Origin of the sequence: Xanthomonas sp. NCPPB 1638 (assembly GCF_041475635.2) — a bacterium.
GTDB lineage: Bacteria > Pseudomonadota > Gammaproteobacteria > Xanthomonadales > Xanthomonadaceae > Xanthomonas > Xanthomonas cucurbitae.
In genome coordinates, this window is the sequence record NZ_CM192984.1 from 1,770,111 (window position 1) to 1,827,781 (window position 57,671).

The 57,671-nt window shown below is 64.5% G+C and carries 40 protein-coding genes and 3 pseudogenes (2 of these 43 cut by a window edge); 27 read left to right on the forward strand and 16 right to left on the reverse strand.

The window, feature by feature from the left end:
• The 3 genes in view from pgaC to ACCQ13_RS07720 are tightly spaced (at most 3 nt apart) and all read right to left on the reverse strand, a layout consistent with a single transcriptional unit that may run on beyond the window.
• On the reverse strand, nt 1-390 hold the beginning of the coding sequence (gene pgaC, locus ACCQ13_RS07710; RefSeq protein ID WP_104604733.1) for a poly-beta-1,6-N-acetyl-D-glucosamine synthase. Its footprint begins 864 nt before the window's first position; only the first 390 of its 1,254 coding nucleotides appear in the window; the start codon lies at nt 388-390; its stop codon lies off the left edge, out of view.
• A gap of 3 nt (nt 391-393) precedes the next feature.
• Entirely contained in the window at nt 394-2,292 is a 1,899-nt protein-coding gene (pgaB, locus tag ACCQ13_RS07715; protein ID WP_159406949.1) for a poly-beta-1,6-N-acetyl-D-glucosamine N-deacetylase PgaB, read from the reverse strand.
• Nucleotides 2,274-4,004 carry a tetratricopeptide repeat protein gene (locus ACCQ13_RS07720; RefSeq protein WP_372372368.1) on the reverse strand — a complete coding sequence of 577 codons (1,731 nt, stop codon included), beginning with the start codon at nt 4,002-4,004 and terminating at the stop codon, nt 2,274-2,276. The genes pgaB and ACCQ13_RS07720 overlap by 19 nt, the downstream gene beginning before the upstream one ends.
• 162 nt (nt 4,005-4,166) lie before the next feature.
• On the opposite strand from ACCQ13_RS07720, the gene ACCQ13_RS07725 reads away from it, so the two are divergent.
• A complete protein-coding gene (locus tag ACCQ13_RS07725) occupies nt 4,167-5,267 on the forward strand; it encodes an IS5 family transposase (protein ID WP_159406553.1) in 1,101 nt (366 codons plus the stop codon).
• Here ACCQ13_RS07725 and ACCQ13_RS07730 read toward each other — a convergent pair.
• Entirely contained in the window at nt 5,264-5,407 is a 144-nt protein-coding gene (locus tag ACCQ13_RS07730; protein ID WP_506185130.1) for a hypothetical protein, read from the reverse strand. The two genes, ACCQ13_RS07725 and ACCQ13_RS07730, sit on opposite strands and share 4 nt — an antisense overlap.
• Before the next feature lie 543 nt (nt 5,408-5,950).
• Between ACCQ13_RS07730 and ACCQ13_RS07735 the strand changes: the two genes are divergently transcribed.
• From ACCQ13_RS07735 to ACCQ13_RS07775, 9 genes and pseudogenes are all read left to right on the forward strand, one after another.
• A complete protein-coding gene (locus tag ACCQ13_RS07735; RefSeq protein WP_104604739.1) occupies nt 5,951-7,651 on the forward strand; it encodes a ShlB/FhaC/HecB family hemolysin secretion/activation protein in 1,701 nt (566 codons plus the stop codon).
• Nucleotides 7,652-7,721: 70 nt separating this feature from the next.
• Nucleotides 7,722-21,731, forward strand: coding sequence for a two-partner secretion domain-containing protein (locus tag ACCQ13_RS07740; RefSeq protein WP_372372370.1), 14,010 nt, complete (start codon nt 7,722-7,724; stop codon nt 21,729-21,731).
• Entirely contained in the window at nt 21,732-22,643 is a 912-nt protein-coding gene (locus tag ACCQ13_RS07745; protein WP_372372371.1) for a hypothetical protein, read from the forward strand.
• Between the two features lie 227 nt (nt 22,644-22,870).
• A pseudogene (locus ACCQ13_RS07750) lies at nt 22,871-25,354 on the forward strand (hemagglutinin repeat-containing protein); the annotation flags it as partial.
• Between the two features lie 167 nt (nt 25,355-25,521).
• Nucleotides 25,522-26,484 carry an IS1595 family transposase gene (locus ACCQ13_RS07755; protein WP_159406422.1) on the forward strand — a complete coding sequence of 321 codons (963 nt, stop codon included), beginning with the start codon at nt 25,522-25,524 and terminating at the stop codon, nt 26,482-26,484.
• Nucleotides 26,485-26,509: 25 nt separating this feature from the next.
• Entirely contained in the window at nt 26,510-27,724 is a 1,215-nt protein-coding gene (locus ACCQ13_RS07760) for an RES family NAD+ phosphorylase (protein WP_372372372.1), read from the forward strand.
• A complete protein-coding gene (locus ACCQ13_RS07765) occupies nt 27,721-27,984 on the forward strand; it encodes a hypothetical protein (RefSeq protein WP_372372373.1) in 264 nt (87 codons plus the stop codon). Before ACCQ13_RS07760 ends, ACCQ13_RS07765 begins: the two co-directional genes overlap by 4 nt.
• Before the next feature lie 274 nt (nt 27,985-28,258).
• Nucleotides 28,259-29,377, forward strand: a complete 1,119-nt coding sequence (locus ACCQ13_RS07770; RefSeq protein ID WP_506185131.1) for an ISL3 family transposase — start codon at nt 28,259-28,261, stop codon at nt 29,375-29,377.
• A gap of 34 nt (nt 29,378-29,411) precedes the next feature.
• Nucleotides 29,412-30,080: a hypothetical protein gene (locus ACCQ13_RS07775; protein ID WP_372372375.1), complete on the forward strand. Its 669-nt coding sequence runs from the start codon at nt 29,412-29,414 to the stop codon at nt 30,078-30,080.
• Between the two features lie 83 nt (nt 30,081-30,163).
• On the opposite strand, the pseudogene ACCQ13_RS07780 reads toward ACCQ13_RS07775, so the two are convergent.
• The 5 genes and pseudogenes from ACCQ13_RS07780 to ACCQ13_RS07800 all read right to left on the reverse strand — a co-directional run.
• Nucleotides 30,164-30,805 (reverse strand): annotated as a pseudogene (locus ACCQ13_RS07780) (IS3 family transposase); the annotation flags it as partial.
• Nucleotides 30,806-30,832: 27 nt separating this feature from the next.
• The gene (tnpC, locus tag ACCQ13_RS07785; protein WP_506185132.1) at nt 30,833-32,401 is read right to left on the reverse strand and encodes an IS66 family transposase; all 1,569 of its coding nucleotides are present in this window, start codon (nt 32,399-32,401) and stop codon (nt 30,833-30,835) included.
• Between the two features lie 20 nt (nt 32,402-32,421).
• On the reverse strand, nt 32,422-32,763 hold the full coding sequence (gene tnpB / locus ACCQ13_RS07790) for an IS66 family insertion sequence element accessory protein TnpB (RefSeq protein WP_274392093.1): 342 nt from the start codon (nt 32,761-32,763) through the stop codon (nt 32,422-32,424).
• The gene (gene tnpA, locus ACCQ13_RS07795; protein ID WP_146090301.1) at nt 32,757-33,047 is read right to left on the reverse strand and encodes an IS66 family insertion sequence element accessory protein TnpA; all 291 of its coding nucleotides are present in this window, start codon (nt 33,045-33,047) and stop codon (nt 32,757-32,759) included. The genes tnpB and tnpA overlap by 7 nt, the downstream gene beginning before the upstream one ends.
• A 79-nt stretch (nt 33,048-33,126) precedes the next feature.
• Nucleotides 33,127-33,563: pseudogene (locus ACCQ13_RS07800) on the reverse strand (transposase); the annotation flags it as partial.
• 473 nt (nt 33,564-34,036) lie between these two features.
• On the opposite strand from ACCQ13_RS07800, the gene ACCQ13_RS07805 reads away from it, so the two are divergent.
• From ACCQ13_RS07805 to ACCQ13_RS07820, 4 genes are all read left to right on the forward strand, one after another.
• Nucleotides 34,037-34,537 (forward strand): TspO/MBR family protein, encoded by a 501-nt coding sequence (locus tag ACCQ13_RS07805; protein WP_372372377.1) that lies wholly within the window; start codon nt 34,037-34,039, stop codon nt 34,535-34,537.
• A gap of 275 nt (nt 34,538-34,812) precedes the next feature.
• The gene (locus ACCQ13_RS07810; RefSeq protein ID WP_372372446.1) at nt 34,813-35,007 is read left to right on the forward strand and encodes a hypothetical protein; all 195 of its coding nucleotides are present in this window, start codon (nt 34,813-34,815) and stop codon (nt 35,005-35,007) included.
• Between the two features lie 91 nt (nt 35,008-35,098).
• Nucleotides 35,099-37,606, forward strand: a complete 2,508-nt coding sequence (gene thrA / locus ACCQ13_RS07815; RefSeq protein ID WP_104604170.1) for a bifunctional aspartate kinase/homoserine dehydrogenase I — start codon at nt 35,099-35,101, stop codon at nt 37,604-37,606.
• Nucleotides 37,607-37,632: 26 nt separating this feature from the next.
• On the forward strand, nt 37,633-38,598 hold the full coding sequence (locus tag ACCQ13_RS07820) for a homoserine kinase (protein WP_372372410.1): 966 nt from the start codon (nt 37,633-37,635) through the stop codon (nt 38,596-38,598).
• A 62-nt stretch (nt 38,599-38,660) separates the two neighbouring features.
• On the opposite strand, the gene ACCQ13_RS07825 is transcribed toward ACCQ13_RS07820, so the two are convergent.
• A complete protein-coding gene (locus ACCQ13_RS07825; RefSeq protein WP_372372378.1) occupies nt 38,661-38,975 on the reverse strand; it encodes an EthD family reductase in 315 nt (104 codons plus the stop codon).
• A 152-nt stretch (nt 38,976-39,127) separates the two neighbouring features.
• Between ACCQ13_RS07825 and thrC the strand changes: the two genes are divergently transcribed.
• Together thrC and ACCQ13_RS07835 are read left to right on the forward strand one after the other, a co-directional pair.
• Entirely contained in the window at nt 39,128-40,438 is a 1,311-nt protein-coding gene (gene thrC, locus ACCQ13_RS07830) for a threonine synthase (RefSeq protein WP_372372379.1), read from the forward strand.
• 101 nt (nt 40,439-40,539) lie between these two features.
• The gene (locus ACCQ13_RS07835) at nt 40,540-41,280 is read left to right on the forward strand and encodes a murein L,D-transpeptidase catalytic domain family protein (protein WP_104604167.1); all 741 of its coding nucleotides are present in this window, start codon (nt 40,540-40,542) and stop codon (nt 41,278-41,280) included.
• Between the two features lie 164 nt (nt 41,281-41,444).
• Here ACCQ13_RS07835 and ACCQ13_RS07840 read toward each other — a convergent pair whose 3' ends face one another.
• The gene (locus ACCQ13_RS07840; RefSeq protein WP_372372411.1) at nt 41,445-42,068 is read right to left on the reverse strand and encodes a helix-turn-helix domain-containing protein; all 624 of its coding nucleotides are present in this window, start codon (nt 42,066-42,068) and stop codon (nt 41,445-41,447) included.
• 249 nt (nt 42,069-42,317) lie between these two features.
• On the opposite strand from ACCQ13_RS07840, the gene hisS reads away from it, so the two are divergent.
• The 11 genes from hisS to ACCQ13_RS07895 all read left to right on the forward strand — a co-directional run bounded on the left by hisS (nt 42,318) and on the right by ACCQ13_RS07895 (nt 53,678).
• On the forward strand, nt 42,318-43,730 hold the full coding sequence (gene hisS / locus ACCQ13_RS07845; RefSeq protein WP_372372380.1) for a histidine--tRNA ligase: 1,413 nt from the start codon (nt 42,318-42,320) through the stop codon (nt 43,728-43,730).
• 749 nt (nt 43,731-44,479) lie between these two features.
• Entirely contained in the window at nt 44,480-44,818 is a 339-nt protein-coding gene (locus tag ACCQ13_RS07850; protein WP_104604164.1) for a YerC/YecD family TrpR-related protein, read from the forward strand.
• Nucleotides 44,815-45,729 (forward strand): ATP phosphoribosyltransferase, encoded by a 915-nt coding sequence (hisG, locus tag ACCQ13_RS07855; RefSeq protein ID WP_104604163.1) that lies wholly within the window; start codon nt 44,815-44,817, stop codon nt 45,727-45,729. Before ACCQ13_RS07850 ends, hisG begins: the two co-directional genes overlap by 4 nt.
• Nucleotides 45,726-47,021, forward strand: a complete 1,296-nt coding sequence (gene hisD, locus ACCQ13_RS07860; RefSeq protein ID WP_372372381.1) for a histidinol dehydrogenase — start codon at nt 45,726-45,728, stop codon at nt 47,019-47,021. The genes hisG and hisD overlap by 4 nt, the downstream gene beginning before the upstream one ends.
• Entirely contained in the window at nt 47,018-48,109 is a 1,092-nt protein-coding gene (hisC, locus tag ACCQ13_RS07865; protein ID WP_104604161.1) for a histidinol-phosphate transaminase, read from the forward strand. Before hisD ends, hisC begins: the two co-directional genes overlap by 4 nt.
• A complete protein-coding gene (gene hisB / locus ACCQ13_RS07870; RefSeq protein ID WP_104604160.1) occupies nt 48,106-49,233 on the forward strand; it encodes a bifunctional histidinol-phosphatase/imidazoleglycerol-phosphate dehydratase HisB in 1,128 nt (375 codons plus the stop codon). Before hisC ends, hisB begins: the two co-directional genes overlap by 4 nt.
• A complete protein-coding gene (hisH, locus tag ACCQ13_RS07875; RefSeq protein ID WP_104604159.1) occupies nt 49,230-49,832 on the forward strand; it encodes an imidazole glycerol phosphate synthase subunit HisH in 603 nt (200 codons plus the stop codon). The genes hisB and hisH overlap by 4 nt, the downstream gene beginning before the upstream one ends.
• Nucleotides 49,829-50,563 (forward strand): 1-(5-phosphoribosyl)-5-[(5-phosphoribosylamino)methylideneamino]imidazole-4-carboxamide isomerase, encoded by a 735-nt coding sequence (hisA, locus tag ACCQ13_RS07880; protein WP_104604158.1) that lies wholly within the window; start codon nt 49,829-49,831, stop codon nt 50,561-50,563. The genes hisH and hisA overlap by 4 nt, the downstream gene beginning before the upstream one ends.
• Nucleotides 50,557-51,333, forward strand: coding sequence for an imidazole glycerol phosphate synthase subunit HisF (hisF, locus tag ACCQ13_RS07885; protein WP_104604157.1), 777 nt, complete (start codon nt 50,557-50,559; stop codon nt 51,331-51,333). The genes hisA and hisF overlap by 7 nt, the downstream gene beginning before the upstream one ends.
• On the forward strand, nt 51,323-51,943 hold the full coding sequence (gene hisIE / locus ACCQ13_RS07890; RefSeq protein WP_104604156.1) for a bifunctional phosphoribosyl-AMP cyclohydrolase/phosphoribosyl-ATP diphosphatase HisIE: 621 nt from the start codon (nt 51,323-51,325) through the stop codon (nt 51,941-51,943). Before hisF ends, hisIE begins: the two co-directional genes overlap by 11 nt.
• 148 nt (nt 51,944-52,091) lie before the next feature.
• On the forward strand, nt 52,092-53,678 hold the full coding sequence (locus ACCQ13_RS07895; protein ID WP_104604155.1) for a calcineurin-like phosphoesterase C-terminal domain-containing protein: 1,587 nt from the start codon (nt 52,092-52,094) through the stop codon (nt 53,676-53,678).
• 187 nt (nt 53,679-53,865) lie between these two features.
• On the opposite strand, the gene ACCQ13_RS07900 is transcribed toward ACCQ13_RS07895, so the two are convergent.
• From ACCQ13_RS07900 to ACCQ13_RS07920, 5 genes are all read right to left on the reverse strand, one after another.
• Complete coding sequence (locus tag ACCQ13_RS07900) at nt 53,866-54,957, reverse strand: C13 family peptidase (protein WP_104604154.1); 1,092 nt, start codon at nt 54,955-54,957, stop codon at nt 53,866-53,868.
• A gap of 83 nt (nt 54,958-55,040) precedes the next feature.
• Nucleotides 55,041-55,739, reverse strand: coding sequence for an acireductone synthase (gene mtnC, locus ACCQ13_RS07905; protein WP_104604153.1), 699 nt, complete (start codon nt 55,737-55,739; stop codon nt 55,041-55,043).
• A 2-nt stretch (nt 55,740-55,741) separates the two neighbouring features.
• Complete coding sequence (locus tag ACCQ13_RS07910) at nt 55,742-56,308, reverse strand: 1,2-dihydroxy-3-keto-5-methylthiopentene dioxygenase (protein ID WP_372372382.1); 567 nt, start codon at nt 56,306-56,308, stop codon at nt 55,742-55,744.
• A gap of 40 nt (nt 56,309-56,348) precedes the next feature.
• A complete protein-coding gene (locus ACCQ13_RS07915; RefSeq protein WP_104604151.1) occupies nt 56,349-57,002 on the reverse strand; it encodes a methylthioribulose 1-phosphate dehydratase in 654 nt (217 codons plus the stop codon).
• 523 nt (nt 57,003-57,525) lie between these two features.
• Nucleotides 57,526-57,671: the end of an amino acid permease gene (locus ACCQ13_RS07920; protein ID WP_104604150.1), read on the reverse strand. The gene runs 1,285 nt beyond the window's last position; only the last 146 of its 1,431 coding nucleotides appear in the window; its start codon lies off the right edge, out of view — the gene reads right to left on this strand; it ends in the stop codon at nt 57,526-57,528.

Below are 57,671 nucleotides of genomic sequence, written 5' to 3' on the forward strand. Positions count from 1 at the left end.
CAGTGTGCCGATGCGCAAGGCGTTGGCCTTGCCGTGATTTTGCTCAAGATGCACCACGCGCAGGCGTGGATGCTGGTGGGTGAGATCGTCCAGTACTTCGGCGGTGCGGTCGGTGCTGCCATCGTTGATGGCAATGATCTCGTAGTCCGCATAATGCTGTGCGCTCATCGCCGCAATGGTTTCGGCAACGTGCTTGGCCTCGTTGTAGCAGGGCATCAGCAGCGTGACGAACGGTTCGCTGGCCATCGGCGGCGGCTTGGACGGTCCGGGCGTGCCGCGCTCGCGCCGCAGGTAGTAATAGATGCCGCCGATCATCCAGAAGAACGCCATGATGATCGGGTAGAAGAACGCAAAGTTGAACAGGGCGGCCAGTAAGAGGCTGGTCGTCATCGGTCATCGCTCGAGATAGGGGAATTGGCGAGCCGACATGGCCTCGCGCGCTTCGGGCAGGGACGGATGGCCGCCAATGAAATCGTCGGGGTAATACGCCAGGTGGCGCACGCCCGCGGCCAGCAGCAACTGGCTGTGTGCGAGCAACACCCCGTCGGCCAGTGGCTTGCCGGTCCGCCAATCGACGGTCTGCAGTTCAAAGATGGTCTTGTCGAAGCCCTGCGGATTTTCGCCGACGCGCCTGGCCAACTGGCTCAACCACTGCTGCGGGTCGCCGGCCTTTTCCATGTACGGCATCGCCATCAATGCGGTGTAGTCGTACGCAGCAGTGAACGCCTCCAGCCGCTGTGCGAACCAGGCTTCGCTGTGCGGTTCCAGCACCGGTTGCGCGAACAGGTTGCGCACGGTCACCAGCTTGGGGCGCCAGCGTTCGGCGGCGGTCTTCAACTGTTGAGTGAAGCCGATCAGCGCCTGGGTGCGCCGGGCCGGATCGCCATTGCCATAGGCGGGCACTTCATCGTCGCGCAGGTAGGCATCGTCGTGGAAGAGCAGCCCTTCGAAGTAGGCATTGGCGGCAAGGTCTTCATAGACATCAGCAACGAATGCGCGCGTGCGCGGGTTGCCCGGATCCAGCCGTGGCACGTCCTTGGGATCGTTGCCGCGGATCTGCAACGCCGCCTGTTGCTGCGCATCGGGCAGGTGGAAGCCGAGCACCGGCAACCACGCAAACACGCGCACGCCGGCACGGGTACGTAGCTGCCAGGCCACGCGCCCGAACAGGTCCGCGCGCATCGGCAGATGCCGGTTGGGAAAATACAGCGCATCGGCTGCGCCATCGCCATCGGGATCGGCAAAGGCCTGCAGGAACACATGGCTGGGGCCGATGTCCTTGATGCGCTGGACCAGCGTATCGAGGTTGCGCGCCAGCTGTGCGGGGTCTGGGTCGTAGACGTAATCCAGGTCCACCTGGATGGCGCGCAGTCCATCGCGCGTCAGATCGCGGCGCAGTTCGCCGGCCAGATCGCGTACGTCGGGGTTGTTGAACAGCAGCAGGCGCCCCAGGCTGGCCAGCGATTGCCCGTCCACGCGGTCGCGCCCCTGCTGGCCGATATCGGCTTCGTGCGAGCGGCCTTCCAGGTCGAAACTGAGCGTCATGCCCAGCTGCGCGGCAATGGCATTGCTGGCGCGGTTGTAGGCAGCGTAGGGCCACACCATCGCGCGCGGTGGTTTACCCAGATGCGCCACGATTGCATCGCGGCTATGACGCAGATCGGTTTCGATGCGCTGGCGATAGTCGGCTTCGTTTTCGTAGCCGCTGCTCGCATCCCACAACCGGGTGACCGCAGCAGGGGTCTGATTACCGAACGGATTGCCGGCAATGCCCTTGTGCAAGTCGTCGCTGTGCGAGCCGATTTCCACCAGGCCACTGTCCTGCATCTCGCGCAGCTGTGCCCAGGTCACGAAGTCGTCGCGGGTGAAATCGCGCGGGCCGTAGGGCACGACCTTGCCCGCAGGCAGTTCGACCCAGCTGGTGACCGGTGCGACCAGGGCGGGATAGTCATAGGCCTGCAGCAGCGGGAATAACCGGGTGTAGACGCTGCGCAGGCCATCGTCGAAGGTGAGCAGCACCGGTCGCGAGGGCAGGGGGCGCCGGCCGGCGCGTGCATCCAGCACCTGCTGCACGCTTACCGGGTGGTACGCATGCGAGCGCAGCCAGTCCAGATGCGCAGCGAAGTTGCTGGTGGACACTGCGTAACGATCCGGGTCGCCCTTGGCCGCGACGTCGTCGCGGATATCGTGGTAGCTAAGCACCAGCAGGCCCGCCTGTGCCGACGATGCAAACGTCGTCAGCAGCAGCGCGAGCAGCAATAGCGGCAGGCGGATCACGGCGTACCTCCCCATCGGAAATCCAGGTCCAGTCCAAGTTGTTGTTCGCGCCGGCCGTCATACACCGGGTGCGCCCAGCTCACGCCATAGGTCAAGGCGCTGCCATCGCCGAGCGACCACAGATGCCGGTAGGCAACCGCAGGCACCCATTGGCTGCCGAAGCCAGACTGGTACGTCGGGCCGGCGGTGACTTCCAATCGCTGCCGAAACGCGTGGTCGTAACGGCGCCAGCCGATCTGCTCGATACGCACACCCGCGGCCACGCCTGCGCTGCGGCGCGGATTGAAATAGTCGACAACGCGGTCGTCTTGCGCACGCCCGGCGGATGCGGCGAACAGCCCATCGACCAGCACATGTGGGCGGGCCCACAGGCGCTGGCTGCCGGAGAGATCGAGTTGATCGCGACGGTTGCCATCGCTGTAGCGCAACTGGCGCACCTGCAGTTCCCAGCGGCTTTCGTCGCTGGGCGTCCAACGCGCGGTGGCGCCGACGCTGTCGGCGGTGATGCCCAGGCGGCGCGCTTGCAGTGATGCGTCCGGGTCGCGGGTGCGCCAGGCGATGCTGCCGTACCACGCATCGGAGAAGCGCCAGCCGGCATCCAGCGCCCAAGCGGTACCGTCGCGGTCGAAGTCATCGAGGGCGCGGCCGGCATACGCGCTGACATCCAGGCGATCGTAGCGGTAATGCGTGCCCAGCCAGAAGCTGCGGTAGCGCACGCGCGTGTCCTGAAAGTCGGCCCAGTCGTCGCGGGCACGCAGGCCTACACGCCAGCGCTCGCTGAGTAATGGCGACTCTGCCTCCAGCAAGGTACCGCCGAAATGATTGCCGAGCGGTGAGATCGATGTAGCGCGGTTGTCGTTCTCGCTGCGGCCCCAGGCCTGGCTCAGATGCACCTGCCAGCCACGCTGGCGCTCCAGCGATGTGCCCAGGCGTTGCAGGCCCACGTCATCGGGATACTCGTTGCGCAGGGCCTTGAACTGCGCTGCGGCCAGATCCGGGCGGTCCAGATCGCGCTGTGTTTCGACCACGCCGCTACGCGCCTGTTTCTGGTGCGGGTCCAGCGTCAGTGCAACCCGATTGCGCTGCAGGGCCTGGGTGGTGTGCCCACGCCGCGCCTGGATCGAGGCCAACGCCGCCTGCAATTCGGCATTGTCCGGGCCGATGGCTGCACGTTCGCGCAGCAGGCGTTCGGCATTGCGGTTGTCGTTGGCCGCAGAACGCGCGGTGGCCAGTGCAATGTCGGCGCTGAAGCGGTCCCAGTTTTCGTAGCCACTGGTGGCGCCCGCCCGCCGCGGCCAGGGTGCCTGCGTGGCAGCCAGCCGTTCGAACAGCGGCAGCGCTGCATCGAAGCGCTCCTGTTCAAGCAAGGCGTAACCAAGCAGGACCTGCGTGTTGAAATCGTCCGGGCTGTGCTGCAGCGCCTGCCGCAGCACGATTTCCGCCTCGGCGGGACGGCGCAGGCCCATCAGCGAATCGCCCACCGTCGCAAGCACATACGTGGGTACGTCGATGCCCTGCGCGCGCAGCGCCTGATACCCGGCCACCACATCGCGGTGGCGCTGGCGCTGATTGAGTGCGATCAGGCGATCGACGCACAACCGCGTCGCTTCGCTGGCGACCTGCGGTGGTGCGCTGCGTTCGATACGCGCCACATTGGCCAATGCCTGATCGGTCTCCGCGTAGCGGTGCGCCGCATCGATCGGTTCGGCTCCGGCCCATCCGATCATGCGTGCGACACGATCATTTTCCAGGCGGTCGCGCTCCTGCTGCGAAAACCAGTCGGGGTGATGCCATACCGCTTCGGCAGCCAGCTGCGCGCTTCCCAGGTCGCTAAGAGGGTGTTTACATAATGATATAATAGTGCCATCTCATCACAGACAGTCATCGAAATGGGCCGCCCACTGAAGATTCAAGTCGAACATGAAGCTGTGTTGATGGACATCGTCGCGTCGGATCCGACGGCGACGTTGGAGGAAATCAGGCTTGAGCTTCTCCGCCGCTGCAACGTGCATGTTCATGAGCAAACGGTGGTCTCGACGTTGAAAAGGCTTGGTATCGAGCGCCGCCCTAGCCATGAGGTGGTAACGATCGAGAAAGTCCAGATCGATAAGTCGCGTTATGGCTATACCGATGCGCACGCTCGCCAGGAGCCGGAACAGACCTACCCGAGTTGCCTGACCAACGCCGAATGGGCACTGGTCAGGGATATTTTCGAGAAGGAAGGCGGGCGCGGTTTGCCGCCGCGCATCAGCCGCAGAACGCTGGTGGATGCGTGTTGTTATGTGGTGCGCAGCGGTGGGTCGTGGCGGATGCTGCCAGTACATTTTCCACGTTGGCAAAACGTGTATCGCACCTTCCGCCGCTGGAGCGAGCAAGGCAAGTTCGAGCAGATGCACGACCGCCTGCGCGGGCAATGGCGCGAGCGCGAAGGAAGGAACGAAGAACCCACCGCCGCAGTGATCGATGCACAATCCACGCGCGGTTCTGCGCAAGGTGGCGACACTGGCTATGACGCCGGCAAGAAGGTCAAAGGGCGCAAACGGCATCTGGTGGTGGATACGCTCGGATTGCTGCTTGCCGTGAGCGTCACCGCCGCCAGCATGCAGGACCGCGATGGCGCTTATCCGGTGGTGGAACGGGCGATGGAAAAATATCCGAGCATCCAGACGCTGTACACCGACAGCGGTTACGCAGGGCAGTGTGCGCAGCTGCTGTCGCAGTGTCACAACATCCGGGTACAGGTCGTGCGGCATCCGGCCAACAAGAACGTGGGGCGTTGGATGGGTCCAGAGCAGCCGGACCTATTCACGGTGAAAGCCAGTGCTCAGGGATTTGTGGTGCTGGCCAAGCGTTGGGTGGTCGAACGCACGCATGCCTGGAACGACCGTGCACGCCGACTCGTCATGCACCACGATCGGCTGCCCAAGGTGGCCGAGGCGTGGGTATGGCTGGCTCAAGCGCGATTGCTGCTGGCGCGGCTGACTGGTTAATTATGTAAACACCCTCTAAGCGTAAGTGCACGCATCGTGTAGGCACCCTTGTCGCTCGAGTCGGCACGCAGCACGCGTTCATAGATGGCCAGCGCGTCCGCATAGCGCTGCTGGCCGCGAAATTGCTCGGCCTGCTGCATGGGCGTGAGGGCGATGGAGGCGTCAGCCACATCCGCAGGCCGCACTTCACCGCTGTGTGCCTGAGGCGCACATGCAGCAAACAACGCGAGGCCGAGCAGGGGAGTGAGTGCGCCTGTAAGGTCAGGGCGACCGCGCTGCACGTGGTGCGAGCGAAGGGGAGGAAGAAGGCACCAGCGATCCTTGGCTATAAAGATCGGCGATACTGCGTATGCCCTTGTAAAAATAACGTCATCACAGTGTTGCTGCGATGTTCATCGGTTGATTCCGCTTGCGGACACGGTAAGGCATGGGGCAAGGGGCGACGTGTGGAAGCACGCGACGAGAAGTGCACAATTTTTATGTGAAATCCATCACATAAGCTCGATTGTCAGATTTTTCTTACAGGGTAGGCCCTACACGCAACGTTGACGCCTCGTTAACGCTGCAGCAAAGTACCGCCGCACTCGCCGTGTCCCTGATTCGTGCCGCTGTCTTGGCGGCCAGGCGTGGCGGTGCGAGCAATCGCGTGCAGATGCACGACGGTTGCACAGGGGGCAGGACAGATGTGGATGCGATCGGCGCCATGGGTGCTGGCAGCTTGCCTGTGGGCGGTCGCCAGGCCGGCGGCTGCTCAACAAACGGCGCCGACCAGCCTGGACCGGCAGGAACAGTTGCGTCAGGCCGAAGAGATCCAGCGCCGTCAGGAGCAGGAGCGCCAGGCGCCGTTCGCCGGCCCGCGCGAGGACGCCGGGCGCGTGGATGCCCGCAGCACCGTCTTGCCGGCGGAAGCTCTGTGCTTTCCCATCACGCGCGTGCGTCTGTCTGGTGCAGGCGAACACGGAGCTGATTTTGCGTGGTTGTGGACCTCGCTGCGCCGGTACCAGGGCCGTTGCATCGGACGTGCCGGCATCGACCTCATCCGCCGTCGCGCCTTGGACCAGCTGGTGGCACGCGGCCTGGTCACCACCCGCATCGGTGTGCCCGAGCAGGATCTGTCGCGTGGCGAACTGCGCTTCGAATTGATGCCCGGGCGGTTGCGGTCGGTCCGTGTCGTCGTCGATACCGATGGCGCCCACTGGAAGACGGCGCTGCCCTTGCGCGCCGGAGATCTGCTGGATCTGCGCGCGATCGAGCAGGCGGTAGAGCAGTTCAAGCGCCTGCCGTCGCAGGACGCCAAGATCGATATCGCGCCCGGGGATGCGCCAGGCGAATCGGATCTGGTCATCACCCTGCAGCATGGGCGGCGTTGGCGTGGTGTCATCAACGCCGAGGACTCGGGCGTGGAGGCGACTGGCCGCGTGCAGGGCGGCTTGGATCTTTCACTGGATAACCTGCTGGGCATCAACGACCTGCTCAGCGTCGGCTACAGCCACGACCTGGCCACCCGCGACGACGAGCGCGGCACCCGTGGCAACAGTCTTGGCTATAGCCTGCCATGGGGCTGGTGGACGTTCGCGCTGTCGGCGTCGGCGTATCGTTATCACCAGCGCGTGGACGGGTTTCTGCAGACCTTCCGCTCCAGCGGTGAGTCCAGCAACGTGCAACTGGATCTGCAGCGCGTGCTGCATCGCGATGGCACCAGCAAGACCTCCGCCGGCGTGGTCATCGGCCGGCGGCGTGCGCGCAGCTATCTGGATGGCGTGGAAATCGGCATCCAGCGACGCGATACCAGCAGCGCGGAGTTTTATCTTGCGCATCGGCGCTATCTGGGCGCCTTGCAGCTGGATGCGCGGATCGCGCATCGACGTGGCACGCCCTGGTTCAACAGCCAATGGACCGACTACGACCCGCAGATCGGTTTTCCGACCTTCCGCTATGGCGTGACCACGCTGGACGTGAGCGCGGCGCTGCCATTCAAGCTGGGCCCGGTGCCGATGGCATGGGAAAGCAGCCTGCGGGCACAGACCGCCGGCGAACTGTTGCTTGGCTCTGAATTCGTCACCATCGGTGGCCGCTACAGCGTGCGTGGCTTCGATGGCGAAGCCAACCTGGGCGCCGAGAAGGGCGCGTACTGGCGCAACACACTGAGTTTTCCGATCCAGCGGCTCGGGCTGACGCCCTATCTGGGCCTGGATGCCGGCCGTGTCGATGGAACCAGTGCCAGCGGGCTGCGCGGTCGCAGCCTGGTCGGCGGCGCGGTGGGCCTGCGTGGCGGGTGGTTTGGCGCCAGCGTGGATGCGTTCGCGGGTTGGGCCATTCACCGGCCCGAGGGGTTTGCAAGCGCGCAGCCGGCTTATGGCGCGCGCCTGATCTACCAGTTCTGACCTGTATCGCGCGGCCAACCGGCCGCGCGCTTGCCGATTGATGCCGCCGATAGGCGGCCAGAGAGAAACGATGGACATCCAAGCGTTGAGCGTGCGTGGTGACGTGGCCGAACAGAGCAAGCGCGCCTTGGCGCTGCTGCTATGCGTCACCATCACCTGGACATCGTTCCCGGCATGGGCGCAGGTCGCGCCAACGCCCAACCCCGGCGGGCAGACGCCCGGGCAACAGGTCGCCGCCAACGGCGTGCCGGTGGTGGATATCGTGGCGCCCAATGCGCGCGGCATCTCGCACAACCGCTACACCACGTTCAATGTCGGCCCCAATGGGTTGATCCTCAACAACAGCGCGCAGATCTCCAGGACCGAGCTGGGCGGCTATGTGGCCGGCAACAACAATTTGCAACGCAGTGGCGCGGCCTCGCTGATCCTCAACGAGGTCACCTCGACCGCCAGCCGCCTGCAGGGCTACACCGAGATCGCCGGCGCCAGGGCGCAGCTGGTGATCGCCAATCCCAACGGCATTTCCTGCGACGGCTGCGGGTTTCTCAACACCTCGCGCGTCACCCTGACCACCGGCACGCCCACGCTGGGCGCCGATGGCACATTGAATGGCTTCAGCGTCACCGGCGGTGCGCTGACGATCGGCAGCAATGGATTGGACGCGTTCAACGTGGACCGCCTGGATCTTCTGTCGCGGCAACTCAATGTCGGCGGGTCGATCTGGACGCGGGAACTGCTGGCCAACGCCGGCACCGGCCGCATCAGCTACGACGGCATGCTGCTGGACGTGTTGCCCGGTAGCGATGGCGCAGCGCCGTCGATCGGCATCGACGTGGCGCAGCTGGGCGGAATGTATGCCGAGCGCATCCGCCTGATCGCCACCGATGCAGGGGTGGGCGTGGTCAGCCGCGGCACCCTGGCGGCGCAGAGCGGCGATCTGCAGATCGACAGCGCCGGCCAGGTGAGCCTGGGCGGCACCGCCGTGGCGCGCGATGGCGTGAGCATCCGTGCGGCCGGTGCGTTGGAGCAGGCCGGCATGCTGGGTTCGCAGCAGGGCGATGTGATCCTGCGCTCGGCGCGCATGCGCCTGGCCGGCGATCTGGTGGCCGCCGGGGCACTGGATGCGCAGGCCAGCGGGCTGCTGGTGCATGCCGGGCGCAGCAGCGCCGGGTCGATCCGTCTGTTTGGCTCGGAACTGGACGCCGATGGCAGCCTGCATGGCGCCGGTGCGTTGGAACTGGGCGCCGATGGCCTGTTGCGCAGTGGTGGTGTTGCCTATGGCGGCACCGGCGCGCGCCTGCGCGGTGGGCGCATTGCGCTGTCCGGTACCTTGCAGAGCGGCGCTGCGATCGCGTTGGAGGCGCAGACCATCGAGGCGCTGGGCACGCTGGATGCCGCAAGCGTATTGCGCTTGGCTGGTGGCGGCGATGTGCGGCTGGGCGGCTTGGCACAGGCCGGGCAAGGCATCGAGGTGCAGGCCGCAGGCCGCTTGACCGTGCAGGGGCAGGTGATTGCCGCCGATGCGCTGGCAGTGACCGCCGGTGCGCTCGAGATCGCACCGCGCGGTGCGCTCTCTGCAGGCGCGGATCTGGACCTGCGCAGTACCGGGGCGCTGCAGACCGCCGGCAGCGTCTACGCGGCGCGCGATCTGCGGGTGCAGGCAGGCAGCATGACCAGCACCGGCAGCATTGCCGCGGCGGGTGATGTGCAGGCAGCCGTTGCCGGCAGCCTGACCAATGGCGGCAGCATTGCCGCCGGCAACGCCTTGCGCGTGGACGCCGCGCAACTGGACAGTGCCGGCGATATCGGCAGCCAACGCGGCGACGCCACACTGCGCAGCCGCGCCGGCCTGCGCTTGAGCGGCAACACGGTGGCGGGCGGAACGCTGGCCGTGGATGGCGGCACCGACGTGCAGGTCGCCGGCACCCTCAACGCCGCCAGCGCCACCCTTGGCAGCGGCGGCACGCTGGCGGTGTCCGGCACGCTGCAGAGCACCCGCGGCGCGACCACGCTCGTCAGCGCTGGCGATCTGCGCACCGACGCGATGCTGCGTTCGGCCGGCGCGATCAACATGCAGGCCGGTGGCGCCCTGCGTCAGCGTGGCCAGCTCCACAGCGACGGCACGCTGCAACTGCGCGCTGCCAGCATCGATCACGCCGGTACGATCGACGCCGGCGGCGGCCTGCGCATCGCCAGCGCCACCGATCTGGCCCTGGACGGCACCGTGCAAAGCGCAGGCGCCGTCTCGATGCAGGCGGCAGCAGCGCTGGACAATCGCGCGAGCGTGGTGGCAGCCGGTGTGCTGCAGGTGGCGGCAGGATCGCTGCGCAATGCACAGGGCGCTGCGTTTTCGTCCGATGCCGACACGCTGGTGCGCACCAGCGGCACGCTGGACAACGCGGGCAGCCTGTATGCCGGCAATACCCTGCAACTGGCGGCCGGCACGCTTCTGCAGAGCGGCCGCGTCGGCGCAGGCAACGCGATTGCCGCGACGGCAAGCGGTGCGTTCGACAACACCGGCACCATCGTCGCCGCCAATACGGTGCAGATCGATGCGGCCAGCCTGCACAGCAGCGGCCAGCTTGGCAGCGAAGCGGCCAGCGTCAGCCTGGCCAGCCAGGGTGACATGCACCTGGAAGGTGTTGTTGCAGCGGCCACTGCGCTGCAGGCCACCGCCGCTGGCGACCTGCAACAGGCCGGTGTGCTGAAGGCGCGTTCGCTCGCCCTGGCGGCCGGCAAGGACCTCACCGTTGCCGGCAACGTGCAGGCAGCGCAGGCGCTGGATCTACAAGCGCAGCAGACCTTGAGCTTCGCCGCACAGGGCCAGGTGCAGGGCGATGCCTCGCTGCGTGCAGGTAGCATCGTCACCCACCAGGACGCGGTCTTGCAGACCGGCGGTGCGCTGACGCTGCGAGCCGATGCCATCGACAGCCGCGGCAAGCTGGATGCGGGAAGCGACCTGCAGATCCGCAGCCAGGGCGAACTGGCGCTGAGCGGCGTGGCGCAGGGCGGCCGCGACGTGACGGTGACGGCCGCCACGGCCGTGACCAATGCGGCGCATGTGGTCGCAGGCCGCGATCTGACGGTGCAGGCGCAGCGACTGGAAAATACCGCCGCCGGTGTGCTGGCAGGCGAGGGCAACCTGGCCCTGACCACCTCGGCGCAGCTCGATAACGCCGGCCGTGTGCAGGCCGGTGGCGACGTGCGCCTGGTCGCCGATCAGCTGGATCAGAGCGGCAGCGTGTCGGCCGGCAAGACCGTGCAGGTGGCGGTGGCCGGCACCCTGGACAATCGCGGCAGCCTGGCCGCCAGGCAGGCGCTGCAGGTCGAGGCAGGCACACTGCGCAGCAGCGGGCAACTGGGCAGCGAGCGCGCCGATGTCGGCTTGAGCAGCGGTGATGCGATGCAATTGGGCGGTGTCGTCGCCGCCGCGACCGCGTTGCGGGCCACGGCCGCTGGCGACCTGCAGCAGCGCGGAGCGCTCAACGCCCAGTCGCTCGCCTTGCAGGCCGGCCGCGACCTCACCATCGATGGCAACCTGCGGTCGGCCTCCACCCTGGACCTGCTGGCGCAGGGCACGCTCGCGTTGAACGGGCAGGCCTCCAGTGCCGCCGATGCAACCATCGGCGGTGCCCGCGTGCTGACCGATGCCGCGGCGGTGCTGCAGAGCGGTGCGGCGATCAACGTGAACGGCGGCGCCATCGACAGCCGCGGTGCGTTGGATGCCGCAACCGATGTCGCCCTGCGCAGCGCAGGCGATCTGGCCTTGGGCGGGGTGGTCCAGTCGCAGCGCGATGTCTTCTTGACCGCCAACGGCACGCTGCGCAACGCCGCCCAGGTCATCGCCGTACGCGATCTTGCCGTGCAAGCGGCCAGTGCCGCCAATGCCGCCGACGCGACGTTGGGAGCACAGCGCAACCTGCGCATCGAGATTGCTGGCGCACTGGACAACGCCGGCACCCTGCATGGCGAGCATGGGCTTGCCCTGTCCACCGGCTCGCTGTTGCAGCGTGGACGCCTGTACAGCGGCGATGCCCTGTCGATCGTTTCCACGGGCGCATTCCAGAACCTCGGGCAACTGGTGTCGGGCCAGAACCTGAGCATCACCGCCGACAGCATCCTCAGCACCGGGCAACTCGGCTCGGTCAACGCTGCGCTCACCCTGACCAGCCACAACGCGATCGACCTGCAAGGCGTGGTATCCGCTGCCACGGCGGTGCAGGCCACCGCCACGGGCGATCTGAGCCAGGCCGGCACGCTGACCGCGCGCACCGTCGCCCTGCAGGCCGGCCGCGATCTCAACGCAAACGGCACGCTGCAGGCGACAACCACGCTGGAATTGCAGGCGCAGCGCGCCCTGGCCCTCAACGGGCAGGCGCAGGCCGGCAGCACTGCCGCGTTGCGCGGCGACAGCATCGCCACCGGCACGGCCGCCGTGCTCAAAAGCGGCGGGCAGATCACCCTGGATGGTGTCGAAATCGACAGTCGTGGCACGCTCGATGCCGGCAGCGACCTGCGCCTGCGCAGCACCGGCGCCTTGGCGCTGGCAGGCGTGGCACAGGCCACGGGCGATGTGGAACTCACTGCCAATGGCAGCCTGCGCAATGCCGGCCAGGGAGTTGCCGGCCGTGATCTCTCGGTGCAGGCCAGCGCGATCGACAACGCGGCCGGGGGCGCCCTGGCCGCCGAGCGCGGCCTGGTCTTGACCAGTGGTGCCGTGCAGAGCGCCGGCACGCTGCAGAGCGGTGGCGACCTGCAGATCACCGCCGCCAGCGTGACCCAGACCGGTAGCGCGATCGCCGGCAAGGCGCTGAGCGCCGACGTCAGCGGGCTGCTGGACAACCGCGGCAACCTGATCGCCAAGGACGCGCTGCGCGTGGAGGCGGGCAACCTGCGTAGCAGCGGCCAGCTCGGTAGCGAAACGGCCAGCGTGACGCTGAGCAGCCGGGGCGACAGCGTGCTGCAGGGCGTGGTTGCCGCAGCCACCACGCTGCAGGCCACGGCCGCTGGCGATCTGCAGCAGGCCGGCTCGCTCAAGGCGCATGCGGTCGCATTGCAGGCCGGGCGCGATCTCACCGCCGCCGGCACGCTGCAATCGGCAACAGGGTTGGACCTGCAGGCCCAGCGCAGCCTGATGTTCAAGGGGCAGGCGGCCAGTGCCGGCAACGCCAGCCTGCGTGGCGCCAGCATCGCCACCGCGCAAGCGGCGGTCTTGCAGAGCGGCGGCGGCATCACCCTGGATGGCGCGGCGATCGACAGCCACGGCGCGCTCGATGCCGCCAGCGATCTGGCGTTGCGCAGCACCGGCAGTCTTGCCGTCGCCGGCGTGGCGCAGGCCGATCGCCATGTGGTGCTGAGCGCCACAAGCGCGATCAGTAACGCCGCCCAGGTCGTGGCCGGGCAGGACCTCACCGTGACCGCCGCCAGTGCGGGCAACAGCGGAACCGGTGTCCTGCTGGCCCAGGGCAACACCACCCTGTCCATCGCCGGCCTGCTGGACAATGCCGGCGCGGTGCGTGCAGGCAATCAACTGACCCTTGGCGTCGGTGCGCTGCGCCAGACCGGCCAGGCATACGGCGTGAGCGGCCTGGGGCTGACTGCGGCCGGTGCGGTGGACAACCGCGGCGGCCTGATCGGCGGCAACGGCCTGCGCGTGGAGGCCGACCAGCTCAGCAGCAGCGGGCAGCTGGGCAGCGAGCGCGGCGCGGTCGCCTTGACCAGTCGCGGCAACCTGCAACTCGATGGCAACCTGGCGGCGGCAGGCGCATTTTCCGCGCAGGCCGGCGGCACCCTGGCGCAACGTGGCAGCCTCAGTGCGGGCAGCACGCTGGAGCTACGTTCCAGCGGCGATCTCAGCGTGGCCGGGCAGCTAGCCGCGCAACAACTCACGCTGACCAGCGATGCGGTGCTGCGCCAACAGGGCGTGGTCAGCGGCACCACCGTGGGCCTGCAGGGCGCGCGCATCGAAAACGCCGGCCAGACCACCGCCACCGGCGAGTTGAGCCTGCGTGCGGGCGACATCGCCATTGCCGGTATCGTGGGTGCAGGCATCGCCGGCGATGGCAGCCTGGGCAGTGCCGGGACCTTGCGCCTGGTCGCCGACCGCCAGCTGAGCGCCTCCGGCACGCTGCTGGCAGGTGGCAATCTGCTCGCGCACGGCAACCAGCTGCAACTGGCCGGCGCCGATACCCGCGCCACCGGCAACGTGGCGCTGACCACCACTGGCAGTCTCGATCATCGTGGCGGCGATCTGCTGGCGGGCGGCACGCTGACCATCCAGGCCGGTGGCGGCATCGACAACAGCCAGCTCAACGGGGTCGGCGGGCAGCTCCAGGCCACCCAGCTCGGCATCGATGCCGGCAGTTTGAACAATGCCGGCGGCCGCCTGGTGCAGAGCGGCACCGGCGCGACCCGCATCGGCCTCGCTGGCGCGTTCGACAACACCGCCGGCACGCTGGCCAGCAATGGGCAGGACCTGACCCTCACCGCTGCCAGTATCGACAACGCGCAGGGCCGCATCGAGCATGCCGGGGCCGGCACGCTCGCAGTCACCAGTCGCGGTGCCCTGGGCAACGTGGCGGGGCGCCTGCTCACGCAAGGTCAGCTGACCCTCGGCGCCGCCGGCACCGTGAACAACCAGGCCGGCACCGTTGCCGCTGCAGGCGATGCAAGCCTGAACGCGGCCAGCCTTGCCAATGTCGGCGGGTCGATCGCCGCACGCGCGCTCTCGATACAGAGCGGTGGTGCAGTGGACAACCGCAGCGGGCTGCTGCAGGCCAGCGGCGGTGCATTGAACGTGCGCGCCGACAGTCTTGCCAATGCGGGCGGCACGGCGCAGGCCGTGACCAGTGGCGGTGCGGGTGGCGGTTTGCGCATCGAACTCAATCGAGGCTTGGACAACGGCAACGGCCTGATCGGTGCAAGCACCGACGCGGTCATCATCGCAGACAACCTCAGCAACGCAGGTGGCAGCCTGCAGGCCGCACGCGACCTGAGCATCACCGCACGCGGCCAGCTGGACAATCACCAGGCCGGCAAGCTCAGTGCCGGGCGCGATCTCACCGTTGCGGCGAGCGGCGCCTTGCTCAACAGCGGTGGCCAGCTCGACGCGGGCAATGCGCTCACTGCTTCCGGCGTGCGCATCGACAATACCCAGGGCAGCATCGTCAACAACGGTGGCGGCTTGACGCGCATCATCACCGGCGGCGCCCTGACCAACGGCAACGGCAACCTGGGCGGGCGCGGCAGCGTGGTTATCGATGCGGCCTCCATCGCCAACACCAGCGGGCAGCTGGTCGCTGCCGGCGATCTGATCGCCAACACCAACAGCATGGATAATCAGGGCGGCAGCGTCTACGCCGGCGCCAACGTCCTGTTGCAGCGTGCGGGTGCGTTCCTCGACAACCGCAATGGCAGGATCAAGGCCGAGCAGTCGGTACAGCTCTGGCTGCAATCGCTGAGCAATGCCGGCGGGCAGATCGGCGCCGGTAGCGTCAGCGGTGGGGCCGGCAACGTGCTGATCGATACCGTTGGTTTCGACGGCGGCGGCAGCATCCTGGCGCAGAACCTGCTGGATCTGACGCTGCGCAGCGACTACACCCATCGCGCTGGCGCGGACCTGGTCAGCAATGGCGATTTCAACCTGCGCGTGGGCGGCAACCTGGTGAACGAGGCCACGCTCAAGGCCGCGCGTGCGCTGGAGATCACCGCCAGCACCATCAGCAATCGCGCCGGTGCCAGCATCCTTGCCAACGTCACGCGCCTCAACGGCGGCAACCTGATCGACAACGCCGGCAGCCTCTCCGGCAACGGCGCGTTGTCGCTGGTGGCCAACAACCTCTACAACACCGGCAGCATCGTCGGCGGCAATGTGGCGGTGAATACCGGCACCCTGGTCAATGGCGCCGATGTCGGCGGTGCGACCGACAACGCCGCCTACGGCTCGGCCTTGCTCGGCTCCACCGGCAACATGAACCTGATCGTGCGCGATCAACTGCTCAACCGCGATGCGCGCATCTTCAGCCTGGGCAATATTGCCATTGGTGGCGCGCAGGATGCCGGTGGCACGCTGGTAGCCCGGACCGGGGTGGTGAGTAACCTGTCGGGCAGTATTGAGGCCGATGGGAATGTCTTGATTGCGGCTGGTCAGATTAACAACCGGCGGCGAATAGTTGACGCGAAAACCGGTCCGCTGACTGATGCCGAACGTACTGCGGCAAATGCAGGGATGCCTGAAGAAGTGATCCGCAGCGACCCTCGCCCTGGGACGTCAGGAGCAGGAGGTATTCGTTATGAGGGCCACGATCCTGGCGTCTATCGCACCTACAACGTTCTTGAGCGAGAGCAACTTGTCTCTGCAAGTGCTGAAGGGCGCGTCATTGCCGGTGGCAACATCGGATTGTCAGGATATGTAACCAATAACGCTTCAACCATTGCCGCCGGTGGTGCTCTGCTCATCAATCAGCGCGGTGTAAATGGTCTCTCAGAAGGAATGCTTGCGGCCACCGACGACGCACTCAATCAAGCGCTAGCGTTAAGGCAGGTCACGGAATACACAGACACCGAGTACAGAGCACGCGCCGTGTTCAACGATTGCATGCTGCGTCAGGGTCAGCGGGTCGTGTGTTACTGGGAAACCGATGAAAGTGTTGTCGGATCAGGTAGGTTGGACAACAGTTACGTCGCCCTTGGCGCCAGCATGACCGGCGGCCAAGGCGTCAGCATCAACGGCGCCACGATTACTAACGGTGCGGTCGGTATCGACGGGCGCGCGGTGAGTGGCGCGTCGTTGGCCGCAGTCGGCACGCAAGGCGGGTTGAGCGGTCGCGGCAGGCAGAGCGCAGCCACGGCAGCACAGCAGGCCGTGACCGGCCGCGCCAACAGCGGTGCCAACAGCATCCGTGTCGCGACGGGCACCTCCGGCAGCACGGGTGCGCAGGTCGGCGCCAACACACAGGACGCCACGCTGGCTGCCTCCGGTGGCATCGTCGCCACGTCGGTCGCGCCGGTCATGTCCAACGACAATGGCCTGGGGCGCAGCACGGTCGATCAGGTCGCGGTGCAGACCACGGCGGCCGGTACCGGCATCGTCGTAGGTGCCACCGAGAGCCGGATGCGCGTGGATCCGGCGACCATTCCGGTGACCGATCTGGTAGGTGGTGGGCAGACCTCGCTGAGCCAGATCGACCTGCCCATCGGTGGGCTGTATCGCCTGTCCAATGGCACTGCTACCGACCGCACCGCCATGGGTCGCGCAGCCACCGGCCTCGGCGGCATCAACGCCTGGCGCAGCAATGGCCCTGGTCGTCGTTACCTGATCGAGACCGACCCGCGCTTCGTCAACTACGACAACTTCATCAGCAGCGACTTCCTGCTGGACAAGCTGGGCGTGGACCCGGAGTGGACCCAGGCCCGGCTGGGCGATGGCTTCTACGAGCAGCGCCTGGTGCTGGACCAGATCACCCAGCTCACTGGTCGTCGCTACCTGGCCAACTACGCCGATGGCGTGGCGCAATACCGCGCCTTGCTGGAATCCGGCGTGGCCGCCGCAGGCCAGCTGCAGCTGAGCATGGGCGTGGGCCTCACCGCCGCGCAGGCGGCGGCGCTCACGCAAGACATCGTGTGGATGGTGGAACAGGACTACCAGGGCCAGAAGGTGCTGGTGCCGGTGGTGTATCTGGCTTCCAACTCGTTGCAGCTGCGCGGCAATGGGGCGTTGATCGCTGGCGGCAACGTCGCGCTCAACGCCACCAACGGCCTGAGCAACCAGGGTGTGATCGCCGGCGCCGATGTCAGCCTCACCGCCGGCAACCTGCTCAACCAGGGCCGCATCAGCGGCACGGGTACCGTGGCACTGCAAGCGCGCAACGACTTGCTCAATCAAGGCCAGATCCAGGGCCGCGATGTTGGGCTGGCGGTGGGCAACAATCTGGTCAGCGAAGCGGCCAGGGCCCTCAATGGCGCCGGCATCCTGTCCGGCATCAGTGCCAGCAATACATTGCAACTGTTCGCCGGCAACGACATGACGCTGACCGGCACCCGCGTGCAGGCCGGCGGCAGCGCAGCGTTGATTGCAGGCAATACCCTCAGCCTCACCCCCAGCGCGTTGCGCAACGACAACGGCCTGCTGCGCGGCGGCGATGCCGTCTCGCTCATCACCGGCAAGGACCTGATCGTCTCCGCCGGCAACGACCTGCAATTGCATGGCGTGACCATCACTGCCGGCGGCAGCGCCGCGCTGCAGGCGGGCAACAACCTCTCGCTGACCCCGACCACCGGTTTGGACGGCAAGGCCGGCACCCGCACCACCATCAGCACCGGTAACAGCCTGCAGCTGAGCGCTGGCAATGACCTGACCATCCGCCAGGCCGAGGTCAAGGCCGGCGGCGACCTGATCGCCGCGGCCGGCAACAACCTCAACGTCGCGTCGGTGCTCAACGACAGCCAGACCGACAGCTACGCCACCCGCACCGGCAAGACTGGCGTCAGCACCACCACGACCACGCAGACCATCGACCAGCAGGCGCTCACTGCCGGCGGCAACCTGATCCTGAGCGCCGGCAACGACGTCAACCTGGTGGCGGCCAAGCTGGACGCCGGCAAGGGGTTGGGCATCAGTGCCGGCAACGACATCAACGCCAGCACGCTGACCACGGTGGACACCAGCACCACGCAAGAAACGCGCAAGCGCTTCAAGCAGACCACCAGCACCCGCGACGACACCGTCCACGGCACCGAGTTCACCGCCGGCGGCAACCTCGCCATGCAGGCGGGCAACGACATCACGCTCACCGCTGCATCGGCTGCTACCAAAGAGGGCGGTATCACCCTGGCCGCCGGCAACAACGTCAACCTGCTCGCCGCCAGCGAGCAGCACGATGTCGTGCAGGACATGACCCAGAAGAAGAAGGGCACGTTCAGCAGCAAGAACACCACCACGCATGATGCGTGGCAGGACAACGTGGCCGTCACCACCACCCTCAGTGGCGACACGGTGCAGATTGCGGCGGGTAATGATCTGCTGTCACAGGGCGCGCAGGTCGCAAGCACCGGCGATGTGGTATTGGCCGCCGGCAACCACCTCACGCTGGACACAGTGCAGAACACGCACAGCGAAGAGCATGAGAAGACCGTCAAGAAGTCGGGTCTCTACAGCGGTGGCGGATTCAGCGTGGCCTTGGGCGTGACCAAGAAGACCGACGGCCTGGAGGTCACCGAGGTCAGCAACACCGGCAGCCTGGTGGGAAGTACCGACGGCGCGGTGACGATGACTGCCGGCAACAAGGTGTCCATCACCGGTAGCGATGTGCTGAGCGCCACCAGCACTACCATCGTGGGCAAGGACGTCACGATTGCTGCAGCAGAAAACACCGTGGACACGGTGCAGAAGTCCAAGCAGCAGAGTGCGGGTATTACCTTAGGGTTGACCGGCGGGGCTGTGGATGCCGCCCAGGCGATCTACGGCGCAGCCAAGCGTGGATCGGAGGTCGAAGACGATCGTTTGAAGGCGCTCTACGCCGCCAAGGCGGGCTATGCGGTCAGCGACACCGTGGGCTTGGTCAACAATGGCCTGAAGGGCTACGACGGCCAGGCGGTTGCCGGAAACATGACAAAGACCGGTGCCGCCGCAGCGGATGGCGCGCAAGGTGCGGCGAATGCGGCGGGGGTAAGCTTGCGCCTTGGTATCGGTGCCAGCAGTTCGTCGAGCAAGACCAGCACGCACGAGGAAACCACCGGGGGAAGCCGCATCCTCAGCAACGGCGATATCACCATCGCCGCGACCGGCGGCGATCTCAACGTCATCGGCAGCAAGATCGCTGGTGAAAACGTGGCCTTGGCTGCTGCAAACAATCTCAACCTGCTGAGCAACAAGGAAACCAACACCACCAAGTCGGAGAACAAGAACGCTGGTGGCGAGATCGGGATCAGCGTCGGCGCGGTCACGGGGTATTACCTGTCGGTGTCTGCGGGCAAGGGCAGTGCCAAGGGCAATAGCGATCTACGCACGGAAAGCATCATCACGGCCAACGACACCTTGACCCTGGTCAGCGGCAACGACACCACGATCCAGGGCGCACAAGCCATTGGCAACAAGGTGTTGGCCAATGTTGGCGGCAACCTGCTGGTCAAGAGCGAGCAGGACACCAACGAATACAAGAGCAAGCAGCAACAGGCCAGCCTGACGCTGGCGACCGGCTCGGGCAGCGGCGGCAGCTACAGCCAGCAGAAGGTCAACAACAGCTATACCGGCGTGACCGAACAGAGCGGCATCCAGGCCGGCAATGGCGGCTTCGACATCACCGTGGGTGGCAACACAGCTTTGGTCGGTGGCGCGATTGCCAGTGCAGCCGATGCCAGCCGCAACCGGCTGTCCACCGGCAGCCTGACGGTCGAAGACCTGCAGAACAAGGCCGAGTACAAGACCAGCGGCGTGTCGGTGGCCGGCGGCGCGGGCAGCAGCATGGCCAGCGTGGCCATCGGTGCCGGACTGAGCCTGCTGGGCAACGCCAGCGACAGCTCGAGCAGCACGACCAAGAGCGACATTGCCGCCGGCACGATCCAGATCCGTAACGGAGACGCATCTGCGCTGGCAGGGTTGGATCGTAGTGCGACCGAGTTGCAGCAGTCTGGGCTGAAGGAGATTTTCGATCAGAAGAAAATGGCCGACCAGCAGGAACTGATGGGGCTGGCTGGGGCGATTGGGTTTCGTGCAGCGGGTGATGTTGCCTCGGCCATGTACCAGAAAGCCCAGCTTGATCTGGCCAGTGCGCCAGATCAAGTGTCGAAAGCTCAGGCACTGGCACGTCTGGAGGCATGGAGCGACGGTGGTACGAACAAAATTTTGCTGCATGGCTTGACTGGTGCGGCGATTGCTGCGCTCGGTGGCGAAAACGTTCTACAGGCAGGAGTTGGCGCTGCGGGTGCTGAGGCAGCCAAGGCGGCGATGTCGGATTATCTGGTCAAGAACGGCGTCAGCGACCCGGCAACTTACAACGCACTTATGGAGCTAGGAAGTGCGGTGCTTGGCGGTAGTGCGGGTGGGCAAGTTGGCGCGGCGACCGCGCTAGCGGGAGATCAGTTCAATCGGCAGCTGCATCCGGATGAAGTGACATGGATTCGCCAGAACGCTGAAGCGTTCGCATTGCAGGAAGGCATTAGCGTCAGCGAAGCGAAGCAGCGTCTGATTGTGGAAGCTGCGGCGCAAGTGGATGCAGTGATCGCAAAGAAAGTCGGTATCGACAATATCGACACAGAAGCGCTAGCGTTTCTGAATTCAAACGAAAATGAATACAAGTGGGGTCAGGCCTTCAAGGCAACCGGTGATGAGTATGCAAACTTCCACCAATATGGAAATTCTCTTGCGAATAATCCTGGTCAATTTCGCGAGGTATATAACGCTCTCGGCGCATCTGGAATAGCAAAGGACTCCTTGCAGCAGCTATATCAAAGTGAGCTTTTGGCTTGGTCTACTGCGACGCGTGGGTCGGACGGTGTGGCCATGCTCGAGACGTTTACCGGTGATGTCGGCATGGTGGCAGGCATTGTCCGAAACATTGCTCAGGGCGACCCCCAGGCTGCTGGCACGAGTATCGCGCTTGCGGCGATGCCTACAATTGTAGGTAAGACAGTTGGCCCTCTGTTACGTCCACTAGCAAAGGCGACCGAAGAAACGCTCTGGTTGAACGGAAAGGTCATCAGTAGCACTTGGCTAAACGCCAAAAGCGAACTGACGTGGATTAATCCACTCACTGGTGCGAAGGAGGTAGTGCCGGCCACGGCTAAGATACATGTGGATCATGTGTTGCCACAGAAGGCTATCAAGGAAATTGAAGGTTTTGATTCTTTGCCCAAAAGCGTTCAGAATGAGATCTTGAATGACCCGGCTAACCTGCAGCCTATGGTTAAGTCAGCAAACTGTTCGAAGGGGTGTCGAGTGGAGACTGAGGATGCTGGATGGGCGACGTGGAATGGAGTGCCTGTCAGTGCAGAGTACAAGGACTACTTGGAAAAAGCGCAAAATGGATTTAGAAGTGAGATCCTAAAGATCATTGAGGCAAATCGTACATCTGGAGGTAGGTGAGTGAATGTGTCGCAAAAAGAAAGTGTGAGCGAATGGGGTGCGGTAGGTGTCTCAGAAAAAGAGCTTCTCGAGCGATTTAATGGGGGGGTATATAATAAAATTGATGAAGTGAATGGCAATTATGATTTTCTGAAATTTTATGATGAGAGGGGACGGAAAAATCTTGATTATTCAGGGGTTTTGATGCGCGGAAGGGATTGGGTTTTGGAGCCTTTGAAGTCATTCCAGCCATTTTCTTATTCAGCATTTAATGAATTGTGTGGCGATCTTTTTATTGGAATAATGTTGATTAAAGACTTGGTGAATCCAGAGGGTCATCGCCTGCCCGTGGAAGCTTTATTTTTTAATGTTAGCGGCCGCATGGTTGAGATTTTTCCCACCTTTCCGGGTTCGACCTACGAGGACGGCAACGACTGCTTCGGGTCTTTGCTCAGCTTGCCTGACGGCTTGGCGAAGTCTTGGTTGTGGCGGACCGATGGCTGGCGTATTCCGGGAAGTGTAGGTGAAGGTCCTATGAGTAACCGTCAGTTGATTGGGCATCCTTCATCGAGGTGGAGGGATGCAGATAACTATTTGGATAGCCTGGGTAAAGGATGGAAGAGGAAGTATCTGCCGAAGATCAAAGAGCTATTTCCCGATGCAGTGACCGATATAAACGGTGTCAAAAGAATTAAGTTTAGATGTTTTTTGGATACGAGGCCGGCAGGCGTCGGTGGTCCAGAGGGAGACCAGTTCTTTGTTTGCTCCACCCGTCAGGATCAGGTGGTCTATCATGTTCATAAAGGAGATGTTGAAAATTTACGTGTGTTGCGTGATCCGGAGGATGCGATAGATCGTTATTGCGCTCATGTATTGCGCCGCAAACCGGGTCAATTCGACTTCAGCGAGTGGAGCGAACCATTTCATCCTTGATGGTGGGACGGTTGTGGATTTGATGCTGGTTAGATGTGGTCTCGTAGCACTGGACCAAGTAAGTAAATTGCTTCTGGAATTTGCTCTTTGAAAAATTAGTAATAGCCCGCTCAGCAACTATGCTCTGTCGATGTGGTTATGATTGGCACAGTTCTAGCCGTCGATCTGATCGCCAAGGCAGGAGTCTGTAAATTGCAGCGTCTGTTTGTCGCCTGCATCGACAATGTGGCACCGCCACTGATCGCATCGCCATGGGCCGCGCGGCAACCGGTATCGGTGGCATCAACGCCTGGCGCAGCAAGGGCCCTAGCGGTCGTTATCTGATCGAGACCGACCAGCGCTTCGTCAACAATTATGACAAGCTGGACGCCGGCAAGGGGCTGGGCATCAGCGCCGGCAACGACATCAACGCCAGCACGCTGACCACGGTGGATACCAGCACCACGCAAGAAACGCGCAAGCGCTTCAAGCAGACCACCAGCACCCGCGACGACACCGTCCACGGCACCGAGTTCACCGCCGGCGGCAACCTCGCCCTGCAGGCGGGCAACGACATCACGCTCACCGCTGCATCGGCTGCTACCAAAGAGGGCGGTATCACCCTGGCCGCCGGCAACAACGTCAACCTGCTCGCCGCCAGCGAGCAGCACGATGTCGTGCAGGACATGACCCAGAAGAAGAAGGGCACGTTCAGCAGCAAGACCACCACCACGCATGATGCGTGGCAGGACAACGTGGCCGTCACCACCACCCTCAGTGGCGACACGGTGCAGATTGCGGCGGGTAATGATCTGCTGTCGCAAGGCGCGCAGGTTGCCAGCACCGGCGATGTGGTGTTGGCCGCCGGCAACAACCTCACGCTGGACACAGTGCAGAACACCCGCAGCGAAGAGCATGAGAAGACCGTCAAGAAGTCGGGTCTCTACAGCGGTGGCGGATTCAGCGTGGCCTTGGGCGTGACCAAGAAGACCGACGGCCTGGAGGTCACCGAGGTCAGCAACACCGGCAGCCTGGTGGGAAGTACCGACGGCTCGGTGACGATGACTGCCGGCAACAAGGTGGCCATCACCGGTAGCGATGTGCTGAGCGCCACCAGCACCACCATCGTGGGCAAGGACGTCACCATTGCTGCAGCAGAAAACACCGTGGACACGGTGCAGAAGTCCAAGCAGCAGAGTGCAGGCATTACCTTAGGGTTGACCGGTGGGGCTGTGGATGCCGCCCAGGCGATCTACGGCGCAGCCAAGCGTGGATCGGAGGTGGAAGACGATCGTTTGAAGGCGCTCTACGCCGCCAAGGCGGGCTATGCGGTCAGCGACACCGTGGGCTTGGTCAACAATGGCCTGAAGGGCTACGATGGCCAGGCGGTTGCCGGAAACATGACAAAGACCGGTGCCGCCGCAGCGGATGGCGCGCAAGGTGCGGCGAATGCGGCGGGGGTAAGCTTGCGCCTTGGTATCGGTGCCAGCAGTTCGTCGAGCAAGACCAACACGCACGAGGAAACCACCGGGGGAAGCCGCATCCTCAGCAACGGCGATATCACCATCGCCGCGACCGGCGGCGATCTCAACGTCATCGGCAGCAAGATCGCTGGTGAAAACGTGGCCTTGGCTGCTGCAAACAATCTCAACCTGCTGAGCAACAAGGAAACCAACACCACCAAGTCGGAGAACAAGAACGCTGGTGGCGAGATCGGGATCAGCGTCGGCGCGGTCACGGGGTATTACCTGTCGGTGTCTGCGGGCAAGGGCAGTGCCAAGGGCAATAGCGATCTACGCACGGAAAGCATCATCACGGCCAACGACACCTTGACCCTGGTCAGCGGCAACGACACCACGATCCAGGGCGCACAAGCCATTGGTAACAAGGTGTTGGCCAATGTTGGCGGCAACCTGCTGATCAAGAGCGAGCAGGACACCAACGAGTACAAGAGCAAGCAGCAACAGGCCAGCCTGACGCTGGCGACCGGCTCGGGCAGCGGCGGCAGCTACAGCCAGCAGAAGGTCAACAACAGCTACACCAGCGTGACCGAACAGAGCGGTATCCAGGCCGGCAATGGCGGCTTCGACATCACCGTGGGTGGCAACACAGCCTTGATCGGTGGCGCGATTGCCAGTGCAGCCGATGCCAGCCGCAACCGGCTGTCCACCGGCAGCCTGACGGTCGAGGACCTGCAGAACAAGGCGGAGTACAAGACCAGCGGCGTGTCGGTGGCCGGCGGCACGGGCAGCAGCATGGCCAGCGTGGCCATCGGTGCCGGATTGAGCCTGCTGGGCAATGCCAGCGACAGCTCGAGCAGCACGACCAAGAGCGACATCGCCGCCGGATCGATCCAGATCCGCAATGGGGATGAATCTGCGCTGGCAGGTCTGGATCGCAGTGCGACCGAGTTGCAGCAGTCTGGGCTGAAGGAGATTTTCGATCAGAAGAAGATGGCCGACCAGCAGGAACTGATGGGGCTGGCTGGGGCGATTGGGTTTCGTGCAGCGGGTGACTTGGCGAGCAGCATGCAAGAGCGGGCGGCACTCGATCTTGCCTCGGCAAGAGCCATCGGGGACAAAGCTGCGGAAGCGGATGCGTTAGCTCGCATAAGCAGCTGGGGTGACGGAGGGACAAACAAGGTCTTGTTGCATGGCCTGACAGGCGCGGCCGTTGCTGCATTGGGAGGAGAGAGTGCAGTTGGAGGCGCTCTCTCCGCTGCAGGCTCTGAGAAAGTCAAACAGGTCATGACTGATTATCTTGCCAGTCAAGGTGTCGAGCCTGGTAGCAAAACCTTTAATAGCCTGACCTGATTAGCCCCATTCCTCAGCCGGTAGTTGCAGGATTTGCGACGGGTCGGCTGGACAATGGCCCCACTTGAAGGCAACGGAGGTGGGGCATGGGTATCAACATCGTGCAGTTTCAGCCTGGATTGTCGATGACAGAGTTCGTGGATCGTTACGGAACCGAAGCCAAGTGTTATCGGGCCTTGTATCGGTGGCGCTGGCCGAATGGATTTCGCTGCCCGCAATGCGAAGGCCGCGCGCGCTCGCGCTTTCGACGCGATGGGCAGGTGGACTACCAGTGCCGTGCGTGCCGGCATCAGACCACCTTGCGTGCTGGCACGCTGTTTCAGTCCAGCAAGCTGCCCTTGCGCTTGTGGATGCAGGCGATCTACCTGCTGACATCCAGCAAGACCAACCTGGCGGCGCTGGAGTTGAAGCGGCATCTTGGAGTGAACTACAAGGCGGCCTGGCGCATGAAGCACAAGATCATGCAGGCGATGGTCGAGCGCGAAGAACCGCGAAAACTCAGCGGATTTGTGCAAATCGATGACGCGTACCTTGGCGGCGAACGCACCGGAGGCAAGCGCGGACGAGGCTCGGAGAACAAACAGCCGTTCGTGATCGCAGTGCAAGTGGACCAGAACAATGAACATCCTACCTTTGCGGTGATCGAGCCGGTGAAGGCTTTTGACAACGCCTCGCTGAAGGACTGGATCGAACGGCGTCTGGAGCCGGAATGCGAAGTTTACAGCGACGGATTGGCTTGCTTTCGCCGTCTGGAGGAGGCTGGGCATGGCCACACCACCCTCGATACCGGCGGTGGTCGTGCCGCAACCGAAGTCCAGGGAGCACGTTGGTTGAATGTGGTGCTGGCCAACGTCAAACGTGCCATCAGCGGCACCTACCATGCGGTGCGCCAAGCCAAGTATGCGCGGCGCTACCTGGCCGAAGCAGCCTATCGATTCAACCGCAGATTTCGTCTGGAACAGATGCTGCCGCGACTGGCGACGGCGCTGATGCGCTGCAAGCCTTGCCCAGAGCGAGTTTTGCGCATGGCAAGCAACTTTCTTGGCTGAGGGATGGGGCTAATCAGGTAGCCTGATGGAGGCCGGTAGTGCAGCCATAGGTGGTGTTCTGGGTGGCACTACGGGAGCAGGCATTGCGGTTGCAGGCGATCGTTTCAATCGGCAGCTACATCAAGATGAGGTCGCGCGAATCAAAGAGCTGGCCGGCGACGATCCCAAACGCCAAGCTGAGCTAATTGCAGCTAGCTGTGCGCTTGTTAAATGTTCTTCACAATATGAAGTGGGCACGGAGGAGTACACCTACTGGGTTGGAATTGAAGCGCTGGGGAGTAAGCCAGAGTATCAGCAGGATCGCGAGTGGTTGGCCAGTCAGACCAATGGTGAGCTGATTTATACGGCTGGAAATGGTCTGCCGGTCACAAGGAATCTATTTGATTACGGCTGGGCAGACGCCACGACAGATTGGGGTTCGCGGAATTTAATCGGCCCGCGTGTTGCTGGTGGCCTTCAGACGGCTGGCGGGCTCGCGCAGGTCATAGGTGGTATTGAAGCCTGCGGAACTTTGTTGGGATGTGCAGCGATGCCGTTTTTGGTTTTTTCTGGATACGACAATGCGAGCGCCGGGTTCGATCAACTGTTGAGCGGAAAACGGCAAAATACTTGGGGTGGATCTGCAATACAAAAGCTTGGATTTGAGCCTGAGACGGCGGAATTAATTTATGGAATGACACAGTTGGCGCCTACGGCCATACAAGCCGTTGCTGTCAATAGGGGAGTTAATCTAGAGATTGCGGCAAATGCTTGGGTGCGTGGTACATATACGGGAGACAGTTTTTCGGCTTATTCAGGCGATCTTTACAGATACACTCGCCCTGAGTATGCGGAGAAAACGTGGGAAATTTATGCCGGGAATGTAGCGCAAAATCATAGGTACTCTCCTCCAGGTGTGGGGGCAATATATGCCGGAACAACTTCTCAGACTGCCGCTGCGGAGATTGCAAGTTATTCTGCCCTGGAAGGAACAGTTCTTGTTTCAAGGAAATTTTTTGTACCAAATGTTTTGGATTTGACTGATTCCATTACATTAAAGGCGCTTGGTTTAAGTAAGGATCAAATTACAAATTCTATTCACGGAGCCGAAGCGTATGTGATTCCACAAAGAATCAGTGGGTGGGCAAGGGGTCAAGGATACGAAGGTATACTTGCTCCTTCCGCCCAAAGGCCTAATGGAGTTAATATGATTTCATTTGATGATCTTTTGATGAAGGGCGACAAGAGTGGGAATCCATGACTAATCAACAGGATTGGGAGAATTTTGTCGTAGCGATCTCATCCGAGTGGGAGTTGAATGATATAACTGTCGAGCTTCTCAAGCTTACTAATGATGAGAAAATGTCGGTTGCTATATGGACCTGCTTGCGTTCGCATTCTTTGGCGTGGATGTTCCAAGGTATTCCGATCGCAGATGGACGGAGGCCAATAGATTTATTGAAAGATGAGGCAGGGAGAGATGAGTTAAGGTGGCTGCTCTTGTCGAATCCGTGGTGGTGAATTTTTAGCTTAATATAAAAGGCTCATCGCGGATTCGTGTGGGTGCCTTGAGGCCCCTGAAGCTGCGTTGAGCCTTGGAAACAGTCCCTTCCCGCCATCCCAGAAGGTGGTGCATCCTGTGCTGACTTCTTGACGCGGTGTTCTGCATGAAAACGGGCTGTCGGCTGAGCGCGTTGTTTTCCTTCCCCGGCTTCGCGGCGGGGTCCACGCTCAAGGGCGTGTTCGGCGCCCCGAAAGCGCGGATCGTGACCTTGCGGCGCCGAAAAAAACAGCCGTGTGCTCCAACTGTGGCCATCGGTGTCGTAGCCGCTACGACAAGCGCCTGTGCCGCGCCCGCGACTTGCGGGCGGCCGGCTGGATGCTGTTCGTGGAGTTCGAGCGCTGGCGAGTCGATTGCCCGGGGTGCGGCGGCGTGCACGTAGAGCGGCTGGACTGGCTGGCCAAGAATCCGCGCTATACCGAGCGATTCGCCCTGCATGTGGGCAATCTGTGCCGGAGCATGACGCACAAGGCCGTGGCTGAGCTGGAGCGCCTGCACGACAGCACGGTCAAGGAGCTGTCCAAGCTGTACATGGCCGAGCAGGTGCGCCGGGCGGGGACGCCGGCGCCGCGCGCCATCGGCATCGACGAGATCGCGATCCACAAGGGCCATGACTACCGCGTTGTGGTCAGCGATCTGGAGCGCGGCCGACCGATCTGGTTCGGCGGCAGTGGGCGCACCGAGGCGGACATCGACCAGTTCTTTGCCGAATTGGGCCCAAAACGCAGTGCCGGCATCGACGTCGCGGTGATGGACATGTGGCGGCCGTTTCGCAACTCGGTGGGCAAAAATGCGCCCAACGCCAGTATCGTGTTCGACAAGTTCCACATCGAGCGCTACCTGTCCGACGCGCTCGATCAGGTGCGGCGCGACGAATACAAGCGCCTTCAAGGCCAGGATCGCAGTTACATCAAAGGCCAGCGTTACACCCTGCTGAGCAATCGCGAAAACCTCACCCTGGACGGTCGAAAGGCGCTCGCCAAGCTGCTGGCGGCCAACAAACGTCTGAACACGGCGTACCTGCTGAAAGAGTCCTTCGGACAGCTGTGGAGCTACCGCACCGAGCGTGGTGCACGGGAGTTCTTCGAACGCTGGAAGCAGAGTCTGCGCTGGCAGCGGCTTGCGCCCTACCAGAAGTTCGTGGGGATGATCGAGCGGCACTGGGACGGCATCGCGGCGTACTGCAGGCCGGAGAACAAGGTCAGCCTCGGCCTGGTGGAAGGGCTCAACAACAAGATCCGGGTCATCCAGCGCAGCGCCTACGGCTATCGCGACGAGGAGTTCCTCAAGCTCAAGATCATCGCCAGCTTCCTGCCCGCGTTACCCGAAAACGCTCGATTGCACCCACAGTGATCCGCGAAGATCCAATAAAAGTAAGGACTAGAGAATGAGTTCAGAGAAATATATTAGAATTCTGAGTTGTAGTTCGGCGTCTACTGACATACAGAGTCGTTATGTTCGTTGGCACGATGTTCTCCAAGATTTGGATGTTCCGTGGGGAATGCGTGGGGTAGATATAAAAAAAGTTAAACCATCTCCGTCAGGTCATATTGGTGTCACCTATAGGATGAATAAGGGCGTAAAGAGCTTTGGTGTCGATTTCTATCAAGATCGGCTGGACATGGATAGTGAGATGGGGGTTGCTTTTGATGCAGCTAAGTTTAATGGCAGTCTTGATTATGTGTGGGACGTTGTAATTCCAAAATATGTTGAGGCTATGCATCCTTACAAGTTGACTGTTGAAGATTCTCGCTTGCTTACTGAGCAGGGAGCACTTCTTCGCGAAATGCCTTATGCCGAAAGGATGGCTTATAGGAATAGGATCAAGAGCGAAAGAGATCAGTTGAGAAATGTATGGCAAGTGAATTACTGGGCAGGGCAACAGTGTAAGAACTATTTTGGAATTTCTCCAGAAGCAGTCGTTTCAAAGTTGTCGGGACATGTTGTAAAAGCAATCCTCCTTGGCGGCGGACCTTATATAATATACTCCTACGATGTTATGGGTCCCGAGGATGTGGCTGTAATAGATCCTGTCATTCGTAAATTGCTCATTTAAGTACCTCCCAGAGTATGTTGGTTGAAAATTCGCCGCAGATGAAAGAGAGGCCGACGTCCGCCCGTCCTGAGTAGCGGCCGGGTTTAGAGTCCGGGGCTAATGATATCGGTGTTTGCCAGATGTTGGGCATACGCGGAGGGCGTCATACCGCCAATGGCTTTTTTGGGTCTCTCCTCGTTGTATTCGCGTCGCCAGCGCTCGATTTCGGTGCGCGCATGCAGCAGTGTCGGGAACCAGTGTTCGTTGAGACATTCGTCGCGGAGTCGGCCGTTGAAGGATTCGACGTAGGCGTTTTGGTTTGGCTTGCCGGGTTGGATCAGCCGCAACTGCACGCCACGGGCATGCGCCCAGGCGACCATTGCCTTACCGCAAAGCTCCTTGCCGTTGTCAGTGCGGATCACCTGCGGCAAACCGCGACTGTGGGCCAGTCGGTCCAGCACGCGCGTCACCCCGTGGCCCGAGATTGCGCGCTCCACCTCGATGGCGACCGCTTCGTGCGTGGCGTCGTCCACGATCACCAGACACTTGATCGCCCTGCCTTCGGCGGTGCGGTCGAACACGAAGTCCATCGACCACACCTGGTTGGCCTGCGCTGGCCGCAACAGCGGCTGACGCTCGCCCATTGGCACTTTCTTGCGCTTGCGGCGGTGGACTTGCAGCTGCTGCTCGCGGTACAGCCGCTCCACACGTTTGTAATTCACGATGCGGCCTTCCTGTCGTAAGCGTCCGCCAACCTCACCTACCCCGAAGCCTCACTCCGTGCGCAACGGCAGCAATTGATCGATGTCCCGATCCAGGGTCGTCGGCAGCCGTGCCAGGGTGTCATGTAGCCAGGCATGCGGTTGGATACCGTTGGCCTTGGCGGTGGCCAGCAGACTCATGATCGCCGCCGCGCGCCTGCCCGCCTGCGCTGAGCCGGCAAACAGCCAATTCTTGCGTCCCAGCGCCACCGGACGAATCGCGTTTTCGATCAGGTTGTTGTCGATCGGGTAACGTCCGTCCTGGACATAACGCGTCAGCGCGTCCCATCGCTTGAGCGTATAGGCCAGTGCACGCGCGGTGCCGCTGTTGCCCATCACCGTCTGCTGCAACTCCAACAACCAGCAGTTCAGCCGCGACAGCACCGGCACGGCGTGTTCTTGTCGGTAAGCCAGACGCTCATCGGGCGTCAGCGCGCTGGCCGCCGCTTCGATGGTGTAAAGCACGCCGATGCGCGCGATCGCTTCAGCCGCAATCGCGCTGCCGCTGGCCGCATGCTGCTCATGCCACTTGCGCCGGGCGTGGGCCCAACACCCCAGCTCAGTGACACCCTGCGCAAAGCTGGCTTTATAGCCGCTGTAGTCGTCCACCATCAGTGCGCCGCGCCACTTCCCAAGGAAATCGCGTGCGTGCTGGCCGCTGCGGCTGGTCTGGAACTGGAATACCACCATCGGTGGATCGGCGCCCGGGTGGTGGGCGGTGGCATACGCAAACAGATACGCACGCTTGGAGGAGCCTGCTGTTGGATCCAGCAGCTGCACCGGGGTTTCATCGGCATGCAGCACCGATTGCTGCTGCATCCGCACCGCCAGGCGGTCGGCCAACGGTTGCAGCGCCACGCCGATGGCGCCGATCCACTCGGCCATCGTGCTACGCGACAAGGCAACGCCGCTGCGTGCATAAATGGCTTCCTGCCGATACAGCGGCAAGTGATCGACATACTTTGCGACAGCGACCTGGGCCAGCAGGCTGGCATCGGCCTGGCCGCGCTCGATGATCGCCGCCGCCACCGGCTCGGCGACGATCAGCTCACAGCGGCGGCAGGAATACTGCGGGTACACATCGCGCTTGACGTAGAACTCCAGCGGCTTGCAGGCCAGACGCTCGCTGACATGCTCGCCGATGGCCACCAGCGCGCTGTTGCACTGCGGACAGTTGCAGTTGGCCGGCTCATGCCGGGTTTCTACACGCTCAAGATGCTCGGGTAACGGCTTGCGCCCGGCGTTTGCTGCACGCCGACGCTTCTGGGTCACCGCTGCGGTCTCGCCCTCGGCCTGGAGCGCGGCCAACTGCGCTTCCACCGCGGCGATATCGGCGGCCATGGTGTCTTCGAACAGCTGGCGCTGGTCCGGGTCCATGCGCTCGGTCTTGGCCGAGAATTGCAGCCGGCGCAGGCGGGCGATCTCGGCGGTGAGCGCGGCGATCTGCGCATCGCGCAGGGTGATGGTGCGTTCGCGCGTATCGATCAACGCCTGTTGACGTTCAATGGTGGTGTGCGCGGTCGCCAGCAAGGCGCGCAGCGCCTTGGGATCATCAATGGTATCGAGAGCGGACAGGTCCATGTCCGCCACGATGCCATGGGTTACAGCTGACGCACACCTGCCATTGGTGCAATGGACAAACGCTGCCAGTCCACGCCCACGCACAACCAGGCCCATTGCTCAGCGCTCAAGGTCCACGCGGTATCGCCCACACGCGGCCAGATGAAGTGTCCCTGATGCAGCCGGCGCGCGCACAGCCAGACACCATGACGATCAACGCACAGCACCTTGAGGCGGCTACGCGCGCGATTGACGACGACGTAGGCCTCGCCCTCGGCCACGGGGCGATCCAGCACTGACTGCATCTGCAGCAACAGCCGATCCATGCCACAGCGCAGATCCACCGGGGCGGTGACAAGATGCCACGCCGACACGCTCAGCACGCACCAAGCTCGCGCAGCAGACGCGCAAGCCAGCTCGGATCGCCGGCCGCCACGCTGAGGCTGATGCCACCGGCGAGACGGATCTCCACGCTGGTCGTGGGGACGGCGGGGGTGATGTGCAGCGGTAGCGTGGCTGGAAGTGCTGCAGACGCTGCAAGTTTGCCGCGCCAGTAGGTGAAGCTGCTCAACGAGACGCCGTGCTCGCGGCACCACGCCGATGGCATGGCGCCGCTGGCGGACCAGGCAGCAATGCGGTGGGACCAATCATCGTGCTTTGAAGACATCAGGGAGATCCGTTGGGAAGAGCGCGATATCCCAACGGGCTGCTGGCTGCTTGTATAGGTGAGGTTGGCGGACGCTTACTTCCTGTCGGAGTCTGAGATAGATCATTCCGACGCCATAGCGCTTGTGGCGATGCGCCAGTTCCACGATGCGCTCGCGTAGCGCGACGTTGCGATCTTCGCGCGGGCAGTAGCGCAGCGCGCTGGCGCTCATCCCGATCGCAGCCAAAGCCCGGCGCTCGCTGGCGCCGCCGCCGATCCACTCACGCACCAGCGCACGACGCGCCGGTGCGCTCACCACTTTTTTCGCAGCGCATCCTTGATCAGATCGTTCTCAAACAGCTGCTCGGCCAGCAACTTCTTCAGCCGCGCATTCTCAGCTTCAAGGTCCTTGAGCCGCTTGGCATCGGGCACGCTCATTCCGCCAAACTTGCTGCGCCACAGGTAGTAGGAGGCCTCGCTGAAGCCGTGGCGTCGGCACAGGTCCTTGATCGCCACGCCGCTTTCGGCTTCGCGCATTTCGGCTTCGCGCAGAAAGCCGATGACCTGCTCGTCAGTAAAACGTTTCTTCACGTCCAATCTCCTCGGGGTAGGGAATTGGACTCCAAACTGGGGCGCTACTCAAAATCGGGGGGGCGTCGCTACAGCCCCGAACTCAAAGACCAGCTCGTCCGGCGGATGATGCCCCAGGTGATTGTCAACATAGTTGTCTACTATCTCATGCTGCGAACTTCATTTCTCAGCAGAGCTGCCGCCTCCGCCAGTACTTGATCCTCGCGCAAAAGCTCATTGCGTTGGGATCAATCAGATCCGTTGGGAGGAACGCGATATCCCAACGGGCGGCTGGCGGCGGATATAGGTGAGGTACCGGACGCTGCCCTACGTCAGCATCCATGCCCTGAGCCATGACTCAGCCCCGCTGATCCGCGTAGTCACGGCTTACACAGATGCTCTGACAACCTGAAGCACGCAAATAACACGTCAAAACGATCATGACGCAAGCTGTTTCACGAAAACTGCAATGGTTTGGCCTTCTTGGATGGCTGGTGCTGTGCTACGCCGTGGCCGGGCTTGGCGCAATGGCATCGATCCAGGCAGCCAGCTTCTATGCCGAGTTGCTGCGGCCGGCCTGGGCGCCGCCGGGATGGTTGTTCGGGCCGGTGTGGACGGTGTTATACGGGATGATGGCGGTGTCAGCGTGGTTGGTGTGGCGCCGTGCAGGGGGCGGCGAAGCGCGAGTGGCGTTGATACTCTTCTTAGCGCAGCTGGCACTGAACGGGCTGTGGAGCTGGTTTTTCTTCGCGTGGCATCTGGGAGGGTGGGCTTTCGCGGACATCGCGGCGCTGTGGCTTGTGCTGGCGGCCACCATCAGGGTGTTTGCGAAGAGGCAAACTCTGGCGTCGTGGTTGTTGGTGCCGTATCTGGCATGGGTGAGCTTCGCGGCTGCGCTCAACTTTTCGGTTTGGCAACTCAATCCTCAGGTGTTCGGTTGATCGGGTTGCCGACCTGCGCGCGCGCCGATCTGCGTGGCGACGGCGATGCGTTGTTGCCAGATACGAAGTCACATCAGTAGCGAGCGATGCATTGCGCAAGGCGATCCCGTCAGCTGAGTCACATTCGTCGCGCCGTACGAATGCGTGGGGGAGCATCGAAATCTGCGCGCGGCGGCTCATCGAGATGACTCCAAAAGTTTCCATGGCAATCAATTGCTTGCGTGCGCCCGACTTAAATCCCTGAGCGGCAAGGTTTTCTGTTGCCGACGCCAAGCATGCATGCTGGCTCATTCACGCAGGGCTTGACAGAGCTCGCCCCGGTGATGTCTTTTGCATACATGGTCAATGCCTTTCCCACCGCTATGCTTCTCTGCCAGCCGCTGTTGCGGGCAGGCGCAGGCGTGGCCGGCATTACCACCATCATTACCACCGTCACCATTCGCCCGGTGCGGTCCGTCGTCTTCGCGTAATTTCCGAAAACAACGGCCCCGCACCCGGATCAGGATGCGGGGGCTTCCCTCTCACCTGATACGGACGGGGCCTCCCTAACGAGGTCTGTCGATGTCATCGCCTGTTGTTTCGCTCGATCCTGCCGCCGTCGTGGCGCCCTCCCTCCGCACCGTGGTGCACAAGTTCGGCGGCACGTCGGTGGCCGATGCCGAACGCTATCGGCATGTGGCGCAGCTGTTGCTTGCCCGCGATGAGCCGGTGCAGGTCACCGTGGTCTCGGCAATGAAGGGCGTGACCGATGCCTTGATCGCACTGGCCGAACTGGCTGCGCAGAATCGCGCCGAATGGCGCGAGCGCTGGCACGAAACCCGTGCGCGCCATCGCGGTGCGGCAGTGGCGTTGCTCGGCGAGCACTCCGGGCCAACGGTGGAGTGGCTGGACGAACGCTTCGAGCATCTGGCGCAGATCCTTGGCGCGCTGGCGGTGATCGGCGAGTTGCCGCGCGAAGTGCTGGACCGCGTGCAAGGCCTGGGCGAGGTGTATTCGGCCCAGTTGCTGGGCGACCACTTCCGCGCGATCGGCGAAGACTGCGCGGTGCTGGATGCCCGCGATGTGCTGGTGGTCAACCGCGGCGAACTGGGCGTGGATGTGGATTGGGATGTCAGTGCGCAGCGGCTGGCCACTTGGCGCCAGGCGCATCCGCAGACGCGCGTGGTGGTCACCGGTTTCGTGGCGCGCGACCGTGCCGACCGCATCACCACGCTGGGGCGCAACGGCAGCGATTACTCCGGTGCGATCTTTGCGGCGCTGTTCAATGCCGAAGAGCTGCATATCTGGACCGACGTGGATGGCGTGCTATCGGCCGACCCGCGTGTGGTGCCCGAAGCGGTGCAACTGGAAACGCTGAGCTATGACGAAGCCTGCGAGCTGGCGTACTTCGGCGCGAAGGTGGTGCATCCGCAGACGATGTCGCCGGCGATCGAGCGCGGGCTGCCGATCATCATCCGCAACACTTTCCAGCCCGAGCATCCGGGCACGCGCATCACGGCCAGCAGCGCGGTGAGCGGGCCGATCAAGGGCCTGACCCTGAGCCCGGATCTGGCGGTGCTGAATCTGGAAGGCACTGGCCTGATCGGTGTGCCTGGCACGGCCGAGCGGGTGTTTGCGGCGCTGCGCACGGCGCAGGTGTCGGTGGTGATGATCTCGCAGGGCTCGTCGGAGCATTCGATCTGTTGCGTGGTCAAGCAGCACGAATCGGAGCGCGCGCGCAGCACCTTGTTGCAGGCCTTTGCGCATGAGCTTGCCGTGGGCCAGGTGCAGCGCGTGCAGCTGACCACGGGCATCAGCGTGCTGGCGGCAGTGGGCGACGGCATGGCCGGTCAGCCGGGCGTGGCGGCGCGCCTGTTCGAATCGCTGGGGCGCGCGCAGGTGAATATCCTGGCGATTGCGCAAGGCTCGTCCGAACGCAATATCTCGGTGGCGATCGATGCGGCGCATGCGACCAAGGCCTTGCGAGCGGCGCATGCCGGCTTCTGGCTGTCGCCACAGACGTTCTCGGTGGGCGTGATTGGCCCGGGCAATGTGGGCGCGGCGTTGCTGGACCAGTTACGCATTGCGCAGCCGCAATTGCTGGGCAAGGCCAACCTGGACCTGCGCCTGCGCGCGGTGGTCTCGCGCGGGCGCATGTTGCTGGACGAGCGCGGCCTGGTTGGCGATTGGCGCGATGCGTTCGCCGCGGCCGCCACGCCGACCGATCTGGAACGGTTCACCACGCATCTGTTGTCGGCGCACCTGCCGCATACGGTCATCATCGATTGCAGCGGCAGTGCCGAAGTGGCCGACCGCTACGCCGGCTGGCTGGCCGCCGGCATCCATGTGGTGACGCCGAACAAACAGGCAGGTTCCGGCCCGCTGCAACGCTACGAAGCCATTCGTGCCGCCGCCGATGCCAGTGGTGCGCGCTTCCGCTACGAAGCCACCGTGGGCGCTGGCCTGCCGGTGATTACCACGCTGCGCGATCTGGTTGATACCGGCGATGCGGTGACCTCGATCGAGGGCATTTTCTCCGGCACGCTGGCGTGGCTGTTCAACAAGTACGACGGCAGCGTGCCGTTCGCCGAACTGGTGACCCAGGCACGTGGCATGGGTTATACCGAGCCGGACCCGCGCGACGATCTGTCCGGTGTGGACGTCGCGCGCAAGCTGGTGATCCTGGCGCGCGAAGCAGGCCGCGCCATCAGCCTGGAAGACGTGCAGGTGGAAAGCCTGGTGCCGGAAGCACTGCGCCAGGCCAGCGTGGACGACTTCATGGCGCGGCTGTCGGAAGTGGATGCGGTGTTCGCGCAGCGCCTTCACGATGCGCGTGCACGCGGCAACGTGCTGCGCTACGTGGCGCAGCTGCCGCCAGACCGCGCGCCCAGCGTGGGCCTGGTGGAGCTGCCGGCCGATCACGCCTTTGCCAATCTGCGCCTCACCGACAACGTGGTGCAGTTCACCACGCGCCGCTACTGCGAAAACCCGCTGGTGGTGCAAGGCCCGGGCGCCGGCCCGGAAGTGACTGCGGCTGGGGTGTTCGCCGATCTGCTGCGCGTGGCGGCGGGCGAGGGGGCGCGGTTGTGAGTCACTCCGCTGTCAGCCAGTCACCGTTGTTCCAGACGGGTGAGGCAGGGCGCATCACTTCCACTGGGGTGCTGCAGCAAGCGCGCGCGTTCGCGCCGGCCTCGGTGGCCAACGTGGCCGTGGGCTTCGATCTGCTCGGTTACCCGGTCCAGGGCGTTGGCGACACCGTGACCGTGCGGCGTATCGACGAACCGCTGGTGCGCATCGCCGCCATTCGCGGCACTACCGTTGCGCTGCCGCTGGATGCCGAGCGCAATACCGCAGGTGCGGCATTGCTGTCGCTGCGCGCGGCGTTACAGTTGCCTTACGGTTTCGAGGTGGAGATCGACAAGGGCATCGCGCTGAGTTCGGGCATGGGCGGGTCGGCTGCCTCATGCGTGGCTGCGCTGGTGGCCGCCAATGCGCTGCTGGAAACCCTGCTCAGCAATGCGCAGCTCTACCAGTACGCACTCGATGGCGAAGCGGTGGCCAGCGGTAGCCGGCATGGCGACAACCTGGGTCCGCTGTTTTTAGGCGGCCTGGTGCTATGCACGCTGGAGCGGCTGGTGCCGATCGCGGTGCCGGCTGCGTGGCATAGCCTGCTGGTGCATCCGGAGGCGGCGCTGGAAACCCGGCGCGCGCGCGAGGCATTGGCGGGTGCGTATCAGTTGCGCGAGTTCGTCGCACAGAGCACCAACCTGGCGCTGGTGCTGGCCGGTTGCCACGCCGGCGATGCCGATCTGGTGCGTGCCGGCCTGCGTGATGTGCTGGTCGAACCACGGCGTGCGCCCCTGATCGGCGGCTTTGCGGAAGCCAAGCAGGCCGCGCTCGACCAGGGCGCGTTGGGTGCCAGCATTTCCGGTGCCGGCCCCAGCGTGTTCGCATGGTTTGAAACGCGCGATGCGGCGCAGGCAGCGGCGCCGGCGGTGCAGGCCGGGTTTGCCGCAGCGGGATTCGACAGCCAGTGCTGGGTGTCGCCTATCGCAAGTCCGGCAACGCGGTTGATCGGATGACGCGGCACCCACACCCAGCGGGTGCACCGCGTGCCGCAGACCCGCGGCACGCGGCGCACGCGTCACTCCACCACCACCTCGCTGAACTGCATGAACGGGGTCAGATCGGTGTAGTTGGCCACGTCGGCAAGAATCTCCTGCGCATGCGGGCCGAAGCTTGCATTGAAGGTCTCCACCGAGTCGCAAAAGATGTGGCACATACCGATGAAGGGTGGGCTGCTGCCGGGCTGGCCGCCGGGCAGGCCCTTGTCCACGGTGTAGCGCAGGCAGGCCGTACCCATGCGGGCGCTCACCAGCGGCATGTGCCGGTCGCGGTAATCGCTGTGGTCGAAACGGGCGCCTTTGCGGTTGGGGTACATCACGCTCACCTTAATCATCTGCCGGCTCGACGGAACGGTGCGCGCAGCATAGCGCCGCACTGTCCGGTGCGAGTGACCGCACCGACACGCGTGTGCAGGACCGTCGCGCCGCGCAACCGCTCACCGATTGCATTGCCGGGCCATGCCCGGTCTTCTTCTTGTCTGGAGTCATGCTGATGTTCATTTCCACCCGTGGCGCTGCGCCCGCCGCAAGCCTGAGCCAGGCCATCGCCGCCGGATTGGCGCCCGATGGTGGGCTGTACGTGCCGCAGACGTTGCCACCGGCGCGTGCCCTGGCAGCTGGCGCCGATCTGGCCGCCACCGCCACCACGCTGATGCAGCCGTTTTTTGCGGGTGATGCGTTGGCCGATGCGTTGCCGGCCATCTGCGCCGAAGCCCTCGATTTCCCGGCGCCGCTGGTGCCGCTGGCCACGCCCGGCGACTACGCGCTGGAGCTGTTTCACGGGCCGACCGCTGCGTTCAAGGATTTCGGTGCGCGTTTTCTGGCCGCCTGCCTGACCCGCCTGCGCCGTGCCCAAGACCGCCCGCTCACCATCCTGGTCGCCACCTCCGGCGATACCGGTGCGGCGGTGGCCGCCGCCTTCCATCGCCAGCCCGGGCTGCGCGTGGTGGTGCTGTATCCGGATGGCCGCGTCTCGCCCCGGCAGGCGCATCAGCTGGGCTGCTTCGGCGACAACATCCAGGCCCTGCGCGTGGCCGGTTCGTTCGACGACTGCCAGGCGATGGTCAAGCAGGCGCTCAACGATGCGTCGCTGCAGGCGCAGGTGCCGCTGAGTTCGGCCAACAGCATCAGCCTGGGGCGGCTGCTGCCGCAGATGAGCTACTACGCGCATGCGGCCCTGCAGCATCATGCGGCCTCCGGCGGCGTGCTGAACCTGGTGGTGCCTACCGGTAACCTGGGCAACGGGCTGGCGGCGATCATTGCGCGCGCGCTCGGGGTACCGCTGGGTCGCATCGCGTTGGCCTCCAATGCCAACCACGTGTTGCCGGACTACTTTGCCGGCGACGACTACGCACCGCAGCCCAGCGTGGCGACGCTGGCCAATGCCATGGACGTGGGCGCGCCGAGCAATTTCGAACGCCTGCGCTGGTTGTACCAGGGCGACGACGCGGCGCTGCGCGGAGCCTTCCGCGCCCTGTCGGTGGACGATACGGCAATCAGTCACACCATCGGGCAGCGCCATGCGCGCTATGGCGAGGTGCACTGCCCGCACACGGCCACCGCGGTGCATGTGCTGGAACAACTGCGCGCAGAAGGGCCTGAGGGCGTGGCCGGCGACTGGGCGGTGGCCGCCACCGCGCACCCGGCCAAGTTCGAAGGGGTGGTGGAGCCGTTGATCGGCGCGCCGGTGGCCGTTCCGCCTGCGCTGGCGGCGCTGTTGCAGCGTACGGCACATGCCGAGGCGCTGGCGCCGGAGTACGCCGTGCTGCGGCAGCGGCTGCTTGCCGACGCCGGCTGACCGAACGCGTTCAGCCGCCCGGGGTTGGAAAGTGGCGCGCTTGGGGCAATCCTAGACCGGTGCGGCCCCGGCGTGGCGCTGCGTTCGATGTGGGTTGCTGCATGTCTTATCGAGTGATCGCCGTTGCCGTCGCCCTCTGCGGGTGGGCAACGGCCGGAGCGGCCCTGGCGGCCGATGCCATGGCCGCGTCCCCGGTGTCGCCGCTGGGCATGCCGCGTGCGGGACTGATCGATGCGCTGGCGCGCCAGGCCCCGGCGCTGGATCGCCAGGTGCTGGCGCTGGCGACCGAGGCCTTGCAATGCGCGCGGCAGCGGCAGCAGGTGGGCGATGAGCGCGTGCTCAGCGTGATCGACTACAGCCGGCCGTCCACCGAGCGCCGGCTATGGGTGTTCGATCTGGCGCGTCAGCGCTTGCTCTTCAAGGAGTGGGTGGCGCACGGGCGCAATACCGGCGAAAACCTGGCCGCGACCTTTTCCAACACCGAGGGCAGCTTCCAGTCCAGCCTGGGCGCCTTCACCGCGCAGGAGTCCTATACCGGCCAGAACGGCTATTCGCTGCGGCTCAAGGGCCTGGAGCCGGGCTTCAACGACCATGCGCGCGACCGCGCCATCGTCATCCACGGCGCGCCCTACGTGAGCGAGGCCATCATCCGCAGCCAGGGTCGGCTGGGCCGCAGCCTGGGCTGCCCGGCGGTGCGTCCGGCGGTGGCCAAACAACTGATCGACACCTTGCGCGATGGTGCGTTTGTGTTCGCCTACTACCCGGATCGCGCATGGCTGCGGCAGTCGCAGTTATTGCATGGCGGCTGCGGCGCGGCGGTGGCAGCGGTCGGGGGACGTTGACGCGCGTGGTTGCGGCGTGACGCGGTTGCCCGCGTTGTCGCATCGGCAGGTGTGTGGGGTCAGGCTGATGGGCGAGGCGCTGTTCGGCGCACGTGTGGACCACCATCGCCCGCTGTCGTCCACCGCACCTTTCGGGCGGCAGCGGGGTGCGGCCCGACCGGATTTCAGTCCGTTTCGCCGGCCAGGCTGCGCAATGCGGCGTAGTCGAGGAGTTGTACCAAGTGCAGCTGCGGCAGCGCGATCAGCTGCTGCTGCCTGAGCTTGGTGAAGGTGCGGCTCACCGTTTCCATGGTCAGGCCGAGATGGTCGGCAATGTCGCCGCGGCTCATCGGCAGCGCCACGGTGTCGCCACTGTTGCCGGGCTGGGTGGAGCGCGCAGCCAGCCGCAGCAGGAAATGCGCCAGCCGCTCGCTGGGCTGCAGGCGCGCCAGCAGCAGGCCGGTGTCCTGGGCGGCGGCCAGCTCCATGCTGGCGCGCTGCAGCAGCTTGCGTTCCAGATGCGGGTAGCGCTCGCGCAGCTGGCGCATCTGCGCCATCGGCGTGCGGCACACGCGGGTTTCGACGATGGCTTCGATATCGTGCCGGTGCTGCGGGGTCTCGGTCAGCCCCACGTAGTCGCCGGGCAGCACGAAACCGGTGATCTGGCGGCGCCCGTCGGCCAGCGTGCGCACCAGCCGCAAGGCGCCGGAGGTGACGGTATAGACGTGGTGGTGTGGCTCGCCGGCCCGGACCAGGGTGCTGCCGGGCGCATGCACCGAGCCGCTGGTGGCCTGGTCGAGCGCATCCATTTCCAGCGGCGACAGCGCGGCGCAGATCGCCCGGCCACGGACCGCGCACAGCGCGCAATCGGAATTGCGCGCGTCCACGCCAGCTGCCGCGCTGGGCGCAGGGCAGGTCACGCTGGGGTCTGGAAGCTGCCGGTACATGAGCCACGCACTGCCTGGAACGCGCCCGCATGATACGCCATGCGGTCAGCACGGCCGCCCAGCCGGTAGAATTGCCGGCTCGCCCCCCGTCGTCCTGCAGGAGTTTCGCTCGTGATCAAGCCCCGTACGCCGCCCGGCATCATGGAATTGCTGCCACGCGAGCAGATCGCGTTCCAGCGCATGCTGGACGTCATCCGCCGCAACTACGAGCGGTTCGGGTTCCTGCCGGTCGAAACCCCGGTGTTCGAGCTGTCCGATGTGCTGCTGACCAAGTCCGGCGGCGAGACCGAGCGCCAGGTGTATTTCGTGCAGTCCACCGGTGCGTTGGCCAATGCGGCGGCGGCCACCGATGAAGGCGCAGAAACTGGCGGGCTGCCCGAGCTGGCACTGCGCTTCGACCTCACTGTGCCGCTGGCGCGTTATGTTGCCGAGCACGAGCACGACTTGAGCTTCCCGTTCCGTCGTTACCAGATGCAGCGCGTCTACCGCGGCGAGCGAGCGCAGCGTGGGCGGTTTCGCGAGTTCTATCAGTGCGACATCGACGTGATCGGCAAGGATGCGTTGAGCATCCGCTACGACGCCGAAGTGCTGGCGGTGATCCACGCGGTGTTTGCCGAGCTGGGCATCGGCGACTTCAAGGTACAGATGAACAACCGCAAGCTGCTGCGCGGCTTCTTCGAAAGCCTGGGCGTGGCCGAGGGCGAACTGCAGCTGGCAGTGCTGCGCGAGGTCGACAAGATCGACAAGCGTGGCCCCGATTACGTGCGCGACACGCTGATGGGCGAGGGTTTCGGCATCGCTGCCGAGCAGGTCGCCAGGATCCTGGACTTCGTGGCGGTGCGCTCGAACGGGCATGCCGATGCGCTGGCGCAGTTGCAGGCGCTTGAGGCGTCGGTGGGTGCGAGTGCGACGCTGGGCGAGGGCATTGCCGAGCTGCGCGAGGTGCTGGAGCTGGTCAAGGCGCTGGGCGTGCCGGAAACGGCGTACTGCTTGAATTTCTCGATCGCGCGCGGGCTGGACTACTACACCGGTACCGTCTACGAGACCACGCTCACCGATCACCCGCAGATCGGCTCGATCTGCTCGGGCGGCCGTTACGAAAACCTGGCCAGCCACTACACCAAGTCGAAGCTGCCCGGCGTCGGCATCTCGATCGGCCTGACCCGGCTGTTCTGGCAGCTGCGCGAGGCCGGCCTGATCCAGGGCATCGCCGAGAGCAGCGTGCAGGCGATGGTGGCGCTGATGGACGAAGCGCGCCTGGACGATGCGCTGGATATCGCGCGCCGCCTGCGGATCGGTGGCATCAATACCGAAGTGCAGATGGAGCCGAAGAAGATCGGCAAGCAGTTCCAGTACGCCGCGCGTGCCGGCATCCGCTTCGTGGTGCTGGCCGGCGACGACGAGCTGGCACGCGGCGTGGTGGCGGTGAAGGACCTGGTGCGCGAACAGCAGTTCGAGGTAGCGCGCGAGGAGCTGGCCAGCACGCTGCTGGTGGAGCTGGAGCAGGCCAAGGTGATGCCGTAAGGCGGAGCTGCGCGTCGCTGGTTTTTCGACTGGCCGGGCACGGAATCGGCGTTTGAAGCGGTGTGTGGTAGCGCGCGAGGTCCTTCCCCCATCCGCCCTTCGGGCACCTTCCCCCGCAGGCGGGGGAAGGGCAGCACGTGTTCTTCGAGCCCGATACGCCTTGCTTCGCTCCCTTCTCCCGTTGACGGGAGAAGGTGGCGCGCAGCGCCGGATGAGGGGGCTTTGCAGCTTCCCAGCGGCTCAGCTGCAAGGTTGGGTGTAGCGCTTCACCCAGGCTTCGTTGCCGGTTTGTGATTGGCGGGGCACGCGATTTGTACTTGAGGAGGGCGGCGCCGGACGGGGTCCTGCCCCCATCCACCCTTCGGGCACCTCCCCCCGCAGGCGGGGGAAGGGTAACGGCTGTCTTCCGAGTTCCACAGATGCCTTGCTTCGCTCCCTTCTCCCATTGACGGGAGAAGGGAGAAGGGAGCGCGCAGCGCCGGATGAGGGGGCTTTGCAGCTTCCCAGCGGCTCAGCTGCAAGGTTGGGTGTAGCGCTTCACCCAGGCTTCGTTGCCGGTTTGTGATTGGCGGGGCACGCGATTTGCACTTGAGGAGGGCGGCGCTGCACGAGGTCCTGCCCCCATCCGCCCCTCGGTCACCTCCGGGGGGGGCAAGGCAGCCGTTCCGAACTGTTCTGAAGTCGCCACCAGGCAGGTGACAGGTCACGCTATTTGCGCTAATGTACTAGCACGCTATTACATTAACGCAATGAAACAACGCCCAGCCCCCCGCGAATCCACCGATGTTGCCGCTTCGCTGCAGATGCTGGCCGATGCCTTGGCCTGCCTGAAAGAGCCCGGCGCGGTCGAGGCATTCCTGCGTGATCTGTGCACGCCTGCCGAGCTGGAGGCCATGGCCGACCGTTGGCGGGTGGTGCCACTGCTCATCAAGGGCGTGCCGTACCGCGAAATCCACGAGCTGACCCAGGTCAGCGTGACCACCATCGGGCGCGTTGCGCGCACCCTGGACCATGGCGCCGGTGGGTACGCCGCCGCCCTGCGCGAGCAAGCCGCAGGCCCTGTCCAATCCATCGAGAGAACAAGATGAGTGCTTCCACGGCAGCGCCGGCACGTGACCGGCTGCGTATTGCCATCCAGAAAAACGGCCGCCTGGCCGAGCCAGCGCGCAGCCTGCTGGCCGCCTGCGGGCTGAGCTGGCGGCAGAGCCGCGACAAGTTGTTCTGCTATGGCGAATCGCTACCGGTGGATCTGTTGCTGGTGCGCGATGACGACATTCCCGGCCTGATCGCCGATGGCGTTTGCGACTTGGGGATCGTGGGCCAGAACGAGCTGGACGAGCAGGCATCGGCGCGTCGTCGCGCTGGCTTGCCGGCCGCGTACTACGCCGTGCGCGGAGTCGGTTTCGGCCAGTGCCGGCTGATGCTGGCAGTGCCGGAAGAGTGGGACTGGCAGGGCATGGCGCAGTTGGCGGGCAAGCGCATCGCCACCAGCTACCCGGCGATCCTGGCCGACTGGCTGGAGCGGCAAGGGATCGATGCGGCGGTGGTGGAGCTGTCCGGTTCGGTGGAGATCGCACCGCGGCTGGGTACCGCGGACCTCATCTGCGATCTGGTCTCCAGCGGCGCCACCCTGGCGGCCAACCAGCTCAAGCCGGTGGAGCTGGTGATGGAAAGCGAAGCTGTGCTGGCCGGCGCGGTGCGCGAGCCGGCCGATGCACGCGCGGCGTTGCTGGCAATGCTGCTGCGGCGCATGGATGGCGTGCTCAAGCTGCGCGACAGCAAGCTGCTGATGTTCCGCGCGGAGCAGACCCATGTGGAAGCGCTGCGCCGCCTGCTACCCGATGCCGAGCCATTGGTGCAGCTACCCGACGACGGCAACGGCGCGCTGCGCTTGCAGACCATGTGCCATGGCGCGGTGACCTGGCAACGCTTGGAAGAACTCGAACGCGCAGGTGCGCAAGGCTTGATGGTGTTGACGGTGGAGCGCTCGCTGGCATGAATATTCTCGATTGGTCCCGACTCGATAACGGTGCGCGCGCCGCTGCGCTGACGCGTCCGGCGCAGACCGTGGCCACCCAGACCCGCGATGCGGTGGCGGCATTGATCGACGATGTGCGCACACGTGGCGATGCGGCGCTGCGCGCGATCACCGCGCGCTTCGATGGCGTGTCACTGGACAGCTTCGTGGTCACCGATGCCGAATTTGCTGCGGCCGATGCGGCCGTGGCACCGGAGCTGCGCCAGGCCATGCGGGACGCCGTCGCGCGCATCGAGACCTTTCATCGCGCCGGCATGAGCGAAGGCTACGCGGTGGAAACCGCACCCGGTGTGGTCTGCGAAAAAATCGTGCGGCCGATCGGCCTGGTGGGCCTGTATGTGCCGGCCGGTAGCGCCCCGTTGCCGTCGACTGCGCTGATGCTCGGCGTGCCGGCGCGCCTGGCCGGTTGCCGCGAGGTCGTGCTATGCACGCCGCCACGCAAGGATGGCAGCGTGGACCCGGCGGTGCTGGTGGCCGCGCAGCTCACCGGCGTGCGCCGTGTGTTCAAGCTCGGTGGCGCGCAGGCGATTGCCGCGATGGCCTATGGCACCGAATCGGTGCCGAGCTGCGACAAGTTGTTCGGGCCGGGCAATAGCTATGTCACCGAAGCCAAGCAGCAGGTGGCGCAGTCGGGTGCGGCGGCGATCGACATGCCGGCCGGTCCGTCGGAGGTGCTGGTGATTGCCGATGCCGGTGCGCAACCGGCGTTCGTGGCCGCCGACCTTTTATCGCAGGCAGAACACGGCCCGGATTCGCAGGTGTTGCTGCTGTCCGACAGCGATACCCTGATCGCGGCGGTGCAGGTGGAACTGGACACGCAGTTGGCGCAGCTGTCGCGTGCGGAGATCGCCCGCCAGGCGCTGGCACAGTCGCGGCTGATCAAGGTGCAGTCGCTGGACGAGGCGTTTGCCATCAGCAACCGCTATGCACCGGAACATCTGATTCTCGCGCTGCGCGAGCCGCGTGCATGGCTGGCCCAGGTCGAAGCGGCCGGCTCGGTGTTCTTGGGCGACTACACACCCGAGGCACTGGGCGATTATTGCAGCGGTACCAACCACGTCCTGCCGACCAGCGGTGCGGCGCGGGCGTATAGCGGGGTGAGCGTGGCCAGCTTCCAAAACATGCTGAGCGTGCAGGCGGCCAGCAAGGCCGGTATCGAAGGCATCGGCGAATGTGCCTTGATCCTGGCGCGTGCCGAAGGCCTGGATGCGCATGCCAATGCGGTGGCGGTGCGAATGGGAGTGGCCGCATGAGTACGTCGTCGATCCTGGATCTGGTACGCGAAGATCTGCGTGCGTTCGCCGGCTATTCGTCGGCGCGCACCAGCGCCTTGCAGGGCGATGTCTGGCTCAACGCCAACGAGTCGGCCTGGGGCAATCCTGCCGACCCGCAAGGCAGCACGCGCCGCTATCCCGATCCGCAACCCGGCGCGCTGCGCAACGCCTTGGCGGCGCTGTATGGCTGCGCGCCGGAACAGTTGTTGATCGGCCGTGGCAGCGACGAAGCGATCGATCTGCTGGTGCGTAGCCTGTGCGTGCCCGAGCGCGATGCGGTGGTGGTCACCCCGCCGGTGTTCGGCATGTATGCGGTGTGCGCGCGGCTGCAGAACGCGCCACTGGTCGAGGTGCCACTGGTCGATGGCAGCGACGGTTTCCATGCCGATCTTCCGGCCATCGTGGAAGCCGCGCTGGCGGCAAAGGCCAAACTGGTGTTCCTGTGTTCGCCGTCCAACCCGGCCGGTTCGGCGATCACACTGCAGGAGGTGGAAACCGCCTTGCAGGCGCTGCAAGGCAAGGCGTTGGTAGTGGTCGATGAAGCCTATGGCGAATTTTCCGATGTGCCATCGGCGGTTAGCCTGCTGGAGCGCTACGACAACCTGGCCGTGCTGCGCACCTTGTCCAAGGCACACGCGCTGGCGGCCGCGCGCATCGGCAGCCTGATTGCCAATGCGCAATTGATCGCGCTGCTGCGCCGCTGCCAGGCGCCGTACCCGGTGCCTACGCCGTGCGCGGCGATGGCAGTGCAGGCGCTATCCGCGCCGGCACTGGAGGTGACCCGCCGGCACATTGCCGAAGTGCGCAGCGAGCGCGAGCGCGTTCGTCTCGCCCTTGCGCGACTGCCTGGCGTGCGCCGGGTCTATGCATCGCAGGGCAATTTCCTGCTGGTGCGCTTCGACGACGCAGAAGCCGCCTTCCAGGCGCTGCTGGAGGCCGGGGTGGTGGTGCGCGACCAACGCGCGGTGCCGCGCCTGTCCGATGCGTTGCGCATCACCCTGGGCACCGTCGAACAGAACGAGCGTGTGCTCGGTGCGCTGCGGCGCACGCAGGAGGCTGCGGCATGACCCCGATTCTTTTTGTCGACCGCGATGGCACGCTGATCACCGAGCCGGCCGATTACCAGATCGACGCGTATGAAAAGCTGCGCTTCGTCGACAACGTCATCCCGGCGATGCTCAAGCTGCGCGATGCCGGCTACCAGTTCGTCATCGTCAGCAACCAGGATGGGCTGGGCAGCGAGAGCTATCCGCGGGCTGCGTTCGATGGCCCCAATCACCTGATGCTGCAGATCTTCGCCAGCCAGGGCATCGAGTTCCGCGAAGTGCTGATCGACTGCAGCTGGCCGGCCGATAATGCGCCCACGCGCAAGCCGGGCGTCGGCCTGATGGTGCCGTACCTGCAGGACCGCAACATCGACTGGGCGCGCTCGGCAATGGTGGGCGACCGTCTCACCGACATCCAGTTCGCGCAGAACCTCAACATCCGCGGTTTCCAGCTGCGGACCGACGAATTCGGTGGCGAGTGGGACTGGCCCGGCATCGCGCACGAGCTGGTCGATGCGCCGCGTCGTGCGGTGGTCCAGCGCAACACCAAGGAAACCAGGATTCGCGTCGAGCTGGACCTGGATCGCGTGGCCGAGCCGCAGACCGCCACCGGCCTGCCGTTCTTCGACCACATGCTGGAACAGATCGGCAAGCACGGAGGGTTTGCGCTGGACATTCGTGCCGATGGTGATCTGCATATCGATGAGCACCACACCATCGAAGACACCGGCCTGGCGCTGGGTCAGGCGCTGCGAGAGGCGCTGGGCAATAAGCGCGGCATCGGCCGGTATGGCTTCGATCCGTCGGAAAGCCCATGGCTGGCCGCAGGCGAGGGCGCGCAGCATGGGTTCACGCTGCCGATGGACGAAACCATCGCCAGTGCCGCACTGGATTTCAGTGGCCGGCCGTACTTCGTATTCGAAGGCGACTTCAAGCGCGAGCGCGTAGGCGACATGCCCACCGAACTGGTGCCGCATTTCTTTCGCTCGATCTGCGATGCGTCCGGATTGAACCTGCATCTGAGCGTGCGTGGCGACAACGACCACCACAAGGTGGAAGCCTGCTTCAAGGCGCTGGCGCGTGCGCTGCGCCAGGCGATCCGCCGCGAAGGCACCGCCTTGCCGTCCACCAAGGGCGCGCTATGACCGCCGTTGCGCTGATCGATGCCGGTGGCGCCAATCTGGGCTCGGTGCGTTATGCGCTGGAGCGGCTGGGCGTGGACGCACGGGTGGTGCGCGATGCAGCGGGGTTGCAGGGCGCGCAGCGGGTGATCCTGCCGGGCGTCGGTGCGGCGCCGGAGGCAATGTCGCGCCTGCGTGCGCAAGGCTTGGTCGAACCATTGCAGCAGCTGCAGGTGCCCTTGATCGGCATTTGCCTGGGCATGCAGTTGTTGTTCGAACACTCCGAAGAAGGCGATGTCGACTGCCTCGGGCTGCTGCCGGGCATCGTGCGCCACATGACGCCGGCGCTGGGTATCCGCGTGCCGCACATGGGTTGGAACCAGCTGCTGCCGCTGCGCGCGTCCGCGCTGCTGGCCGGCCTGCCGGAGCGCGCCAGTGCGTATTTCGTGCATGGCTACGCGGCACCGGTGACCGCCGATACCGTGGCCGCCTGCGATCACGGCGGTCTGTTCACCGCCGTGGTGCACCAGGGGCTGCGCTGCGGCGCGCAGTTCCACCCCGAGCGTTCGGCAGACACCGGCGCACGCATTCTGCGCAATTTTCTCGAGATGAGCTTTCCATGAGTTTTACTGTCTACCCCGCGCTGGATATCCGCGATGGTCGCGTGGTGCGTCTGCTGCAGGGCGATTACGCCCGCGAAACCCGCTACGGCGACGATGTACTGCCGCGTGCGCAGGCCTTCGCCGATGCCGGCGCGCAGTGGATGCATCTGGTCGATCTGGATGCGGCCAAGGCCGGCGGCTACACGCTGGCCACGCTGCTCGGCGAGATCACCCGGCAGACCGGCTTGCAGGTACAGACCGGCGGTGGCGTGCGGTCGCGCGACGATGTGGCGCGCATCCTCGATGCCGGCGCTGCGCGCGTGGTGATTGGCTCATTGGCGGTGCGCGAGGCCGACACCGTGATCGGCTGGCTGCAGGAATTTGGCGCCGAGCGGCTGACCATTGCGCTGGACACGCGCCAGGATGCTGCCGGTGCATGGCAATTGCCGGTGCATGGCTGGACCGAGGCGGCGGAGGCCACCCTGGATCAACTGGCGGTGCGTTACGCGCAGGCCGGCCTGCAGCACCTGCTGTGCACCGACATCGCGCGCGACGGCATGTTGTCCGGGCCGAACATGGCGTTGTACGCGCATCTGCGTGCGCTTGCGCCGCAGTTGCAGGTGCAGGTCTCCGGCGGCGCGCGCGATCTTGCCGATGTGGCGGCGGCCAAGGCCTCCGGCTGCGCCGGCATCGTGCTGGGCAAGGCTTTGCTGGAAGGCCAGCTGAATCTCAGCGAGGCAGTGGCATGCTGAGCCGGCGCATCATTCCGTGCCTGGACGTGCGCAATGGCCGCGTGGTCAAGGGCGTCAAGTTCCGTGACCACATCGACATGGGCGACATCGTCGAACTGGCGCTGCGTTACCGCGCGCAGGGCGCCGATGAGCTGGTGTTCTACGACATTGGTGCCAGTCCGGAAGGGCGTTCGGTCGATTACACCTGGGTGGAGCGGGTGGCGCGGTTGATCGATATCCCGTTCTGTGTGGCCGGCGGCATTCGTGATGTCGACACCGCGCGTGCGGTGCTGCATGCCGGTGCCGACAAGATTTCCATCAACTCCCCGGCGCTGGGCCGCCCGCAACTGATCTGCGAACTGGCCGATGCCTTCGGCGTGCAGTGCGTGGTGGTCGGCATCGATTCCATTCGCGAAGAAGACGGCCAGTGGCGGGTACGCCGCTATACCGGCGACCCCAGCAAGACTCAGGCGCTGCCGATGCGCACGCTGGACTGGGTGGCCGAAGCGCAACGCCTGGGCGCAGGCGAGATCGTGCTCAACTGCATGGACAATGATGGCGTGCGGCGCGGTTACGACATCGCGCAGCTGCGTCAGGTGCGTGCACTGTGCCAGGTGCCGTTGATCGCCTCCGGCGGCGCCGGTCAGATGCAGCACTTTGCCGATGTCTTCGACCAGGCCGACGTGGATGGCGCGCTGGCCGCCAGCGTGTTCCATAGCGGCGCGATTCCGATTCCGGAACTCAAGCAGTTCCTGCGCGCGCAACAGATCGAGGTACGTGATGGGCAGTGACACCGTGACAACCGACAACGCGCTGCAAGCGCTGGACTGGAGCAAGGGCGAGGGCCTGTTGCCTGTCATCGTGCAGGACGCCGACAACCTGCGCGTGTTGATGCTGGGCTATATGAATGCCGAAGCGCTGGCTGTCACGCAGCAGCGCGGCGAGGTCACCTTCTTCAGCCGCAGCAAGCAGCGGCTGTGGACCAAGGGCGAGAGCTCGGGCAACGTGTTGCGCGTGGTGTCCATCCAGGCCGATTGCGATGCCGACACGCTGCTGGTGTTGGCGCGCCCGCACGGACCCACCTGCCATCTGGGTCGCACCAGCTGTTTCCCGACCGCGCCTGGCCAGTTCCTGGGCAGCCTGGATGCGCTGATCGCCACGCGCGCGCAGGAGCGCCCGCAGGGCAGTTACACCACTAAATTGTTCGAGCAGGGCATCCACCGTATCGCGCAGAAGGTGGGCGAGGAGGGCGTGGAAACCGCGCTGGCCGGCGTGGTGCAGGACGATGCCGAGTTGCTCGGCGAGTCGGCCGATCTGCTGTACCACTTGATCGTGTTGCTGCATGCGCGCGGTCTGGCCTTGGGCGATGCGGTGGCGCTGCTGGAATCGCGACACACATAAGACCTCGCTGCACCGCACCCGTAGGAGCGCGCCCGAGCGCGATGGGGCGTTACCGGTAACACCCCATCGCGCTCAGGCGCGCTCCTACGTGAAACGGTAATCCGGTCCAGCCCCGCTACAATCGCCGCTGGTCATCGCTGGAACATCCATGCCGCTTCGTCTCGCCCTTCTGGCCGTTGGCCTGCTCGCAGGCACTGCGCACGCGCGCGATGCCGTCGTCGATGGCGTGGTGTTCGAAGAGCGCGACGGCAGGCCGGGGCGCAGCCATGACGAGCCTGGTCTTGCCGGTGTGATCGTCTCCAACGGGCAGCAACTCGTGCGCACCGATGCGCAAGGCCGCTATCGCTTGCCGGTACGCGAGGGCCAGACGGTCTTCGTCGTCAAGCCGGGCGATCGCCGCTTCGTGCCAGCTGCCGATGGCTTGCCCGGGTTCTGGCGTCACTACGCGCCCGCCGGCACGGCCAAGCACAAGTACGCCGGCATTCCCGCGACAGGTAAAAACACGCACCACTGGGATTTCGCGCTCTCCCCGCGGCAGGACAGTGGCGCCGAAGGCTTCCAGATGTTGATTTTCGCCGATAGCCAGACCGCCACGCTCACCGATGTCGACTACTACCGTCGCGATATCGTGGCGCCCATCGTCGGCAAGGTGTCGGCACGGTTGGGTACCACGTTGGGCGATATCGTCAATGACGATCTGAGCCTGTACCCGGCCTTGAACGCGGTGACCACCCAGCTCGGCGTGCCCTGGTTCCATGTGCCGGGCAACCACGATCTCAACCTGGATGCTGGCGACGATCTGCACTCGCTGGACACCTGGCGCGCGGTCTACGGCCCGGACACCTACGCGGTGGAAGAAGCCAACGCCAGTTTCGTGTTCCTGGACGATGTGGTCTACACGCCGGGCGCCAGGCCGGCGTACGTCGGTGGCCTGCGCGAAGACCAGTTCGTCTTCCTGCAGGCTTATCTGGCGCAACTGCCGCGCGAGCGCTTGGTGGTGTTGGGCATGCACATTCCGCTCTTCGATGCGGCACCGGGGCAGGAAACCTTCCGCCATGCCGATCGCCGGCGCTTGTTCGCGCTGCTCAAGGATTTTCCGCATGTGCTGGTGTTGAGTGGGCACAGCCATACCCAGCAACACGTGCAGCATGGCGCCGCCGAGGGCTGGATGGGCGCGCGTGCGCTGCACGAGTACAACGTGGGCGCTGCCTGCGGTGCGTTCTGGTCGGGCATGAAGGATGCCGACGGCATTCCCGACACGACGATGAGCGACGGCACGCCCAATGGCTACGCCGTACTGAAGGTGGCACCGGCTGGCGACTACACGCTGGATTATCACGCAGCGCGGGCAGCCGATGATGCGCAACTGTCCTTGCATGCGCCAAAGGTGTTGCGACAGGGCGCATACCCGGCCTGGGGCATCTACGCCAATGTGTTCATGGGCCAGGACGACACTGCGGTGGAGATGCGCATCGATGACGGCGGATGGCAACCGATGCAGCGGCTGGAGCGCGCAGACCCAGGCGTGTTGGCCGAGAACATGCGCGACGATGCCGCCGACGCGTTGCGCGGCTACGACCGTTCTCCCGAGGCCACGCCGTCCACCCATCTGTGGCGCGGTGCATTGCCGACCAAGCTGGCGGTGGGCGAGCACACCGTCGAGGTCCGCGCGAGCCTGCCGACCGGCCAGTACACGGCGCGTACCGTGTACCGCCTGCAGCGCGCTGAACCCTGAGCGCGGCTGGCATCATGACGTGATGCTTGAAACACAAACGCCTCCACGAAGGAGGCGTTTTGAGGATCCGGGCTGGCAGGCGACGGCGCGCTGGCGGGATCGGTGCTGGCTGGCTTGATGCTGGCTGGCCGGGTGAGTGTAGCGAGGCGGCGCAGGCGTTGACGAAATGAGAATTAGTCTCAGTCTGTCACGGCGTGCGCGTGGCCGGTGAGTGGGCGTCGGGTGCTGCCGTCTCCGGGGCTGCTGTCTTGTCGTTGGTGCTTTCGGCAGCGGGGGCCGGGTTGCTGCTGTCCTGCGGATCGGCATCGGCCGCGCGCGCGACCGGCGGATAGGGATACGCAACCGCCGGCCCCGGCGTCAGCCCCGCCCGCCAGCGGGCAATCACTGGCGCGATGCGCTTGCCGAGTGACTGCTGCGGCAGCGAGGGCAGTTCGCCGTCCTGTTTTTCGCGCGCAGTGATCGCGGCCTTGGCCATGGTGAAGGCGGCCAGTGGATCGTCGGTCTGGTTCATCGCATCGATCAACCAGGCTTGGCCGAAGTAGGTGGCGTTGGAGGTGTTGCCGCAGCCGAACGAGGGGCGGTCGGCGCGCGCGGCGGTCAGGATCAGCGTGTCCGGCGAGCGCAAAGCAGGGATGAAGCCGCCGGAATAGCAGGCCGACAGCACGATGATGCGGTGGCCGATCCCGGCATCGTCCAGCGCGGTGCGTAGATCCTGCGGGCTGATGAAATCTTCTTCGTTCTCGTCCACCTGCACATACAAGCTGTGGTCTTCGGTGCCATGCGTGGTGACGAACAGCAATAGCGCGTCTTCCTTGCGGTCCATGCGCTTGCCGATGGCGGCGAGCGTGTCGTGGAGATTGTCGTAGGTGGCCAGCGGCGCGTACGGCTGCTCGCCCAGGTTGTCGGGGTTGTTGACCAGGGTGACCACACGGCCGCGCGTATCGAAGCGTTGCTCGAACAACTGCTTGAGGTAGAGCGTCTCGTTGCGGAACACATCGTCACTGGCATCGCCAGCAAACCCGACCACGTACAGATCGGTCACGCCGGGGCGCTGCGGTTGCAACGCCGACAGCGCCTTGGCCAGTGCGGCCTGGTCGATCAGGTCTACTTCGGCTGCTTGTTTCCCTGCCGGCGCCGGCAAGGCGGCGCCGGCATCGGGGTGGCACCCGGCCGGCAGGGCGACCATGGCCAGCAGCAACAATGCCCGGCGGATTGCGGCAGCTGCGGGTAGACCGGTGGGTAGCGAAGGGAACAACGCCGATGCCTCACGAATGCCCATGGAGGCTGTGCTTGAACAATGCGCTCCGAAGGACGCCCGGCTGCCGTGCGGGCAGCCGGATGTGCTCAATCACCCGCCTGGTTTCAGAACACCAGCTGGGAAAAACTTTCCACGCGCTGGTGGCTGCCGATATCGTCCGCAGAACGCGGCGTGGGGTAGTCCTCGCGGCGATCCAGCAGGGCGGTACGCATGCCGGTGCGCTTGGCCGCATCCAGTTCCTCGATCACGTCGGACAGGAATAGGATCTGCGCGGCGGGTACGCCGATGCGTTCGGCGATGCGGCGATAGCTGGCGCTCTCGCGCTTGGGGCCGACTTCGGTATCGAACCAGTCGCTGACCAGCCCGCTCAGGTCGCCGGCATCGCTATGGGCAAAGAACAGCTTCTGTGCCGGCACCGAGCCGGAGGAATACACAGACAGCGGGATGCCCTGCGCATGCCAGGCCTGCAGCTGGATCGCCGCATCGGCATAGATGTGCGCGGTGAAGTCGGCGGTCTTGTAGCCGTCGCCCCAGATCAGGCCTTGCAGGGCCTTGAGCGCGGTGTGCTTGCGGTCCTCGTCGATCCAGGTCTGCAGCGTGGTAATCAGGACTTCGTCCGGTACGTCCTCGCCGATCTCGTCGGCCACCTGGTTGAGCCAGTGGCGCACCTGCGGATGATTGCCGTGTTCGCGCACATAGGCGGGCATGGCACGGCGTGCATACGGAAACAGCACGTCCTTGACGAACGAGATGCTACTGGTCGTACCTTCGATATCGGTGAGGATCGCTTGCGGTCGTGTCATCGTCAGCTGGCCTTGTGCGGTTTCTCGGGGGCGTAGCGGGGGAATTGTGTGGCGATTTGGGTGCCGGTGAAGTGGCCGACCCAGCCGTCCGGCTCGGTGAAGAAGCGGATCGCCACGAAGTGTGGCTCCGGTCCCATGTCGAACCAGTGCAGGGTTCCGTCAGGCACGGCAATCAGGTCGTCCTTGACGCACTCGATCTCGTAGACCTTGTCCTGTACATGCAGGGTGAACAGGCCCGAGCCGGCGACGAAAAACCGTACCTCGTCTTCCTTGTGGAAATGCTCGTCGAGGAATTTGGCGCGCATTTCCTCGCGCTTGGGATTGTCCGGCGCGATGCTCACCACATCCACGGTCTTGAAGCCGCGCTCGGCGCTGATGCGGGCGATGTCGGCGCGATAGGCATCCATGACCTGCTCGGGCGTGGCGCCGGGTTCGACCGGCTGGCTGGCGTGCCAGCGCTCGAAGGTCACGCCGATCTTCTTCAGCTCGGTGGCGATGGCGTCGCCGTCGCGGCTGTCGAAGTCCGGCGTGGCGGGGTTGGTGTCGGCGAAGATACGCAGTCGGCTCATGGCGGTCTGGCTCACGAAGGGGGACGGGCAGAACTTGAACTTAGCGCGGGCCGCGCAGTTTCAGCAGTTCGAGTTCGCAATGCAGCAGGAATTCGAACGCCTCCAGATGACGGCGTGCCTCGGCCATGTTGCGGCCCCAGGCATACAGGCCGTGTCCTTCGATGAGATACCCCCACAGGCTCTGTTTGTCCAGCAAGGCCTCCACCTGCGCCGCGAGCACCTGCATGTCCTGGGTGTTGGCGAACACCGGCACGTCCACTGCAGTGTCGTGGGTGATATTGCCATCGAAGGCCTTGAGCAATTCGTAGCCTTCCAGACGAATCACACCGGCGTCGGCATACAGGCGGGAAGCAATCGTCTGCACCGGCGAGTGGGTATGCAGCACGCAGCCGATCTCCGGAAACCGGCGATACAACTGGGTATGCAACAGAGTTTCCGCAGACGGGCGCAACGGGCGGCCGACGGGCTGGCCATCGAAATCCACCACCATGATGTCTTCTTCGACCAGCCGGCCCTTGTCGCGGCCGGAAACCGTGATCGCGGCGTGCTGCTCGTCCAGGCGATGGGAGAAATTGCTGCTGGTGGCTGGCGTCCAGCCAGCCTGGGCCAGCTCGCGGATGTTGCCGATCAGCAACTGCGCCAACTCGTGCAGACGCGCGGCGCTATAGGGCAGGGGGGCAGTGGTCGCATTCATGGACCTATTCTACTGCCCTGCCGGATTACGGTCAGGTGCAGCGCAGCAGGGTGTGTTGCAGCCACGCCCGGACTTGGAGCGTCCGACGGGATGAAGGGCTTGCGCGTCTGGCAGTGAGGGCAGTGGTTTGGTCAGCCACCTCTGGGCGGATGCAGTTGGAAGCCCAAATCAAACGCTGAGTCGGTCGGGGGCTCGGTGCCCTCACCGCTCGCGGGACACGCCGTGAACCCGTCCCTGGGGGCTCGATGGCGGCATCCATGCCGCCAACGGTCCCGCAATCGGCGAGGACACCGAGCCAGACTGTTGGTCGGTTGCTTGCTGAAAAGCAGGTTCGTTGATCGGCTGGCGTTAGGCGGACGCACGTGTCAGCACAGCAGGGCAAGGACCCTGCAATCAAGCGACAGATCAGCGCTCTCAAGCCAAGCGGCAGATCGGCCGCTCTGCAACGAGCACCCGGATCATCTGCACTGCCATACGCCGCTGCGTAGTCTTTGCGTCAGCCACTGATGGCTCGCGTGTTGGCTCAGCGACCGTCGCGCAGGCGGCTGTGGCGATAGCCGTAGCCGAAGTAGACCACCAGCCCGACCAGCGTCCACACCCCCATCAGCATCCAGTTGTGCAGGGTCATTGCCGACAGCAAGGCAAGGCAGCTCAGCACTCCTGCGATGC

Bases quoted from the DNA above. Each gene is read 5' to 3' on its own strand.
- hisD (WP_372372381.1), top strand. From the start codon at position 45,726: ATGAATATTCTCGATTGGTCCCGACTCGATAACGGTGCGCGCGCCGCT.
- ACCQ13_RS07760 (WP_372372372.1), top strand. From the start codon at position 26,510: ATGGAGGCCGGTAGTGCAGCCATAGGTGGTGTTCTGGGTGGCACTACG.
- ACCQ13_RS07725 (WP_159406553.1), top strand. From the start codon at position 4,167: ATGGGCCGCCCACTGAAGATTCAAGTCGAACATGAAGCTGTGTTGATG.
- ACCQ13_RS07810 (WP_372372446.1), top strand. From the start codon at position 34,813: ATGCATGCTGGCTCATTCACGCAGGGCTTGACAGAGCTCGCCCCGGTG.
- tnpC (WP_506185132.1), bottom strand. From the start codon at position 32,401: ATGGACCTGTCCGCTCTCGATACCATTGATGATCCCAAGGCGCTGCGC.
- hisB (WP_104604160.1), top strand. From the start codon at position 48,106: ATGACCCCGATTCTTTTTGTCGACCGCGATGGCACGCTGATCACCGAG.
- ACCQ13_RS07755 (WP_159406422.1), top strand. From the start codon at position 25,522: ATGGGTATCAACATCGTGCAGTTTCAGCCTGGATTGTCGATGACAGAG.
- tnpA (WP_146090301.1), bottom strand. From the start codon at position 33,047: ATGTCTTCAAAGCACGATGATTGGTCCCACCGCATTGCTGCCTGGTCC.
- hisA (WP_104604158.1), top strand. From the start codon at position 49,829: ATGAGTTTTACTGTCTACCCCGCGCTGGATATCCGCGATGGTCGCGTG.
- ACCQ13_RS07805 (WP_372372377.1), top strand. From the start codon at position 34,037: ATGACGCAAGCTGTTTCACGAAAACTGCAATGGTTTGGCCTTCTTGGA.
- ACCQ13_RS07730 (WP_506185130.1), bottom strand. From the start codon at position 5,407: ATGCAGCAGGCCGAGCAATTTCGCGGCCAGCAGCGCTATGCGGACGCG.
- ACCQ13_RS07900 (WP_104604154.1), bottom strand. From the start codon at position 54,957: ATGGGCATTCGTGAGGCATCGGCGTTGTTCCCTTCGCTACCCACCGGT.
- ACCQ13_RS07910 (WP_372372382.1), bottom strand. From the start codon at position 56,308: ATGAGCCGACTGCGTATCTTCGCCGACACCAACCCCGCCACGCCGGAC.
- ACCQ13_RS07765 (WP_372372373.1), top strand. From the start codon at position 27,721: ATGACTAATCAACAGGATTGGGAGAATTTTGTCGTAGCGATCTCATCC.
- hisC (WP_104604161.1), top strand. From the start codon at position 47,018: ATGAGTACGTCGTCGATCCTGGATCTGGTACGCGAAGATCTGCGTGCG.
- ACCQ13_RS07775 (WP_372372375.1), top strand. From the start codon at position 29,412: ATGAGTTCAGAGAAATATATTAGAATTCTGAGTTGTAGTTCGGCGTCT.
- ACCQ13_RS07740 (WP_372372370.1), top strand. From the start codon at position 7,722: ATGGACATCCAAGCGTTGAGCGTGCGTGGTGACGTGGCCGAACAGAGC.
- ACCQ13_RS07915 (WP_104604151.1), bottom strand. From the start codon at position 57,002: ATGAATGCGACCACTGCCCCCCTGCCCTATAGCGCCGCGCGTCTGCAC.
- ACCQ13_RS07825 (WP_372372378.1), bottom strand. From the start codon at position 38,975: ATGATTAAGGTGAGCGTGATGTACCCCAACCGCAAAGGCGCCCGTTTC.
- hisH (WP_104604159.1), top strand. From the start codon at position 49,230: ATGACCGCCGTTGCGCTGATCGATGCCGGTGGCGCCAATCTGGGCTCG.
- ACCQ13_RS07720 (WP_372372368.1), bottom strand. From the start codon at position 4,004: ATGATCGGATGGGCCGGAGCCGAACCGATCGATGCGGCGCACCGCTAC.
- ACCQ13_RS07895 (WP_104604155.1), top strand. From the start codon at position 52,092: ATGCCGCTTCGTCTCGCCCTTCTGGCCGTTGGCCTGCTCGCAGGCACT.
- hisF (WP_104604157.1), top strand. From the start codon at position 50,557: ATGCTGAGCCGGCGCATCATTCCGTGCCTGGACGTGCGCAATGGCCGC.
- hisIE (WP_104604156.1), top strand. From the start codon at position 51,323: ATGGGCAGTGACACCGTGACAACCGACAACGCGCTGCAAGCGCTGGAC.
- pgaB (WP_159406949.1), bottom strand. From the start codon at position 2,292: ATGGGGAGGTACGCCGTGATCCGCCTGCCGCTATTGCTGCTCGCGCTG.
- ACCQ13_RS07735 (WP_104604739.1), top strand. From the start codon at position 5,951: ATGTGGATGCGATCGGCGCCATGGGTGCTGGCAGCTTGCCTGTGGGCG.
- ACCQ13_RS07850 (WP_104604164.1), top strand. From the start codon at position 44,480: ATGAAACAACGCCCAGCCCCCCGCGAATCCACCGATGTTGCCGCTTCG.
- hisG (WP_104604163.1), top strand. From the start codon at position 44,815: ATGAGTGCTTCCACGGCAGCGCCGGCACGTGACCGGCTGCGTATTGCC.
- ACCQ13_RS07840 (WP_372372411.1), bottom strand. From the start codon at position 42,068: ATGGATGCGCTCGACCAGGCCACCAGCGGCTCGGTGCATGCGCCCGGC.
- thrA (WP_104604170.1), top strand. From the start codon at position 35,099: ATGTCATCGCCTGTTGTTTCGCTCGATCCTGCCGCCGTCGTGGCGCCC.
- thrC (WP_372372379.1), top strand. From the start codon at position 39,128: ATGCTGATGTTCATTTCCACCCGTGGCGCTGCGCCCGCCGCAAGCCTG.
- ACCQ13_RS07835 (WP_104604167.1), top strand. From the start codon at position 40,540: ATGTCTTATCGAGTGATCGCCGTTGCCGTCGCCCTCTGCGGGTGGGCA.
- mtnC (WP_104604153.1), bottom strand. From the start codon at position 55,739: ATGACACGACCGCAAGCGATCCTCACCGATATCGAAGGTACGACCAGT.